The sequence below is a fragment of the Streptomyces sp. NPDC002104 genome (genome assembly GCF_053593795.1).
Genome location: NZ_JBSFDF010000001.1, coordinates 55247 through 110716, shown reverse-complemented (window position 1 = coordinate 110716; position 55470 = coordinate 55247). Strand labels below are relative to the sequence as shown.

Below are 55470 nucleotides of genomic sequence, written 5' to 3'. Positions count from 1 at the left end.
CCTCGGCTGGATGGAGCGGCTCTACAAGCTCGGCGGTTTCGCCGGCGCGTACATGAGCGGCTCCGAGGGCTTCAGCGCCGAAGCCAAGCGCACCGACGCGCTGCGCGAGAAGTACAACGTGGGCTACGGCTACGGCACCGACATGAACGGCGTCGGCGGCTGGCCCGGCCCGCGCGGGGCGAACACGCCGAACCCGGTCACGTACCCCTTCCGCAGCACCGACGGCGGCTCCGTCATCGACAAGGTGACCACCGGTCAGCGCACCTGGGACCTCAACACGGACGGCGCCTCGCACTACGGGCTGGTGCCCGACTGGATCGAGGACATCCGGATCGTCGGCGGACAGGGCGTGGTGGACGACCTGTTCAAAGGCGCCGAGTCCTACCTGCGCACCTGGGGCGCGTCCGAGCAGCACAAGGCCGGCGTGAACCTCGCCGCGGGCCGGCCCGCCTCCGCGAGCACGTCGGAGTGGTGGAACCCCTTCGTCAGCTTCGCGCCCGGCCTCGCCTTCGACGGCAGCCGCGGCAGCCGCTGGGCGAGCGAGTGGCACGACGACGAGTGGCTGCAGGTCGACCTCGGCTCCTCGCAGCTGGTCAAGCGGGTCACCCTGGACTGGGAGGCCGCGTACGGGCGTGCGTACCGCATCGAGGTCTCGGCGAACGGGACGGACTGGACGACGGCCTGGTCCACGGCCGAGGGTGACGGCGGCGTGGACACGGCGAGGTTCGCCGGGGTCCCGGCCCGTTACGTACGCGTCCACGGAGCGGGACGCGGCACCCAGTGGGGTTACTCCCTGTACGAAGTCGGCGTATACAGCAGCTGACGGCGTCGAGCGGGGTGTCCCGGGCCGCCGCGCCCGCGGACACCCCGCTCGGGGCGCACCGAACGAAGGGGGACCCGTCCATGGCACGGATGCCGTTGACCGACCGGCGCAGGCAGCTGACGGAGGCGGCGATCCGCGCGATGACCCGCGACGGGGTGTCCAGGACCACGACCCGGTCCATCGCCGCCGAGGCGGGCGTCTCCCTGAGCGTCTTCCACTACTGCTTCGACTCCAAGCAGGCGCTGCTGGAGTCGGTCATCGAGACCATCACCGCGCACTACGTGACCCTCGTGAAGGCCGCGATACTGCCGAGGCCCACGCTGCGCGAGACCATGCGGGCCGGTTTCCAGGCGTACTGGGACCACGTCGCGGCCGGCCCCGGCGCGCACATGCTCACCTACGAGCTCACCCAGTACGCGCTGCGCCGGCCGGAGTTCGGGCACCTGGCGCGCAAACAGTACGAGTCCTACTGCGACACGTACACCGAGCTGCTCGAAGAGCTGCGCCGGATCCACCCGTTCGAGCTCAGCGTGCCGGTGTCCGTACTGGCCCGCTACCTGGCGGCCATGACGGACGGGGTGACCCTGAGCTTCCTGGTCCTCGGCGACGAGGACGCGGCCGCCGGGATCCTCGACATGGTCACCGACCACGTGGCCGGACTCGTGGTCCCGTCCTCCTGACGCCCCATCAAGCAGCGACTCTGAAACCGATGTTGGACGTGGAGCTGTCGGGGGTGTTGGAGCTGCGCGCCGCGACCCGGTAGCGGTTGCAGTACGAGTCGTGGCAGAGGAAGGAACCGCCGCGCATCGTACGGGACTCGTGCCCGGGGGCGAAGGGGTCCTCGCACCACTCCCACACGTTGCCGACGGCGTTGTAGAGGCCGTGACCGTTGGGCCGGTACGACTTCACGGGGACGGTGCCCAGCTGGGGGCCGGTGTGGGTGGTGGGGAAGTCGCCCTGCCAGATGTTGAGCAGCGTGCGTCCGCCCGGGGCGAGTTCGTCGCCCCACGGGTAGCGGCGCTGTTCCAGGCCGCCGCGGGCCGCGTACTCCCATTCGGCCTCGCTGGGCAGCCTGGTTCCGGACCAGGCGCAGTACGCCCGGGCGTCGTTCCACGAGACGTGGACGACGGGGTGGTTCTGCCGGGAGGCGATGGACGAGCCGGGGCCCTCGGGCCGCTTCCAGCTCGCGCCGGACACCGCCCGCCACCACGGGACCCCGTCCACGGCCGGCGCGGTGGCGGCGAGTTCCCGCGGCAGCAGCCCGGCGAAGACGAAGGAGAACCCGAACTCCTCCGCCTCCGTGACGTGTCCGGTGGCCTTGACGAAGGTGGCGTACTGGGCGTTGGTCACCGTCGTCGGTGCGATCCGGAAGGGATCCACGGCCACCTCCCGCACCGGGCCCTCGCCGTCGGCCGGGAACCCGTCCGCGTCCTCGGTGCCCATGAGGAAGCGGCCCCCGGGCAGGTCGAGCAGACCGCGTACGGCCCGGGGTGCGGCGGGTACGGGCGCGGCGAGCACCGGCGCGGCGAGCAGGGTGACGGCGCCGGCCGGGGAATCGTGCCCGGGGGTGCAGCAGGAGGAGGACATGAGGGCTCCGGTGGAACGTGCGGGATGGATGCGATCCGGCCGGGCGCCGGGTGGTGCGCCCGGCCGGGGTCCGGTGGCTAGCCGACCCGGTCGGCGGCGAGCTGGGCGGCCAGGGCGGGGATGCCGAGGTTCCGTTCCTGCGCCGGGGTGGCCTGGTACAGCTTGTTGACCAGCTGGTACGGGTCGGCGGCCAGGTCGTAGTACTCCCGGAAGGTGACCTCTCCGGTGCCGGACACGGTGCCGTTGGCGTCGGTGTGCAGCTTGTAGTACTCCACGTACTGCTTGTCCTTGGCCACGTAGGAGGACCAGGTGCGGTGGTCGGCGCCGGTGCCCTGCTTCCACCATTCGACGAGCAGGTGGTCGCGGCTGTACGAGCTCAGCAGCGACCGGCCGTCCTGCGGGGTGTCCGGGGTGATCCCGGCGGCGTCGAGGATGGTGGGCGCGATGTCGATGTTGGCGACGATGCGGTTGTCCACCGTGCCGGCCCCGAGGCCTCCGGCGGGCCAGGAGAGGTAGAACGGGACCTCGTGGGCGGGGCCGTAGGGCACCGACTTCGCGGTCCAGCCGTGGTCGGCCCAGCCGAAGCCGTTGTCGCCGATGTAGATGACGAGGGTGTTGTCGAGCTGGCCGGTGGCCGCCAGCTTGTCCTTGAAGGACTGGACGGCGTCGTCGACCGAGCGGAGGACGCGCAGCTGCTCCGCGCGGATGCGCTTGCCGTCCTCCAGGGTGCCGGTGGCGTCCTGGATGTAGGGCGGCTTGTCGCTGCGGTCGGCCTCGGTGACGGAGGGACGTCCGTTCCACTCGGGTACGGGGGTGCCCGCGTACTTGGCCTCGGGGGTACGGGGCCCGTGCGAGGCGTACGGGGTGACGTAGGCGAACCAGGGGCGGGTGTCGGTGGCCGCCTTGTCCAGGAAGCTCAGGGTCCGGTTCTTGATGATGTTCGTGGTGTAGCCGGTGATCGTCTGGACCGTCCCGTTGACGTTCCACTTGCCGTCCACGTACGAGGGCTGGAGCAGTGCGAAATCCTCGAAATGCGGCGGCGCGTCCGCGATGTTCCAGGAATTGAGGTATTTGCCGAAGAGGCCCGTGCGATATCCGGCCTGCTTCAGATAGCGCTGGACGGTGGTGTTCTGGTCCAGGGCCGCCGAGGCGCCGTTGTTGCGCACCCCGTGGTTGTGGGCGTAGCGGCCGGAGAACACCGAGGAGCGGGAGGGCGCGCACAGCGGGGTGGTGACGTGCCCGTGGTTGAACTTCACCCCCTGGCCGGCGAGCCAGCCGATGGTCTTCTGAATCGCCCAGTCGGTCTGTTTGGGCTGGTCATCGGTGACGATCAGCAGGATGTTCGGCCGGCCGGCGGCCGCCGACGCAGGGGCCGCGGCGGCCTGGCCGATCGCGGGGACGGTGGCCGCGGCCGCGGCCGCAGCGGTGCCGGCGAGGAATCCCCGGCGGCTGACCTGCGTACGGACTCTCTTGTTCATGGGTATTTCCTCCTGCGCTCCGAAGGGGCTCTACCTCGAAAATGGTGTGGCGGCCACTGCCATGCGGAGAGCGTAAGGGGAGCCGAATACCCGTTCCATGTACGGAGTATGAAATGACATCAGGTTCTGTGAACGGTGTCAGTCGAGGACCGGGTGGGCTTCCGGATGCTCGTCCCACCACGCCCGGTGGAAGGGGTTGTTGTCCACATTGGCCAGGTACGCGTAGGCGGCCGACCGGAAGAAGAGCTCCGCCTGGCGGGCCGAGACCGCCGAGCGGTTCCAGGCGAGCCGGATGCGCCCGGTGATCGGAGACCCGATCAGCGGCCGCATCACGGTGCCGGCCACGGCGGGTGCGGTGGGCTGGCTGAGGGAGACGGCGCGGCCCGCGGAGATCAGGTCGTACTGCATCATGCGGTCGGTGATCCGGTAGCGCAGCGCGGGGACGAAGCCGGCCTTGGCGCAGGCTTCGACGAGCGCCTCGGGGCCGCCGTCGTCGTCCTCCACCAGGGTCATCCACTGCTCGTCCGCGAGGTCCGCGAGATCGAGGGCCTCCAGCCGGGCCAGCGGGTGGCGGGCCGACATCCGGATGCAGAAGGGCTCCTTGGGGACCAGGGTGCGGGCCGTCACCCCCGCGGGCAGCGGCACCTCGTGGTCGTTCACCTCTCCGTACACGATGACGTCGTAGCGGCCTGCGCCGAGCATCCGCACCAGGGCGGTCACCGAGTCCTCCAGGTCCACGGTGATCTCGCGGCCGGCCAGGACCAGGTCCTGCCGGGCGATCAGCCCGTCGATCAGCACCAGCAGGATGCAGCCCAGGCGCAGCGGGGCCCCGGCCGTGCGGGCGCGGGTCTCGGCGCCGAGGGCGTCCATCTCGCTGAGCACCCGGCGCGCCTTGGCCAGGACGAACTGGCCGAGCGGGGTGGGTTCGACGCCGAGGCGGCCCCGGACGAAGAGTTCGCCGCCGGTGACCCGCTCGATCCGGCGCAGCTGGGCGGAGAGCGCGGGCTGGGAGACCCCGAGTCTCCGCGCCGCACCCCCCAGGCTTCCCGTCTCCGCTATCTGGCAGACGGCTTGCAGATGTCTCAACTCCAGCTGCATTCCGGCAGCTTACGCAGCGTCACGCGGCGGCACCATAACGCCGGTCTTATGTCGGCAGGGATGTCCCGATCCCGTCATGGACACGCCCATACTCGGCCGCGAACAGCCAGATCCCCCTGCACCCCCTCCCCGCCCCATCCCCCCACACGATCGGAGTGGACTCTTGCAGCCCACCAGATGGATGGCCGCCCTCGCGGCCATGGTGCTGACCACGGGCCTCGCCGGCACGCTGGCCACCACCGCCACCGCCTCGCAGAGCGCGGATCCCGCCCCGGCCACCTCCGCCGAACGGGCGGTCGCCGCGGCCGACGCGGCCGTGCGCAGCGGGCTCGACAGCCTGGTCAACTCCCCGCAGCAGCAGTACGACCGGCGCCTGGTCACCCCCTGGGTGAAGGACCTGTACTCCGTCGCGTACGAGCGCAGCTACCGCGGCCTGCCGGTCGTCGGCGGCGACGCGGTCGTCCTCGCCGACGGCGCGGGCCGGGTGCGCGCCCTCCAGTCGGCCTCCGCGACCGTGATCGACGTGTCGACCACCGCGTCGGTCACGGCGAAGGCCGCCGAAGCCGTCTCGCGGGGCCGGCAGGTCAAGACCGACAAGGTGGACAGCAGCCGGCTCGTCGTCAAGCTCAAGGACGACAAGGCGGTGCTGGCCTGGGAGACCGTCCTGACCGGGCGGACCGCCAAGGCGCCGAGCAGGCTCCACGTGTTCGTGGACGCTCGCACCGGCAAGGTCGTCGACACCTTCGACGAGGTGGTCGCGGGCAGCGGCAACAGCAAGTGGAACGGCCCGAACCCGCTGACCATCGACACCACGTCCTCGGGTGGCACGTACTCCCTGCGCGACCCGAACCGGACCGGTCTGAGCTGCGCCGACTACAGCAGCGGCACGGTCTTCTCGAAGTCCTCCGACTCCTGGGGCACGGGCAACCCGACCTCCAAGGAGACCGGTTGCGTGGACCTGATGTTCGCCGCGCAGAAGCAGTGGGACATGCTGAGCCAGTGGCTCGGCCGCAACGGCGTCAGCGGCAACGGCCGCAGCTTCCCGGCCAAGGTCGGCCTGAACGACGTGAACGCGTACTGGGACGGCAGCTCGGTCAGCATCGGCCACAACAACGCCAACGAGTGGATCGCCGGCGTGGACGTGGTGGCCCACGAGTACGGGCACGCGATCGACACCAACACCCCCGGCGGCACCAGCGGCCAGGAGTCCGGGCTCGGCGAGGGCACCGGTGACATCTTCGGCGCGCTGACCGAGGCCTTCATCAACGAGCCCTCCCCGTACGACACTCCGGACTACACCGTCGGCGAGATGATCAACCTCGTGGGCAACGGTCCGATCCGCAACATGTACAACCCGCCGGCCGTCAACAACGACCCCGCCTGTTACAGCTCCTCGATACCGAACACCGAGGTGCACGCGGCCGCCGGCCCCCTGAACCACTGGTTCTACCTGCTCGCCGAGGGCACCAGCCCGGGCGGCGGCAAGCCCAGCAGCAGCACCTGCAACCAGTCCACGCTGACCGGGGTGGGCGTACAGAACGCCGGCAAGATCTTCTACGGCGGCATGCTGCTGAAGACCTCCAGCATGTCGTACAAGAAGTACCGGACGGCGACGCTGAGTTCCGCCAAGTCGCTGGACACCACCTGCGACCTGTTCAACAAGACCAAGGCCGCCTGGGACGCCATCAGCGTGCCCGCCCAGTCCGGTGACACGACGTGTACCCCGAGCGGCCAGAACAGCGACTTCTCGCTGGCGCTGAACCCGGCCTCGGGCACCGTCCAGCAGGGCGCCTCGGTCACCACCACGGTCGCCACCGCCATCTCCACGGGCACCGCCCAGCAGGTGACCCTCACCGCCTCCGGCCTGCCGGCCGGGGTCACCGCCTCCTTCAGCCCGGCCACCGTGCAGTCCGGCCAGTCCTCGACGCTGACCCTGACCGCCTCCTCCAGCGCGGCTCCCGGATCCTCGACCGTCGTGATCAAGGGCCAGGGCACCAGCCTGTCGCACACCGTGGACTACGCGCTCACCGTGGGCGGTACGACGCCCCCGCCCGGCGCGCCGAACATCGACGTGGCCGCCGTCCAGGCGCACCTGACCCAGCTGAACACCATCGCGTCCCAGAACGGCGGCAACCGCCGGGCGGGCAGCGCCGGTTACACCGCCTCGGTGGCGTACGTCAAGGGCAAGCTGCAGGCCGCCGGCTACACGGTGAGCGAGCAGAACTGCACCTCGTGCACCTACCCGTCGAACAACCTGATCGCGGACTGGCCCGGCGGCCCCGCCGACCAGACGATCATGTTCGGCGCGCACCTCGACAGCGTCTCCGCCGGTCCGGGCATCAACGACAACGGTTCGGGCTCCGCGACCCTGCTGGAGAACGCGCTCGTCCTCGCCCAGAAGAACCCCACCATGACCAAGCACGTGCGCTTCGCCTGGTGGACCGACGAGGAGCAGGGCCTCAACGGCTCGAAGTTCTACGTGAACCAGCTCACCAGCACCCAGAAGACCGCCATCAAGGCCTACTACAACTTCGACATGGTCGGCTCGCCCAACGGCGGCTACTTCATCAACAACGTCAACTCCACCGCGGCCGCCCCGCTCAAGGCCTACTGGACCTCGCTGAACCTCGCCCCCGAGGAGAACACCGAGGGCCAGGGCCGCAGTGACGACTACTCCTTCCAGCAGGGCGGCATCGCCACCTCCGGCTACGCGGCCGGTGCCAGCGCCCGCAAGACCTCGGCGCAGGCCACGAAGTGGGGCGGCACCGCGAACGCGGCGTACGACTCCTGCTACCACTCCTCCTGCGACACCACGAGCAACATCAACGCCACGGTCCTGGACCGCAGCGCGGACGGCGTGGCCTACACGGTCTGGAACCAGGCCGTCGGCGGCACCACCCCCGGCCCGGACTTCTCGATCAGCGCCTCCCCGGCCACCGGCAGCGCCGCCCAGGGCGGCAGCACCAGCTCCACGATCGGCACGGCGACCACCAGCGGCGCCGCCCAGACCGTCGCCCTGTCGGTGACCGGCGCCCCGGCGGGCACCACCGCCTCGCTGAGCCACGCCTCGGTCCAGTCGGGCAGCTCCTCCACGCTCTCCGTCCAGGTCGGCGCGAGCACCGCGCCCGGCACCTACACCCTGACCGTCACCGGCACGGGCTCGGTCAGCCACACCACCACCTACACCCTGACCGTCACCGGGACCGGCCCCTCCTGCACCCCGCGCCAGCTCGTCGCCAACGGCGGGTTCGAGAGCGGCACCACCCCGTGGACGACCACCACGAACGTCATCACCAACCAGGCCGGCCAGACCCCGCACGGCGGCACCTACAAGGCCTGGCTCAACGGCTACGGCACGCCCCGCACGGACAGCGCCGCCCAGTCCGTGACCATCCCGGCCGGCTGCTCCTCGTACCAGCTCGGTTTCTACCTGCACATCGACACCGCCGAGACCGAGAACACGGTCTACGACACCTTCACGGTCTCGGTGGGCGGCCAGACCCTGGCGAGCCTGTCCAACGTGGACGCGGCGGCCGGCTACCAGCTCAAGACCTACGACCTCTCCCAGTTCGCCGGTCAGACGGTCACGCTGAAGTTCCAGGGCGTGGAGGACGCCTCCCTGCAGACCTCCTTCGTCGTGGACGACGTCACCCTCCAGGTGAGCTGACGGCCCCGGCACCCGGAGCAGCACCGGGGACGAACGTGAGCGGCACCTGAGCACCACCCGGGCGGCACCCGCCCCGGCCCCGCGGCCGGAGCGGGTGCCGCCCGGCCGTGCGCGGTGTATGCAGGAGGCATGGACCCCACACCGGCGCACCCGCGCTCCAGCAGGTTCCGGGAATCACGCGCGGTGCTGCTGTCGGTCCCGTTCGCGCTGATCGCCGCGGTCACGGCGGTCGACGTGCTGGCGCCGCCGGACGTCCATCTGGGCCCCTTCCTGGTGGCCGCCCCGGCCCTCACCGCCTCCTTCGCCGGACCGCGCACGACCGGGTTCGTCGGCGCCGTGGCGGTCCTCGCCCAGGTGTCGGTGGCGGTCGAGCGCACCTCCCTGACGGACCTCAACCACACCTTCCAGATCATCGCCCTCGTCCTGATCTCGGTTTTCGTCACCTTCTTCGCACACCTGCGCGAAGTGCACGAGCGCCAGCTCACCCGTCTGCGCTCCGTGGCCGTCGCGGCGCAGCAGGTGGTCCTACGACCGCTGCGCGACCGGATGGGCCCGCTGCGGATCGCCTCGGTGTACCTGTCGGCCGAGGCCGAGGCGCAGATCGGCGGCGACCTGTACGCGGCCGCCCGCACCCCCGACGGCACCCGGCTGCTCATCGGCGACGTCCGCGGCAAGGGGCTGGAGGCGGTCGGCGAGGCCTCGGTCGTCCTCGGCGCCTTCCGGGCCGCCGCCCATCTGGAGGCGGACCTGCCGGGCCTGGTGGGCTATCTGGAGGCCGCCGTGGCCGCCGACCCGGACCGGGGCGCGGACGGCGCGGACGGCGGCCCCGGCCGGCCGGAGGAGGGCTTCACCACGGCCGCGGTGCTCGACGTCCCGGACGCGGAGCCGTACCTGCGGCTGGTCAGCTGCGGGCACCCGCCGCCGCTGCTGCTGCGCGGCGGCCGGGCCGTCCCCCTCCAGGTGGACCACCCGGCGCCGCCGCTGGGCCTGTCCGAGCTGGTGGACACCGGCTTCACCGCGCAGTCCTTCGCCTTCGAGCCGGGGGACGTGCTGCTGCTGTACACGGACGGCGTCATCGAGGCCCGCGACGCCTCGGGGGCCTTCTACCCGCTGCCGGAGCGGGCCGCCGACTGGCCCGGAGACGGCCCGCAGGCCCTGCTGCGCCACCTCTGCGCGGACCTGCTCGCCCACACCCCCGAGGGTCTCCTGGGCGACGACGCGGCGATGGTGGCCATCGAGCGCGTGGGCCGCCTGCCGTGAGCCGCCTGCCGTGAGCCGAGCGGGGGCCCGTCCGGTGGGACGGGCCCCCGCGGGGCGGGCGTGGACGCTCAGCCCCCGTCGCGGACCGCGACGATGCCGTTGAAGACGCCGACGTAGGCCGTCCCGTCGGGGCCCAGGGTGATCGGGGCCCAGTTGTTGTCGTAGAGCGGGCCCGTACCGGTCAGCTGGCGCCAGCGGCGCTCGCCGGTGCGGAAGTCGACGGCCGTGAGGTACCAGGCGTCGATCCCCCAGACGTTCGGCTCCTTCTCGTAGAAGTAGAGCAGCCCGTTCGCGGTGGAGAGTTTCGGGACCACGGAGGGTGAGCGGATCGCGCTCTGCCAGACCGTGTCGCAGCCGCTGCCGTCGGCGCGGACGTCGATGCGGCTGACGCCGCCGACGACCGATTTGCCGAGGACCAGCGAGGTGACGTTCTCGTAGCCGTAGTTGTTCTCGACGACGATGCTGTTGCCCCAGGTGATCAGGGAGTTGTCGGTGGTCGAGGTCCCGGACTGGAAGACCGGGACCTTGCACACCAGGCGCTGCCCCTCGGGGACGTCCAGGCCGCGCTTGAAGACCAGGACGTTCATCCGGTCGTCGGCGTTGTCGGTGATCGCGACGTAGCCGTCGCCGAAGAGGTCCGGGGTGGTGCCCGAGCCCTGGTTGACCGAGCCGGGCTTGGTTCCCGTACCCCGGTCGTAGGTCTGGCGCCACTGCACGGCGGGGGTGCCGTCGGCCGAGGCGGCGAAGCTGTACAGGGCGTGGTCGGTGACGATGGAGACGCCGTCCTCGCCGACCGAGAAGGAGTTCTGGATCTCCTCCCCCGCCAGCCGGATGGAGCGGATCACCGAGGTGGCCGGGTCGACGGTGCCGACACGGCCCTGGCGGGTGACCCACCAGATGCGGCCGTTCCAGTCGGGCATCACCGAGGTGACCGGGTCACAGGTGCCGGTGGGCCACAGGTTGGTCCAGTCGACGCAGTCGTGCGGGACCTGGCCGGTGAGGTCCCAGTCGTCGTCGACCGTGAACTGCCAGCTTCCGTCCGGCTTCTGGGCGTGCGAGAGGCGCAGGACGTGCTGGCGGGAGTCGGCCAGCACCGCCCGGTCCTGGTTGTCCAGGTAGAAGTAGGCACCGCCCGAGGTGTCCTTGAAGATCTTCGAGAAGTCGAGCGAGGTGATCGCCTGGACCGTCGAGGAACGCTGCGGGAGCTGGTACTCCGCGAGCGTGGCGAGCGTGCGGGGCTCCAGCAGTTTGACCTTGAAGCCGCCGAAGGTGCCGCACACCGTGACCAGGCGGCCGCCCGAGTCGAAGGTGGCGGTGGCGCATTCGCCCCCGAGGGCGGCGATCTTCTCGCTGGTCACCTTCGGGTTCCTGCCGAGCGGCCCGGACCAGGGCGAGGTGGCGCTGCCCGCCGCGTCGGAGTGCATGCCGCTGCGGCCGTTGGGCGCGAGGAAGGGGTGCTGCGGCGGGGCTTCGCCCGGCAGCGGGGCGGCGGTGGCGGGACCGCCCTGGTAGTGGCTGACCAGGCGGTGGCCGGGGGCCAGGGGTATCTCCTCGGCGGCGGCCGGCGAGACCCCGTACAACACCGCGCAGGCGGCGAGGGCCGGCACCACGGCGCAGTTCAGCGCTCTTCGGAACATCCGGGCTTCCTCCCTTGTCCTCAGTTATTGACATTGCGTATGACATCGCGCCGCGGCCAGACGCTAGATCGCACTGCCTGAGGAGTCCATGGAAGAGCCGGATGATTCACGAATGCGCAACAGTTGATCAACTACCGGACGGACAGCGGCGGGTACCGGAGAAGACGGCCCCGCGAGTCACCTCCTGACGCGCCTCAGGGCGTGAGGCCGCCGACCACGTTCGCCGTGGCCGAGACCCCGTTGTGGATGGTCTGCGCGAGGCTGCTGCTCGCGAGGTAGAAGCCGAGCAGGACGCAGACGAGCGCGTGCGAGAACTTGAGGCCTCCACCCCGCAGGAAGATCCACGCAAGGACGAGGAGCAGGACGAGGACGGAGAGGGAGATCACCATCGGAACACCTCCTAAGCGCCGCCATGGTGGCGCAGCCGGAGGGCCCTTCGGGCGAAACTCGTGTCCGCCAAACGGGTGTTGACCGTCCGTGACCGGCGCTCAGTCCTTGACGATCTCCTCCCAGCGGGCCGTTCGCGCGCACCAGCGTCCCAGCAGGACGGGATCGTGCCCCACCGCCAGCAGCCCTGCGCCGGACTCCGCCCGGTACTCCTCCACTACGCCGACCAGCGCGGCCGTGGTGGACGCGTCGAGCATGGCGGTCATCTCGTCGCACACCAGCCAGCGCGGCCGCAGCACCAACGCCCGCGCCACACAGGCACGTTGCAGTTGGCCGTCGCTGACCTCGTGGGGCCGCCGGCCGAGCAGGTCCGCGCCCAGGCCGACCCGGTCCGCCAACTCGGGCACGGTGGCTTCGATTTCACCGCGCCGCCCGGTCGCCCGGAGCGGTTCGGCGACGAGCTCGCCCAGCGTGAGCCGGGGATCCGCCGCCAGCCGGGGCTGCTGGAACACCATGCCGACCGAGGTGCGCAGGGCGCGCGGCGCCCGGTGGCGGAAGCCGGTCACGGCGCGGCCGTCGAAGGCCACGGTCCCCCGCTCGGGCCGGTGCAGCAGGGCCGCGACCCGGGCCAGGGTGGACTTGCCGCAGCCGCTGGGGCCGAGCAGTCCGAGGGATTCCCCGGGGGCGAGGCTCAGGTGGGCTCCGCGCACGACGGGGGCCCGGCGGCCGTAGCCGGCGGTGATGCCGGTCAGCTCAAGCATCGTGGCAGGCCACCCCTTCGGTGAGCACGGGCCGCTCGGCCCGGCAGCGGGAGCCGGCGCGCGGGCAGCGGGCGGCGAAGGCGCAGCCGGCCGGGAGCGCGCCGAGCTCGGGCGGGGCGCCGGGAATGGGAGCGAAGGCCCGCTCGGGAAGGGCGTCGAGGAGTCCGCGCGCGTAGGGGTGGCGGGGGCCCACAGCGCCGAAGAAGGCTGCGGCGGGCGCGGTTTCCACGATGCGGCCCGCGTACATGACGGCCACGGTGTCGGCGATGCGGTGGGCCGCCGCGAGGTCGTGCGTGATCATCAGCAGCGCGCGCCCGGCGTCCCGGGTGTGGGCGCGCAGTTCGTCGACGGTGCGGTGGACGAGGTCCCGGTCGAGGCCGGTGGTCGGCTCGTCGGCGAGCAGCAGGGGCGCGTCGCCGATCAGTGCGAGCGCGGTGGCGGCCCGCTGGGCGAGCCCGCCGGAGAGCTCGTGGGGATGGCGGTCGAGGTGGGTGGCGGGGAAGGCCACCCGCCCGGCCGCCGCTTCGGCGGCTTCCCGCAGCTGCGGCCCGCGCACCCCGGTGAGCTCGCGGACCGTCTCCTCCAGGTGGGAGCGGACGGTGCGGACCGGGGTGAGGTGCGCGGCGGGGCTCTGCGGGACCAGGGCGACGCGGCGGCCCCGGATGCTCCGGGCGAGGGTGCGCTCGTCGAGGGCGAGCAGGTCGGTCCCGTCGGCGAGCCGGGCCGCGCCGGCGGTCTCGGCGTTGCCGGGGAGCAGGCCGAGGAGGGCGGAGGCGAGCACGGACTTGCCGCAGCCGCTCTCGCCGACGAGGGCGAGGCACGCGCCGGGGGCCAGGGCGAGGGTGGCCTCGCTGACGGCCGCGACGTACCGGCCGCCGCGCATGCGGAAGCGGACGGAGAGCCGGTCCAGGGCGAGCACGGGCCGGGCGGAGCTGCGCTCCGGGCCCTGTGCGGGGACGGGGGTCTTCACAGGCTGAGCTCCGAGCGGCGGCGGGGGTTGAGGCGCTCGCGCCAGGCGCCCGCGAGACCGGCGATCGCCAGGGTCGGGACGATCAGGAGGAGCCCGGGGAAGAGCGTGGGCCACCAGTCGCCGGCCAGCAGCGAACCGCGGGCCGTCTGGACCAGGTTGCCCAGGCTCGCCTGGTGCGCGGGCAGGCCGAGGCCCAGGAAGGACAGGGCCGACTCGTGCCACATGGCGTGCGGGATCATCAGCACGGCGGCGAGCCCGGCCTGGGGCAGGACTCCGGGCACGAGGTGGCGTACGGTCACCCGCCGGCGCGAGGCTCCGCCCGAGACGGCCGCGTCCAGGTAGGGCCGCGAGCGGAGCGAGAGGACTTCCGCGCGGACGATGCGGGCCGTGGACAGCCAGTGGGTCAGGGCCACGGAGACGACCACCGGCCACACGCCCGGCCTGAACATCGCCACGATGAAGATGCCGAGCAGCAGGTGCGGGATCGAGGACAGCGCGTCCACCACGCGCATGACGCACCGGTCCGGCCATCCGCCGAGCGCCCCGGCGAGCGCGCCGACCGCCGTGCCGAGGACGGTGGCCACCAGCGCCGCCACCAGCCCGACCAGCAGCGAGACCCGCAGCCCGTACACGCAGCGCAGCAGCAGGTCGCGGCCGACGTCGTCGGTGCCGAAGGGATGGGCCCAGGAGGGCGGCAGGAGCTTTGCCGACAAGTCGACCGCCTGCTGGTCGAGCCGGACCAGCGGCGGCACGAGCAGCACCGCCAGCGCGATCAGCACGACGATCACCGCCGAGGTCCGCACCCGCAGCTTCCGCGTGGAGCCGCGGTCGCGGCCGTGGGAGCGCCAGACCTGCGGCGGAGCGGTCGTGTCAGCCGTCGCGGTCGTGTCAGCCCCCGCGGTCGTCTCAGTCGTTGCGGTCGTCTCAGCCATCGAAGCCCACCCTCGGGTCCGCCAGTCCGTAGAGCAGGTCGGACAGCAGGTTCCCGGCCAGCACCGCCGCCGTGGCCAGGACGGTCAGGGCCGCCAGCAGCGGGAAGTCCACGGAGGTCGCGGCCTGCACGGTGGCCGCGGCGATGCCGGGCCAGCTGAAGACGGTCTCCACCAGCAGCGCGCCCGTGATCAGCTCCGGCACCCGCGACCCGATCAGGGTCAGCATCGGGAGCATGCCGGAGCGCAGCCCGTGGCCGAGCAGCACCCGCCGCTCCCCCAGGCCCCGTGCGCGGGCGCCCCGTACGGGATCCTCCTCCAGCGCGTCGGCCACGCCCTGCCGTACGTACAGGAAGAACCAGGGCAGTTGGGAGATGCCGAGGACCAGCGCGGGCAGGACCAGGTGACGGGCCACCTGCCCGGCGGTGACCACGTCGCTGCCCGCGTCGGTGAGGCCCCCGGAGGGCAGGACGCCCAGGCGCACCGAGAAGAACCAGACGGCGAGCAGTCCCAGCCAGAAGGCCGGGGCCGCTTCCAGGGTGTACGCGAGCCCCGAGACGGTCCGGTCCAGGCGCCCGCCCTGCCGGCGCGCGGCCAGGACGCCGAGCCCGGTGCCGAGCAGTACGGCGACGGCGAAGGCGCACAGCGCGAGCAGGGCGGACCAGCCGAGCCGCTCGGCGATGACGTCGGAGACGGGCTGGCGCATGACGGAGGAGGTGCCGAGGTCTCCGGTCAGCGCCGAGGTCAGCCACTCCCACCAGCGCGCGAGCAGGGGCTGGTCGACGCCGAGGTTGGCCCGCAGCTGGTCGAGTCCGGCCTGCGAGGCGGTCAGCCCGGCGGTGCCGGCGTAGGCCTTGACGGGGTCGAAGGGCGACAGCGCGGCGACCGCGAAGACCCCGAGGGTGACGACGAGCAGCACCGGACCGGCGAACAGCGTCCGCCGGCCCGCCATGCGCGCCATGGGCCCCCACGGGAGACGGCCGGGACCGTGGGGACGGTGGGGACGGTGGGGACGGCTCACTTCCGCTTCGGCTTCCAGCTCTCGACGTTCCACCAGGGGCCGGTGCCGAGGCCGTGGTCGTGCGGCTCGGTCTGGGTGGAGGGCCCGTCCCACCGGTCGGCCACGACGTAGAGGTGGTCGATGTGGGTGAGGTAGACGTAGCCCGGGTTCTTGACCAGCTCGCGCTGGACCGTGTCGTACGCCGCCTTGCGCACCGCCGGGTCCGCGCTGCGGCGGCCTTCGAGCAGTGCCCGGTCGACGGCCGGGTTGGCGTACCGGGCCATGTTGTTGAAGCCGTCGCCCGCGAGCGCGGAGTTCAGCGTCAGGTACTGGTCGAAGTCCGGGTCGGCCGGGGAGCCGCCGCCCGCGAGGACGGCGTCGGTCCGCATGCGGGGCTCGATGACCTCCCAGCTGCCGGACTCGGTGGTGACCTGGATGCCGGCCTTCCTGGCGTCGGAGGCGAAGGCGAGCGCGTGGTCCTGGCGGAGCTTGTCGCCGGAGGTGTACCAGAGCGGGAAGGCGGCACGGACCCCGTTCCTGGCGCGGATGCCGTCGGCGCCGGGGATCCAGCCGGCTTCGTCGAGGATCTTCCTGGCCCGGGCGAGGTCGTACGGGCGCTGCGTGCCGGCGGCGAACCAGGGACTGCCGGTCGGGACGGGGCCGTAGGCGGCCTTGCCCGCGCCCTCCAGGAGCTTGTCGACCATGGTGGCGCGGTCCACGGCGATGTCCAGGGCCTGGCGGACGGCCGTGTCACCGGTGACGGGGTGCTCGGTCGGCAGGGTGACGTTGCGGTAGTCGAAGCTCTTGGCCGCGTAGGTCGTGTGCGCCGTGTCGCCCTTGAACCCCTTGGCCAGGTTCGGCGGCAGCACGGCCCCGTCCAGCTCACCGGAGCGCAGCCGGGTGGCGCGCACGTCGTCGTCCTTGATGACCGCCATGGTGAACCTCTTCACCGCGGGCTCGCCGCCCCAGTAGCCCGGGTTGGCCTTGAAGCTCAGCTTCTCGCCCTTGGACCAGGCGGTGAGCACGTACGGTCCGGTGCCGACGGGCTTGGCGGTGAACTCGCCGCCGTTGACGTCCTGTCCGCCCGCGACGTGCTCGGGGGCGATGGGCAGGACGGTCCGTTCGGCGAAGGGGGCGTAGGGGTACTTCAGGGTGAAGACGACGGACTGCTCGCCCCGCGCCGTGACGTCCGCGATCGCGTCGAGCTCGGACTTGGACGCGTTGTTCGTCTTCGGGTCGAGGATCGTGCGGTAGGTGAAGACGACGTCCTTGGCTCCGAAAGGCCGTCCGTCGCTGAACTTCACGCCCTGGCGGAGCGCGTAGGTGTAGGTGAGCCCGTCGGCGGAGACCTCGGGGAGGGCCGCGGCCAGCGCCGGCTTCAGCTTCATGCCGGCGTCGTGGGCCAGCAGTCCGTCGAAGATCTTCGAGTTGCCGTCCTTGCCGTAGCCCAGCAGCGGGCTGAGGCTCTCCGGCTCGGTGGCTATGCCGACGACGGCGGAGTCGCCGGCCCCGGCTCCCGCCGCGCCCCCTCCCCCGGGGGTCGAACAGGCCGCCGCGCCCGTGACGATCACCGCGGCCGCGGTCGCCCCGGCCATTCCCCGTACGGTCCGGGCCTTCATCTGGTGCACTTCCTTCGTTGTTGCAAAGAGTTCGCAATAATGCCAGACGGGAACGCATGAACACGAACCGGTCATGCCCGGCAGGAAGAGCCCGCAGGGGTCTTGTCCGGCCGCCGCGGAGCGTGCCATATATGTCTAGACCTTTCCGAGGAGCCGGAAGAAGAGGGCGCCCGCCGTGCACGACCCCGCACCCCGCACCGCGCCGCACCCCCCGCACCCCCCGCGCCCCCCGCACCGCGCCACACGCTCGCGGCGGCCGTCCGCACGGGGCGCGGCGCCCGCCCTGGCCCTCGCCGCCCTGCTGACGGCGTGCTCCGGCGGCTCCGACACCACGCCCCCGGCCGTCCCGGCCGGGCTCACGGCGCAGGCCGGCAGCGCCACCACCGTGCACGTCATGTGGCAGTCGCCCGCGCCCTCCGACGGGGTGACGTCCTTCCTCGTCCTCCAGGGCGGCCGCCTGGTCCGCGAACTGCCCGCGGACAAGACGATGACGGACATCACCGGCCTCTCCCCGCGGACGGCCTACGCGTTCACCGTCCGCGCCCGGGACGCCGCCGGGAACACCTCCGCCGACGGCCCCGCCGCCTCCGCGACCACCCCCGCGGCCACGGCCGAGGACCGGCTGGCCCCGACCGCGCCGGCCCGTACGAACGGCCTTCCGCTCGGGCCCACTTCGGCCCGGCTGACCTGGTCCGCCGCCACCGACGACACGGGCGTCACGGCCTACGACGTCTACCAGGGCGACGCCCGGATCCACACCGTCGGCCCCGGCGTCACCACGACGGTTCTGGAGGACCTCCGGCCCGACAGCGTGTACACCTTCACCGTCCGGGCCCGCGACGGCGCCGACAACTCCTCCCCCGACGGCCCCGCCGCCGACGTGAGCACCCCGCCCGGCCCCGGACAGCGGACGGGTACCGCCCCGGGCGAGTTCACCGCGGTCGCCTCGCCGGGCGCCGTCACCCTCGCCTGGACCGCCCCGGCGACCGGCCGGGAGACCACCGAGTACGAGCTCTACGTCAACGGCCGCCCCACCACCGTCATCCAGTTCGGTGCGGGCGCCGTCCCGGCCGGCCGGGCGGAGCACCGCCTCACCGTCACCGAACCGCCCGGAACCGTATGGACCGTGAAGCTGCGGGCGCGGCTGCCCGACGGCACCTGGGGGGCCTTCTCCGCCGAGCGCAGGATCGTCCTGGCCGCCTGAAACACCCCGCCGGGGAAAGGTTCCTGACAACCCGTTCGTCCGATCTGGCCCGAACGCCACTACGGAGAAAGAAGATCGCGCAGAATACTCCCGTGTTCGGTGAGTACTCGGTCAACAACAATCAGGCAGATTCCATGGACGGCATGGCTGGGCCAGACTCTGGCGCCGTGCCGGGAAACCTGCCGCCGGAAACGGCGAGCTTCGTGGGCCGCGAGCGTGAACTCGGGCTCCTGTCCGACCTGCTGCGCGAGCGGCGGCTCGTGACCCTCACGGGCGTCGGCGGCGTCGGCAAGTCCCGGCTGGCCCTGCGGGCCGCCGCGGAGTCCCGCCAGCGCAGGCCCGACGGAGTGTGGTGGGTGGAGCTCTCCCCGCTGCGCGACGCCGACCTCCTCACCGCCACCGTGGCGCACGCCCTCGGCCTCGCCCACCAGTCGCCCCGCCCCCTGGACGAGGAACTGTGCGCGTGGATGGCCGACAAGGAGCTGCTGCTCGTCCTCGACACGTGCGAGCACCTGGTGGCCGCCTGCCGCCACCTGGTGGGCGAACTCCTGCAGTCGGCACCGGGCCTGACGGTGCTGATCACCACGCGCGAGCCGCTCCGCAGCCCCGGGGAGCACCTCGTCGAGATCAGCCCGCTGCCCAGCGAGGGACCGGACAGCGACGCCCTCGCCCTGTTCCGGAGCCGCGCGCTCGCCGCCACCCCGCTCGCCGCGGCCGCCTTCGCCGACCCGGACCGCGCGGCCCTCGCCGCGGACATCTGCCGCCGCCTGGACGGGATCCCCCTCGCCCTCGAACTGGCCGGCGCCCGGATGCGGCTGTGGACCCTGGAACAGATGGCCCAGCGCCTCGAGGGCCGCTTCGACCTGCTCTCCGGCACCACCACCGCCCGCCTCCCGCGGCACCAGACGATGCGCACCGCGATCGGCTGGAGCCACGAGCTGTGCGAACCGGTCGAACGGCTGCTGTGGGCCCGGCTGTCGGTGTTCACCGGTGACTTCGACGTGGCGGCGGCGCGCGCGGTGTGCTCGGGCGGCCCGCTGCCCGCCGCGCGGGTGGAGCGGGTGCTGGCCGGCCTGGTGGCGAAGTCGGTGGTCCGGTGCAGCCGGGAGCGCGGCGCGGGGGCCCGCTACCGGCTCCTGGACACGATCCGCGAGTACGGGCAGGACTGGCTGGCGGAACTCGGCGAGGAACGGGTCGTCGCCGACCGGCACGCCCATTGGTACGCGGCGCTCTCGAAGGCCGCCGACCCCGGCTGGATGGGCCCCGGCCAGGTGGACTGGTACCGCAGGATGACCGCCGAGCACGCGCAGCTGCGCACCGCCCTGGAACACCTGCTCCGCTCGGATCCGACGGCGGCCCTGGAGACGGCCGGCGCGCTCTGGTTCTTCTGGTTCTCCTGCGGCCACGTCCACGAGGGCCGGGGCTTCCTGGAACGGGCCCTGAGCAGGGGCCCGCGCTCGGGGGCCGCGTACGTCCAGGCGCTGTGGGCCCTGGGGCTCACCACCCTGCTCCAGGGCGAGCTGTCCACGGCCGAGGAGCTCGGCCGGCGGTGCACGGGCGCCGCGGCCACGCTGGCCGACCCCGAGCCGGAGCTGCGCGCCGCGTACCTGCACGCGGTGTCGGTGCTGATGCCGGGCGATCCCGTACGGGCCCTCACGCTCGCCGGACCCCGGGCGCGCGGGGGGCACGGCGGGCGGACCGCCGGCGTGGGCTGGCTGCTGTGCCGGCTGGCCACCGGCTACGCCCTGTGCGACCTCGGGCGCTACGAGGAGGCCGAGCGGGAGGCGCAGGGCCTGCGCGAGGCGTGCGCGGAGCTGGGCGAGCGCTGGCTGCGGGCGTACGCGGACTACATCCTGGCCGTCGCGGCGCTGGGGCTCGGCCACCACGGGGAGGCGGCCCGGCACGCGCGGGCGATGCTGTCGGGCAAACGGCTGCTGGGCGACCGCTTCGGGATCGCGCTCGGCCTCGACCTGCTGGCGGCGGCGGTGGCCGCGCTGGGCGACGGCGAGCTGGCGGCCCGGCTGCTGGGCACGGGGCACGCCTGGTGGCGCACGGTGGGGCGGCCGCAGATGGGCTCACCCTCGCTCGCGGCCGTGCGCGACCAGGGCGAACGGCAGGCCAGGGCGGCGATCGGCGACGAGGCGTACGAGAACGCCTTCATGGGCGGCGCGGCGGCGTCCACCGGCTGACACCCACCCGTACGGGTCCAGTCGGTGGCGCCGTGGCGTAACTCCGGGGCTCCCGTCAGTACGGGAGGGGTCTGCCCGACGGGGTACGCAGGTCCAGGTCTCGGGGTGCGGGCTTCGGGACGGGCTTGCGGATCAGCTGCTGGCGCATGCTGTCTCCTCGCTCAGACAAGGGCCGGGCGGCGGGGTTCCACCGTGCGGCCGTCGGGGAGCAGTTCACCTGTGTCGTCGAACACCACGGCGCCGTTGCAGAGCAGATTCCAGCCCTGTTCGGGGTGGAAGGCCACGGTGCGGGCGGCGTCGTGATCGACGCTGTCGGCGGACGGGCAGGGGGGCTGGTGGGAGCACATGGCGCACCTCCTCGCAGTGTGGGGCGGGAGGGCCGGTGGTCACCCGGTCGAATCCGCGATCCACGGTGGCGGTGAGTATTGCTGATCGCCACCCCCGGACGGAAGCCATATTCGCCGCCCAGTTCAGGGTGTGTATGCCCGCTTACGATGCGCTCATGCCCGCTATCCGGATCATTCGCCCGACACTTCTCGACCCCACGGAGGCGTGGAGGAGGCTGACGGACTGGGAACGCCACGCCGCCGCCGTTCCGCTCACCCGGGCGATCATCGAAACGCCGCCTCCGACGCACACCGGGAGCCGTTTCACCATGCGTACGGGCGTGGGGAGGATCACGTTCGACGACCCCATGGAGGTCACCCTCTGGCAGCCGCCGCGGGGCGGCTCGGCGGGGCTGGTCCGGCTCGTCAAGCACGGCCGGGTGGTGCGCGGCCGGGCGGAGATCGAACTGCGCCCCGCCCCCGGGGGCGGCTGCGAGGCCGAATGGCGCGAGGAACTGTCGGTACGCGGCCTGGGCCGCCCCTTCGACCCCCTGGTCGCGGCGGCGGCCCGTGTCTTCTTCACCCGCGCCCTGGACCGGCTGCTGCGGCCCTGAGGAGCGCGGCTAGGGTTCCCCCGTCACCGCACCCGGTGATCACCGCGCGACCGAAGGGATCTCCGTGGCCACCCCGCCACCTCCGCAGGCAGGCCCGTACGGCCCGTACGGGGCCCAGCAGCCGCAGCAGCCCGGGCCGGCGGGCCCGTACGCCCCGCCGCAGTCCGCGGGCCCCTACGGCCCGTACGCGGCCCACGCGCCGCACGTGCCGCCGCAGCCGGGTCCGTACGGCTCCTGGTCCGCGCCCCTGCCCTCGTACGGCTGCCGGCTCTGCGGGGCGGCTCCGGCCGCCGATGCGACCGTGCGCGGCCATCAGGGGATGCTCGTGCTGATGCGGTTCCTGAGCCTGCGGGGCCCGTTCTGCCGGGACTGCGGTCTCGCCACCTACCGCCGCATGTCCGCCGACACCCTGTGGCAGGGCTGGTGGGGACCCCTGTCGGTGTTCGTCACCCCGGTCACCCTGCTGCTGAACCTCGGCCCGCGCGCGGCCTTCCGCCGGCTCGCTCCCCCGACGGGCGGCCACCGGCCCCCGCTCGACCCGGGCAAGCCGCTGCGCCGCCGGCCGGCCGCACTGCTCTTCCTCGTCCCGGCGCTGTTCCTCCTGCTGGCGATCCCCACCCTGATCCTGATCGGCGTGCTGGCCGGGGACGACACCCCGCGCCCGCTCGTGTCGGGTCAGTGCGTCCGCAACGAGGGCGACTGGAGCCACCAGGACCTCCGCGTGACGGACTGCGCCTCCCCCAAGGCCCAGTACCGTGCCACCCGCCCTTCGGCGGCCCCGGGCGGGACCTGCGCCCCCGGCGACTTCCTGGCCCTGCCGGCCTACAGCCCCGAGGGCACCGTCCTCTACTGCCTGACGCCGCTGCACTGACCGGCGGCCGGCAGCCGGGCAGCCGGCAAGGGATGAGGAAGGGCCCCGGCGCCTCGTGGCGCCGGGGGCCCTTGCCCGTCCGAATGCCCGTCCGAATCCCGCGCTAGCGGATCGGCATGCCCGAGAGGGTGCGGGCGATGACCAGCCGCTGGATCTCGCTCGTCCCCTCGAAGATGGTGTAGATCGCGCTGTCGCGGTGCATGCGCTCCACCGGGTACTCGCGGGTGAAGCCGTTGCCGCCGAGGATCTGGACCGCCTGGGCGGTGACCTTCTTGGCCGTCTCGCTCGCGAACAGCTTGGACATCGAGCCCTCGGCGGAGGTGAAGGGCTTGCCCGCGACCGCCATCCAGGAGGCCCGCCACACCAGCAGCCGGGCCGCGTCGATGGAGGTCCGCATGTCCGCGAGCTGGAAGGCGACGCCCTGGTTGTCGATGATGGGCCGGCCGAACTGCGTACGGGTCTTCGCGTAGTCCAGCGCCACCTCGTACGCGGCGCGCGCCGTGCCGACCGCCATGGCGCCGACGGCGGGCCGGGAGGCCTCGAAGGTGGCCATGGCCGCGTTCTTCACGCGCTCACCGCCGCCCGCCTTCGCCCGCTCGTGGGCCCGCGCGAGCCGCTCGTCCAGCTTCTCCTTGCCGCCGAGCAGGCAGGAACCGGGAATCCGTACGTCCTCCAGCACCACCTCGGCGGTGTGCGAGGCGCGGATGCCGTGCTTCTTGAACTTCTGGCCCTGGGTCAGGCCCTTGGTGTTCGGCGGCACGATGAAGGAGGCGTGGCCCTTGGTCCCCAGCTCCGGGTCGACGACGGCCACCACGATGTGGACGTTGGCGATGCCGCCGTTGGTCGCCCAGGTCTTGGTGCCGTTGAGCACCCACTCGTCCGTGGCCTGGTCGTACACCGCGCGGGTGCGCATCGCGCCGACGTCGGAGCCGGCGTCGGGCTCGGAGGAGCAGAAGGCGGCGACCTTCACGTCGTCGGGGGTCCCGTACATCTGGGGGATCCAGGTGCCGATCTGCTCCTCGGTGCCGTTGGCGACGACGCCGATGGCGGCGAGCCCGGTGCCGACGATCGACAGCGCGATGCCCGCGTCGCCCCAGAACAGCTCCTCCATGGCCATCGGGATGCCGAGGCCGGTGGGGTCGAAGAACTGCTGGGCGTAGAAGTCGAGGGAGTAGATGCCGACCTTGGCGGCCTCCTGGATGACGGGCCACGGAGTCTCTTCGCGCTCGTCCCATTCCGCGGCCGCGGGACGAATCACGTCGGCGGCGAAGCCGTGGATCCAGTCCCGTACCTGCTTCTGGTCGTCGTTCAGCTCCATGGTGAACTCCGCCATGTCCCCTCCATCTTTCGTTCCGCCCGTCGTGCGGGTGGCCGCCCTCGGTTGTTACCAACGGTAACCCCCACTCCGACTCCAGTCTGTTACCGGCCGGTAAGCACTGTCAAGCAGCAGCGGCCGGGGACCGCCGATGAGATCACCGGGGTGTGCGGGGTGTTACGTTGCGTGGGCCTCAGGACATCGCAAGGGCGGGGAGTTGACACGGCATGGAGACCACACGGCAGTCCGGCGAGCCGGGAGCGGGTGAGCGCCGGCGGCGGGAGCTGCTGGAGGCCGCCGACCGGGTCGTCCTCAGGGACGGGCCCAAGGCGTCCATGAACGCCATCGCGGCGGAGGCCGGGATCACCAAGCCCATCCTGTACCGCCACTTCGGTGACAAGGCGGGTCTCTACCAGGCCCTGGCCGTGCGCCACACCGACGCCCTGCTCGACTCGCTGCGCGCGGCCCTCGACGCCCCCGCCGAACGGCGCAGCCGGGTGGAGGCCACCCTCGACACCTACCTCGCCGCGATCGAGGCCCGCCCCCAGGTCTACCGCTTCCTCATGCACCCGGCCGAGGACTCCCAGACCCCGGAGCGCGGCTTCGACGTCGGCCTGCACTCGGCCCCGCTGCTGCGCCGCCTCGGCGAGGAACTGGCCCAGGTGATCGGCGAACGCGTGGACCTCGGCCCCGGCGGCGAACGCCTGGCCCGGGTCTGGGGACACGGCATCGTCGGCATGATGCACGCGGCGGGCGACTGGTGGCTCGGCGAACGCCCCTGCGACCGCACCGAACTCGTCAGCGCCCTCACCGACCTCCTCTGGGGCCGCCTGGCCACGGCGGGCAACCGCGCGGACGGCCCGGGGTTCTGAGCCGCGGGGTCCGGGGCCGAGCCCCGGGGTCCGGGGCCGAGCCGCGGGAACCCCCCGCCCGCCGGGCTCACTCCCCCAGCGCGTGGATCCCCGCCACACCCCAGTCGGTCTTGCGGATCTGCCGCCGCAGCTTGCGCAGGCGCAGCCCCGTCACCCGCTCCGCGTACACCGCGCCGTCCAGGTGATCGCATTCGTGCTGCAGGCAGCGGGCGAAGAAACCGGTCCCGGAGATCCGCGCGGGCGAGCCGTCCGAGGTGACGCCCTCCACGACGGCCTCGTCGAAGCGCACCGTGGACGCCTCCAGCCCCGGCAGGGACAGGCACCCCTCGGGGCCCGCGAACTCCTCGCCGCCCGTGGACACCAGCCGCGGGTTGACGATGTGCCCGACGTGGCGGACGTCCTCGTCGTCGGGGCAGTCGTATACGAACACCCGCTGCCCGACGCCGATCTGGTTCGCGGCGAGGCCCACGCCCTGGGCGGCGTACATCGTCGCGAACATGTCCTCGATGAGCCGGCCGAGGGCCGGACCGAACTCGGTGACCTCCGCGCAAGCGGAATGGAGCACCGGGTCGCCCAGCAGGCTCATGGTGCGGACGATGCCGGAGGTACCGGGAAGGGGGCGCTGTCGCATGGCCGTAAGAGTACGACGGGCGACTATATGAGGAGATCTTCGGCGGACCGGGGGCGCCGCGGTCGGGGCGCGGGCAGGTCATGGATAGGCTGGGGGCGACCGACGCAAGGAGGACAAGGGACGATGGCAGGCAACACAGAGCCGCTTTCGCCGCGGGCCAAGCTGGCCGTGACGGCGGGCAAGGCCGCGGCGGCGGTGTCGCGGGCCGCGGGACGCGGAAGCGGATCGGTGATCGGAGGCAAGGTCGCGCTCAAACTCGACCCCGATCTCCTCGGCGCACTGGCGCAGCATCTCGACGTCGTCCTCGTCTCGGCGACGAACGGCAAGACCACGACGACCCGGCTCATCGCGGAGGCCCTGCGGGCCAGCGGTCCGGTCGTCTCCAACGCGCTGGGCGCGAACATGCCCGCGGGCATCACCTCCGCCCTGGCGGGCGGCTCGGACGCCCGGTACGGCGTCATCGAGGTGGACGAGAAGTACCTGGCCGGAGTGGCCCGGGACGTCACCCCCAAGGTGATCGCCCTGCTGAACCTCTCCCGCGACCAGCTGGACCGCGCCGCCGAGACCCGCATGCTCGCGGAGAAGTGGCGCGAGGGCCTCTCCGGCTCCAAGGCGGTCGTCGTCGCGAACGCGGACGACCCGCTCATCGTGTGGGCCGCCTCGTCCTCGCAGAACGTGGTGTGGGTCGCGGCCGGCCAGGAGTGGAAGGACGACGCCTGGTCGTGCCCCTCCTGCGGTGGCGTCATGCAGCGTCCGGGCGACGACTGGTTCTGCGGCGAGTGCGGTTTCCGGCGTCCCACCCCGAGCTGGGTGCTCTCCGGTGACCACGTGCTCGACCCGCACGGCAGCGCCTGGCCGATCAGCCTCCAGCTCCCGGGCCGCGCCAACAAGGCGAACGCGGCCACCTCGGCCGCCGTCGCGGCCGTCTTCGGCGTCCCGCCGCAGGTGGCGCTGGAGCGGATGTACCAGGTGCAGGCCGTCGCCGGCCGCTACGACGTGGTCACCTTCCAGGGCCGCGAACTGCGGCTGCTGCTCGCGAAGAACCCGGCCGGCTGGCTGGAGACCTTCTCCCTGATCGACCCGCCGCCGACGCCGGTGATCCTGTCCGTCAACGCCCGCGGCGCGGACGGCACGGACACCTCCTGGCTGTGGGACGTGGACTACCCGCGCCTGGCCGGCCACCCGATCTTCGTGATCGGCGACCGCAAGCTGGACCTCGCGGTCCGGCTCGAAGTCGCGGGCCTGGACTTCCGGGTGTGCGAGACGATCGACGAGGCCGTGCAGCTGGCGCCGCCCGGACAGATCGAGCTGATCGCCAACTACACCGCCTTCCAGGACGTGCGCCGCCGCGTCGGCAACTAGTACCCATAAGGACAAGAGCATGAGCGACAACAGCCTGCGTCTGGTGTGGGTCTACCCCGACCTGCTCAGCACGTACGGAGACCAGGGCAACGCCCTGGTCGTCGAGCGCCGGGCCCGCCGGCGCGGCCTGGACGTGCAGCGCGTGGACGTGCGCAGCGACCAGCCGATCCCGACCTCGGGCGACATCTACCTGATCGGCGGCGGTGAGGACCGCCCGCAGCGGCTGGCCGCGGAGCGGCTGGTGCGCGACGGCGGCCTGGAGCGCGCCGTCTCCAACGGGGCGATCGTCTTCTCCGTCTGCGCCGGGTACCAGATCCTGGGGCAGGAGTTCGTCAACGACGTCGGCGAGCGCCAGCAGGGCCTCGGCCTGCTGGACGTGGTGACCGTGCGCGGCGAGGGCGAGCGGTGCGTCGGCGACGTGCTGGGCGACATCGACCCGCGGCTCGGCCTGCCGCAGCTGACCGGCTTCGAGAACCACCAGGGCGTCACGCACCTCGGCCCGACGGCCAGGCCCTTCGCCCGGGTCACGAAGGGCCGCGGCAACGGCACCGGCGACGGCACCGAAGGCGCGTACAACGACACGGTGTTCGGCACGTACATGCACGGTCCCGTGCTGGCGCGCAACCCGCAGATCGCGGACCTGCTGCTGAAGCTGGCCCTCGACGTGAACGCGCTGCCGCCCATCGACGACCGCTGGTACGAGGCGCTGCGCGCCGAGCGGATCGCGGCGGCCACGCAGCCCGCGTAGCCCGCACGGCACCCACGGTTCGGCCCGGATTCCCCTGGTGGGGTCCGGGCCGACGTGTTTTCGTACGACTGATCTGACCAGCATGTGGAGGATGGTTCAGTCCACCCTCGATCCGCTTGTAGGGTGCTGGGTAGTTCCAACCGGACGACGTGGTCCGGTCGTCGGCCCACGTTGCAAAGGTCCTCCTGCCATGCGCATTGGTGTGCTCACTTCCGGAGGCGACTGCCCCGGGCTCAATGCCGTCATCCGCTCCGTCGTGCACCGCGCCGTCGTCGACCACGGCGACGAGGTCATAGGTTTCCACGACGGCTGGCGCGGCCTCCTGGAGTGCGATTACCGCAAGCTCGACCTGGACGCCGTGAGCGGCATCCTGGCCCGTGGCGGCACGATCCTGGGTTCCTCCCGGGTCCAGCCCGCCCATCTGCGCGACGGCGTGGAGCGGGCCCGCGGCCACGTGGCCGACCTCGGTCTGGACGCGATCATCCCGATCGGCGGCGAGGGCACCCTGAAGGCCGCGAACCTGCTCTCGCAGGGCGGTCTGCCGATCGTCGGCGTCCCCAAGACCATCGACAACGACATCGCCTCCACCGACGTCACCTTCGGCTTCGACACCGCCGTCGGGGTCGCCACCGAGGCCCTCGACCGGCTGAAGACCACCGCCGAGTCCCACCAGCGCGTGATGGTCGTGGAGGTCATGGGCCGCCACACCGGCTGGATCGCCCTGCACTCGGGCATGGCGGCCGGCGCGCACGCCATCGTCGTGCCGGAGCGGCCCTTCGACATCGAGGAGCTGACGGCGATCGTCGGCGAACGCTTCGAGCAGGGCAAGCGCTTCGCGATCGTCGTGGTCGCCGAGGGCGCCAAGCCCGCCGAGGGCAGCTCGATGGCGCTCGAGGAGGGCGGCACCGACATGTACGGCCACGAGCGGTTCGCCGGCATCGGCAACCGCCTCGCGGTCGAATTGGAGGAGCGTCTGGGCAAGGAGGCCCGGCCGGTCATCCTGGGCCACGTCCAGCGCGGCGGCACGCCCACGGCGTACGACCGTGTCCTGGCGACCCGCTTCGGCTGGCACGCGGTGGAGGCGGCGCACCGGGGCGAGTTCGGGATGCTGACGGCGCTGCGCGGCACGGACATCGTCATGGTCCCGCTCGACGAGGCCGTGCAGACCCTGAAGACGGTCCCGTCCGAGCGGTACGACGAGGCGCAGAACGTGCTGTGATCTTTCCCCTTTTCCCCGGGTGAATCCCGTAATGACCGCCCCCTGACGATGTCCGGTCCGGGGGCGGCATTACTGTGGTGGGGCACCACGGGTCAAGGAGTGAAGAGATTGAGCTACCTCGCGCACGACGGCATGGACATGCCCGGCATGGACATGGACCTGCCGCCCTTCACCCTCGGGCGCGGGCTGGAGTTCTCCTTCGACGCCTTCTTCCTGATCGGCTCGCTCCTCGGCCTCGCCCTGTACGGGTGGGGCGTGCTGCGGCTGCGCCGGCGCGGGGACGCCTGGCCGGCCGGCCGGACGGTCGCCTTCGCCATCGGCGTGCTGAGCGTGGCCCTGGTGATGTGCACCAAGCTGAACGACTACGGCATGGTCATGTTCAGCGTGCACATGGTCCAGCACATGGTGATCAGCATGCTCAGCCCGATCCTGCTGCTGCTGGGCGCCCCCGTGACGCTGGCGCTGCGCGCGCTGCCGCCGGCGGCCCGCGGCCACAAGGGGCCGCGCGAGCTGCTCCTGATGCTCCTGCACAGCCGGTACATGAAGGTGATCACCCATCCGGTGTTCACCATCCCGATGTTCATCGCCAGCCTCTACGGTCTGTACTTCACCCCGCTCTTCGACTTCCTGATGGGTTCGAAGACCGGGCACATCGCGATGATGGTGCACTTCCTCGCCGTCGGCCTCGTCTTCTTCTGGCCGATCATGGGTGTGGACCCGGGGCCGCACCGCCCCGGCTACGTGATGCGGATGCTGGAGCTGTTCGCCGGCATGCCCTTCCACGCCTTCTTCGGCATCGCGCTCATGATGGCCAGCGAGCCGATGATCAAGACGTACGCGAACCCGCCCGCCTCCCTGGGCATCGACCCGCTGCTCGACCAGCAGTGGGGCGGCGGCATCGCCTGGGCCTTCAGCGAGATCCCCTCGGTGCTGGTGCTGATCGCGCTGGTCTACCAGTGGTACCACTCGGAACAGCGGGCGGCGAAGCGCTCCGACCGGTCCGAGGAGCGCAACGGCGACCAGGAGCTGGCGGCCTACAACTCGTATCTCGCCTCGCTCCAGGCGCGTGGCCAGTAGCGCTGGACCACCTTCAGGCGCCACCATGGGGCATGACCGGATCCGTGAAGGCGATGGCGCTGATGACCTTCGCCTCTCTGGTGGCGATCGCCACGTATTCCGTGGCCCTCGGAAGCAACGGCTGGCTGTGGTTCGGCTGGGTCGTGCTGGGGCTGCTCACCGCGGGCATGGCGGCCTCGGGCGGAAGCTGAGCGGCTACCCGGGTAGCTACCGAGTAGCCATCTGAGTAGCCGCGCTCTCCACCCCCTGGTGCACCGTCCGTAGGATGTCCGTGACCAAGGGACGTCGACGGGAGCCGCCTGGTGTTCTACCACTTGCTCAAGCACGTGATCCTGGGGCCGCTGCTGCGGCTCCTGTTCCGGCCCCGCATCGAAGGACTGGAGAACATTCCCGAGGACGGCGCCGCGATCGTCGCCGGCAACCACCTCTCCTTCTCCGACCACTTCCTGATGCCCGCGATCCTCAAGCGGCGCATCACCTTCCTCGCCAAGGCCGAGTACTTCACCGGACCGGGCGTGAAGGGCAAGCTCACCGCCGCCTTCTTCCGCAGCGCCGGCCAGATCCCGGTCGACCGCTCCGGCAAGGACGCCGGTCAGGCCGCGCTGCGCGAAGGGCTCGGGGTGCTGTCCAAGGGCGAACTGCTCGGCATCTACCCGGAGGGCACCCGCTCGCACGACGGGCGCCTGTACAAGGGCAAGGTGGGCGTGGCCGCGATGGCGCTGGGCGCCGGGGTGCCCGTCGTCCCGTGCGCGATGGTCGGGACCTTCGAGATCCAGCCGCCCGGGCAGAAGATCCCCAGCATCCGGCGGGTCACGATCCGCTTCGGCCGGCCGCTGGACTTCTCCCGGTACGCGGGGATGGAGGGCGAGCGGGCCGTGCTGCGGGCCGTCACCGACGAGATCATGTACGAGGTCCTCGCCCTGTCCGGCCAGGAGTACGTGGACCGGTACGCCGCCGAGGTCAAGGCGGAGGAGGAGGAAGCACGGAAGAAGGCCCGGCGCAGGACGCGCTGAGCCTTCTCCCGTGGGGTGGGCGGGCGGGTGCGCCCGGTCCCGCTAGCGGATGGCCGGGAGCTCGTCGAGCGTCCGCTGGTCGGCGGCCGGGGCCGGCGCGATCAGCTTGGCGGCGACGGGAGCCGGGGCCACCGGGGTGGCGTGCGGGCCGCACGTCACGTCCTGGGCGTCGACCTGGCCGGTGAGCAGGTAGGTGTCGACCCGGGTGTTGATGCAGGGGTTCACCAGGTTGGTGACGCCGTGCGAACCGGCGTCCTTCTCGGTGATCAGACGCGAGCCGGCGAGCCGGTTATGCAGGGAGACCCCGCCCTTGTACGGCGTGGCGGCGTCACGCTCGGACTGCACGATCAGCACCGGCGGCAGGCCGCTCCGCTTGCCCGCGCCGACCTCGATGGCGTTGTGCTGCTTGGACTTCCAGGTGGCGCAGGGCAGGTTCATCCACGCGTTGGCCCAGGTCATGAAGGGGTACTGGGCGTGCAGCTTGGTGTTGTCCCGGTCCCACTTGGACCAGCTGGTGGGCCACTTGGCGTCGGCGCACTCCACGGCGGTGTAGACCGCGTTGCCGTTCTCCGCCGAGGCGTTGCCCGCGGTGTCGCTCATGTCGGGGGCGATGGCGTCGATCAGCGCCTGCTCGTCGCCGGCCTCGTACGCGGCCCAGGTCTGGGCGACGGGCACCCAGGAGGAGTCGTAGTACGGGGCGCTCTGGAAGAAGCCGATGAGCTCGGCCGGGCCGACGATCCCGCCGAGCGGGTTCGCCTTCGCCTTGGCGCGCAGCGTCAGCCACTTGGCCTCGACCGCGGCGCGGGTGGTGCCGAGGTGGAAGGAGGCGTCGTTCTTGGCGACCCAGTCCTCCCAGTCGTTCCAGCGGGTCTGGAAGGCGACGTCCTGGCCGAGGTTGGCCTCGTACCAGATGTTGTCGCGGGACGGGTCCACCACGCTGTCGACGATCATGCGGCGCACGTGCGTCGGGAACAGGGTCGCGTAGACCCCGCCGATGTAGGTGCCGTAGGAGACGCCGATGAAGTTCAGCTTCTTCTCACCGAGGGCGGCACGGATGACGTCCAGGTCACGCGCGATGTTCGGCGTGGTCATGAACGGCAGCATCTCGCCGCTGCGCTCCTTGCAGCCGTCCGCGTACTCCTCGGCGAGCTTGCGCTGGGCGTTCTTGTCGGCCTTGCTGTCCGGCACCGGGTCGGCCTTGGGGGCCTTGACGTACTCCTGCGGGTCGATGCAGGAGATCGGCGCGGAGTGGCCGACGCCGCGCGGGTCGAAGCCGACGAAGTCGTACGCCTTGGCCGTGTTCACCCACAGCGGGCTGTTGGTGGTGGTGCGGCGCGGGAAGCGCATGCCGGAGGCGCCCGGGCCGCCCGGGTTGTAGAGGAGCGCGCCCTGGCGCTCCTCCTTGGTGCCGGTGCTGACGGCGCGGTCGACCGCGAGGTCGATCGTCTTGCCGAAGGGCTTGCTGTAGTCGAGCGGGACCTTCACGTAGCCGCACTGGATGGGCGCCGCGAAGCCCCAGTCGGCCGGACAGTCCTTCCAGTCGATCCCGGTGCGGGCCGCGCGGGAGGCGGCGATCTGGGTGCCGATCGCCTCGGCGATCGGGTTGTCCCGGCCGTAGGACCCGGTCTCGAAGGACTGCGAGGCCGACGCGGACGGGGCGAGCAACAGGCCCGCCGCCAGCGTGCCGGTGATCAGGGTGGCGGCGCTCCCCAGCGCCGCGTTGCGTATCACGTGGTTGTTCCCCCTGCGTCATCTGCCGTCGTGGGCAGCGTGGTTCGTGCCGGTGTGGATGTGCGTCGGCATGTGCAGGGGATACTTCCGCCTGACCAGGAGCGGGCGACAGAGCGCGGGGCGGTTCTTTGCCAACCCGATATCCGGAAATGCGTGTACCGCTGAGCGGTGTCGGGTTCGTCCCGGGATCGGAGGCCCTCGGCCGGGGCCGGTCCGGGGGCCGCCGGGGGTCACCAACCGTAGTCGGCGCAGGCGGAGTCGAGCAGTTCGCGCAGTCGCAGCGCGTCCGGGGCCAGGGCCGTGATCAGGACCGCGGGGCCCGCCAGCGGGGTGAGCGCCGCGAACTCCCCCAGCATCCGGGCCCGCGGCGGGGCCGCGGCGAACTGCGGGTCCACCACCAGCAGCTGGCCCAGCGCCCGGTGGCCCGCGAGTCCCGCCGGGCCGTCCCAGCCGCCGGGTGCGCCGGGTCCGCAGGCCAGGTCCTGGTCGAGCAGCGGTTTCCCGTCCCGGGTCGCGGTGAGCCGGGCGCGCAGCAGGCCCGGCGTCTCACCGGTACGGCCGAGCACCTGCTCCTCGCGCAGCAGGAGCCGGGCGGTGGGGGCGAGTTCGGCGCGGGTGCGCACCCGCAGGTCGCTGCCGCGCACCGAGACGAGGGGTTCGGGCAGCCAGCGCACCGCCGCCCCGTCCCCGAGCCGCAGCCGTACGTCGTAGCGTGCCGGTTCCCCGTGCCGGCCGGGCAGCGCCAGGGTGGCGGCCGCCGAGCGGAGCACCAGCCGGGCGCCCGGCCCGGCGGTGGCCTCCACCCCGAGGTGGTCGCCGCCCAGCGGGGCGCTCATGGCGCCGACCAGCATGACGCCCGCCTCGCCCGGCCCGCCCCGGGTGCGGCGCAGGGCGAGCGGTCCCTCCCCGGCGAGCAGCGGCAGGGCGGTGGAGCCCCGCCCGTCGGCGACGGCGCCGATGCGGGCGGTGGCACGGAGGCCGGCCGGTGGGACCGTCTCCTCCGGGATCGCCGCGGGGATCACCGTAGGACTCGCCGCAGGGCTCACCGGGCGGTCCAGGCGGCGATCCGCTCGCGCACCCAGGCCGCCACCGGGCCAACGCCCTCCTCGCCGCGCAAGGACTGGAAGGCCACGGGCAGTTCGCCGCGCTGCTCGGCGGCGTCGCGGGCCATCCGGCCCAGGTCGGAGCCGACGTGCGGGGCGAGGTCGGTCTTGTTGATGACGAGCAGGTCGGCGGTGGTGACGCCGGGTCCGCCCTTGCGCGGGATGTCGTCCCCGCCGGCCACGTCGATGACGAAGATCTGGGCGTCGACGAGACCCCGGGAGAAGGTGGCGGTGAGGTTGTCCCCGCCGGACTCGACGAGGATCAGGTCGAGCCGTCCGTTCCCGTGGAAGGCCTCCTCCAGTTCCTCCACGGCCTCCAGGTTGGCGGAGATGTCGTCGCGGATGGCGGTGTGCGGGCAGGCGCCGGTCTCCACGGCGCTGATCCGCTCGGGCGGCAGGACGGCTTCGCGGAGCAGGAACTCGGCGTCCTCGCGCGTGTAGATGTCGTTGGTGACCACGGCCATGGACAGTTCCGCGCGCAGGGCCCGGCAGAGGGCGGCGACGGTGGCGGTCTTGCCGGAGCCGACCGGCCCGCCGAGGCCGATGCGCAGGGCCCGGCGGGTGCCGTCCGCGCGCAGCGGCTCGGCGCTGTGGGTGTGGCGGTGCGGGAAGGTCACCGCGTGATCGAGGTGCATGGGGGGTCTCCTTGTGCTGAAGCAGGCGGGATGCGGGGCCTGCGGGGCCCGTGCGGGGATCAGGAGGCGGGGGGGGGATCAGGGGCGGGGGGATCAGGAGGCGAACAGGCGTACCGGCCAGTCGGCATGGGCCTGCGCCGCGATGTCCAGCAGCGGCGAGGAGGCCGCGGGCAGGGTGTGCGTTCCCTCGGCGGCGGCCCGCAGCGCGGCCCGCTCCGCCTGCCGGGACACCGCGTCCAGCTCGGGGGCGAGCCCGGCCAGGACCTGGCTCGCCTGGAAGGGGTCCAGGCCGAGCAGCCGTACCGTGGCGGTGGCCGGGCCGCTGACGCTCTCGTACGCCGCCACGTGCGCGGCGTCCAGCGGCCCGAGCCCCGCCGACCGGGCGGTGACGCCGAGCACGACGGGCTGGTGCGCCCCGCGCGGGAACGCGGCCGCCAGCGCGTCCAGTTCTGCGCCGGGCCAGGTGGCGCGGGCGGCCCGCATCAGCTGGCGCCCGAGCCGCCTCCCGGCGGCGCGCAGTGCGGGCGAGGGGGTCCGGGCGTCGGCGGCCTCGTCGAGGGCCGCCGGGTCGCTCCCGTGGGCGGCCGCCGCGGCGAGGGCGGCCGCGACGAGCCCGGTGGTGTGCAGCCGGCCGCGGCAGAACTCCGCCAGGGTGGCGGCGTCGTGGATCCGGCCTGCCTTGCAGGCGGCCTCGGCCCCGCCGGAGTGGGCGTGCCCTCCGGCGGGGAAGCGGCCGTCGGCGAGGACGAGGAGGGTGGCGAGGCTCATCGCGAGGTCCGTCCTCTCAGAAGAGGAAATAGCGTTGGGCCATGGGGAGCTCCGCCGCCGGGGCCGGTTCCACCACCTCGCCGTCGATGGTGACGGTGAAGGTGTCGGCGTCGACTTCCACCCTCGGCATGGCGTCGTTGTTGCGCATGTCCTCCTTGGTCACCTTGCGGGTGCTCTCGATCGCGACGAACTCCTTGCCCAGGCCGAGCCGTTCGGGCAGTCCGTCGTCGAGGGCCGCCTGTGAGGTGAAGTTGAAGGAGTTGAGCCCGGGGGCCCGCCCGTACGCCCCGAACATCGGGCGCGGCAGCACCGGCTGCGGGGTGGGGATGGAGGCGTTGGCGTCGCCCATCTGCGCGTAGGCGATCTGGCCGCCCTTGATGACCAGTTCGGGCTTGACCCCGAAGAAGGCGGGGCTCCACAGCACCAGGTCGGCGAGCTTGCCGGTCTCGACGGAGCCGATCTCCCGGGCCAGCCCCTGGGCGACGGCCGGGTTGATCGTGTACTTGGCGACGTAGCGCCGGGCCCGGTGGTTGTCGGCGGGGCCGTCTCCGGGGAGGGAGCCGCGGCGCTTCTTCATCACGTGGGCCGTCTGCCAGGTGCGCAGGATGACCTCGCCGACGCGGCCCATGGCCTGGGCGTCGGAGGAGATGATCGAGATGGCTCCGAGGTCGTGCAGGACGTCCTCGGCGGCGATGGTGGAGGGGCGGATCCGGGACTCGGCGAAGGCCAGGTCCTCGGGGACGGCGGGGTTGAGGTGGTGGCAGACCATCAGCATGTCGAGGTGTTCCTCGACGGTGTTGACGGTGTGCGGCCGGGTGGGGTTGGTGGAGCTGGGCAGGATGTTCGGCTCGGAGACCACGGTGATGATGTCGGGGGCGTGCCCGCCGCCGGCGCCTTCGGTGTGGTACGAGTGGATGGTCCGGCCGCCGATGGCGGCGAGGGTGTCGGCGACGAACCCGGCCTCGTTGAGGGTGTCGGTGTGGATGGCGGCCTGGGCGCCGGTCTCCTCACAGACGGTGAGGCAGGCGTCGATGACGGCGGGGGTGGATCCCCAGTCCTCGTGGAGCTTGAAGCCGAGGGCTCCGCCGCGCAGTTGGGAGTACATGCCCTCGCGGGACATGGTGTTGCCCTTGCCGAGCAGGCCGATGTTGACGGGGTGGGCCTCCAGCGCGGCGAACATCCGGGCCAGGTGCCAGGGTCCGGGGGTGACGGTGGTGGCCTTGGTGCCCTCCGCGGGGCCGGTGCCGCCGCCGACGAGGGTGGTGATGCCGGAGGCGAGGGCCTCGTCGATCACGGTCGGGGAGATGAAGTGCACGTGGGCGTCGACGGCGCCGGCGGTGAGGATCTTCCCGTTGCCGGCGATGATCTCGGTCTCGGGGCCGATGACGAGCGCGCGGTCGACGCCGTCCATGGTGTCGGGGTTGCCGGCCTTGCCGATGCCGCAGATCCGGCCGTCGCGGATGCCGACGTCGGCCTTGACGATGCCCCAGTGGTCGAGGATCACCACACCGGTGATGACGGTGTCGGCGGCCCCTTCGGCGCGGGTGGTGCGGGCCTGTCCCATGGACTCGCGGATGACCTTGCCGCCGCCGAAGACGGCCTCGTCACCGGCCCGGCCGGGGCCGCCGGCGAGGTCCTGCTCGATCTCGACGAAGAGGTCGGTGTCGGCGAGGCGGATGCGGTCGCCCGTGGTGGGCCCGAAGAGGTCGGCGTAGACCTGGCGCGATATCTCAGCCATCGAGCGGCCCTCCGGTCTCGCCGCGCAGTCCGGGCACGGTGCGCAGCCCGGCCAGGGGGACGAGGGCCACGGCGACGGGGATGCCCGGCTCGAAGCGGACCGCGGTGCCGGCGGCGATGTCGAGTCGCTGTCCGCGGGCGGCCGTGCGGTCGAAGTCGAGGCCGGGGTTGGCCTCGGCGAAGTGGTAGTGCGAGCCGACCTGGACGGGCCGGTCGGCGGCGTTGAGCACGGTGATGCGGGTGACGGGCCGGCCCTCGTTGAGGCGCACCGGGCCGTCCCCGTAGGCGATTTCGCCGGGGATCATGCGGGTACTCGCTCTCAGACGATGGGGTCGTGGACGGTGACGAGCTTGGTGCCGTCCGGGAAGGTCGCCTCGACCTGGACGTCGTGGATCATCTCGGGTATCCCCTCCATGACCTCCTCGCGGGAGAGCACGGTCCGCCCGGAGGCCATCAGCTCGGCCACCGCCCGTCCGTCGCGGGCGCCTTCGAGGATGTGTGCGGTGATCAGGGCCACCACCTCGGGATGGTTGAGGAGCACACCCCGCGCCCTGCGTTTCTCGGCCACGTCCGCGGCCACGTGGATGAGCAGTCTCTCCTGCTCGTGGGGGGTCAGCTGCACAGCTATCACCAAGCTTCCGGGACATGATCGACATCGCGCCGAGCCGACCCTACGGGCCTTCAACACTTTGTTGACCTGCGCATATCCGAGCCAAGCGTCTCTTGCCCAACGCGGGGAAAGGCTTTCCCTCCCTCCCACCGCCGCTTTGCCGGCGCATGGGTGACCATTGACGGAAGGAACGTGGCCGCCACGCTAAGGGCCGTGTTTTTCAGCTGAGTTAACCCACGTTTCGGGCAGGTACCCGGTTCAACTCCGGGCATCGCACGGTCGGCTTCCGTATACGGAAGCCGGAGCCGGAGCGGAGCCGGGACCGGAGCCGGAGCCGGAGCCGGAGCCGGAGCCGGAGCCGGAAGCAGCATCCGCCGATCACAAGGAGCCGCATGTTCGTCAACCCCGTCCGCCACATCACCTTCGACGCACAGGAGCCCTACCGGCTGGCACGGTTCTGGTCCGCCGTGACCGGATTCCCCATCCACCCCGACGACCGGCCGGACGACGACGAGATCCTGCTGGACCCCGGTCAGCCGGGGGTTCCCGGGGTGCTCTTCGTCCGGGTGCCCGAGGGCAAGTCCGCCAAGAACCGGGTGCACCTGGACATCCAGCCCGTGACCGGGACCCGCGACGAGAACGTCGAGCGGCTCATCGGGCTGGGCGCGAAGCTCCAGGCCGACCACCGCCGGGAGGACGGCCTGGGCTGGGTCACCCTGACCGACCCCGAGGGCAACGAACTGTGCATCGAGCGCAGCGTGTCGGAGCGCGCCGGGTCCTGACCGGCCTCAGCAGCCGGTACGGGTCCGCGCCGGAGCGCCGGCGGCCGCGGCCGTCCAGGGCAGGGCGATCCACACGGTCTTGCCGCCGTCCTCGGTCGGGCTGACCGAGAGCCGGCCGCCCGCCTCCGCCGCGAGCCAGCGGATGATGACCATCCCCCGGCCGTTGTCCTGCTGGACGGCGGCCGGGAGCCGCTTGGGCCAGCGCGGGTGGCTGTCGGTGACGCCGATGCGCAGCCACTCCTCGCGCTCCAGGCGGATGTCCACCGTGAAGGTCGGCGACTGGCCGAAGGTGTGCTGTACGGAGTTGGTGGCCAGTTCCGAGACGATGAGCCGGATGCTGTCCGCGGCGTCGGTGTCCTCGGACAGTCCCCACTCGCCCAGTACCTCCGCGACGTAGCGGCGGGCGGCCGCGACCGAGGCGGGATCGCTCGGCAGAGTGACGGATGCTTCCAGGTGGTCTGCCATGGCGACGGTCCCTTTCCCACCGGGGCGAAACCGCCCCGGATCTGTGCTGGACGCCAGAGTGCCACCCATCGTCCCGTCGTTTCCGCCGATCCCTCAAGATATGCATATATCTGTCGCTCAATGCGGTGAACTCTGCTACGGAAGAGCGTATTTGGACGGCAGACTGGTGCGACCTGTGCCGGTGGAAGGAGGCGGGTGTGCAGCACGGTCCCGCGGTGCGTCGGCGCAAGCTCGGCGAGGAACTGCGTGCCCTTCGCGATCGGTCCGGTCTCACCAGCGGTGAGGCGGCCCGGCTGGCGGGATGGCACCAGTCGAAGATCAGCCGTATCGAGACGGGGCGCAGCGGCGTCAAGGAGGAGGACATCCGGATCCTGCTCGACGTCTACGGGGAGGACGTGGTGAGCGCGCAGCAGCGCGCCCTGCTGGAAGCCCTCTCGGCCTCGGCCGCGGGCCCCGCCCCGGACGCCGGCACCGGGCGCGGGCGCCAGTGGTGGCACGACTACCGGGGGCTGCTGCCGCAGGAGTACCGGGACTTCATCAGCCTGGAGGCGGGTGCCCGCTCCGCCCGCACCGTCGAACTGTCGGTGGTGCCGGGGCTGCTGCAGACCCCCGGGTACGCGCGTGCCGTGACCCGGGCCGCGCTGGGCGGGCTGCCGGAGCCGAAGGTGGACGCGCTGGTCGACGTACGGCTGGCGCGTCAGTCGGTGCTGCGGGCCGATCCGCCGCTGGAGCTGAGCGCGGTGCTGGACGAGGCGGTGCTGCGCCGCTCGATCGGCGGGGCGGGGGTGATGGAGGAACAGCTGAGGCACCTGGTGGAGGTGGCGCGTTTGCCCCAAGTGCGGCTTCAGGTACTGCCGTTCAGTGTGGGGGGACATCTCGGCCTGACAGGACCGTTCGTCATCTTCTCATTTCCGAACATCGCCGATCTGGATGTGGTGGTACTCGACCATTTGACGAGTAGCCTCTATCTGGAGCGGAAGGAAGACCTTGAGGCGTACAGCGCCGCGTTCCGCACCATCCAGGCGCACGCCCTCCCGCCCCGCGATTCGTCGGATCTCATCAGCGCCCTCGCTGACGACGCGTAAGGAGGCACTCCCGTGTCCGCAACCCCCTTATCCACAGGCGGACTTCTGAACAGCGCTCGGTGGCGGCGAAGCAGCCGCAGCACCGGAATGAACAACTGTGTGGAAACGGCCGTGCTCAGCGGCGGCCTGCTCGCCGTCCGCGATTCCAAGCGGACGGACGGCCCGGCCGTGCTCTTCACCGGGCCGGCCTGGGACGGCTTCCTCGTCTCCGTTCGTGCGGATCTCGGAACGTAGGAATCAGCGGTCCGTGGCTCCGGCCGGAGCGGTCCGCAGGATCGTCTCCACCGCACGGCTGATCTCGTCCCCCGTGAGATCCGCCCGCGCGGTCAGTCGCAGCCGGGAAATGCCGTCCGGCACCGACGGCGGCCGGAAGCACCCCACGGACAGACCTGCCTCGCGGCAGTCGGCGGCCCAGCGCAGTGCCGCCGAAGCCGACGGGGCCCGTACCGACACCACGGCCGCGTCCGGCCGGGCCGCGGTCAGGCCGGACGCGGTGAGCCGCCCGTACAGCTCGGCGGCCACCGCGCGGGCCCGGTCCGCACGCCGCGGTTCCCGCTCCAGCAGGCGCAGGGCCGCCAGTGCGGCTCCCGTCGCGGCCGGGGCCAGCCCGGTGTCGAAGATGAAGGTCCGCGCCGTGTTGACCAGGTGCCGGATCACCTTGGCCGGGCCGAGCACCGCACCGCCCTGGCTGCCCAGGGACTTCGAGAGGGTCAGCGTCGCGACCACCCCGGGAGCCCCGGCGAGCCCGGCCGCGTGCAGCGCCCCTCGGCCGCCCTCGCCCAGCACCCCGAGGCCGTGCGCGTCGTCCACGAGCAGGGCCGCGCCCCGGTCCCGGCACGCCTCGGCGTGGGCGGCGAGCGGGGCGGCGTCCCCGTCGACCGAGAACACCGAGTCGGTGACCAGCAGCGCCCGCCCCCGGTGGGCGGCGAGGGTCTTGCGGGCGGCGTCCGGGTCGGAGTGCGGGACCACGGCGGTGTCGGCCCGCGAGAGCCGGCAGCCGTCCACGATCGAGGCGTGGTTGCCCGCGTCGGAGACCACCAGGGTGCCCCGGTCGCTGAGCGCGGTGACGGCGGCCAGGTTCGCCGCGTACCCGGAGGAGAGGACCAGCGCCGCCTCGAACCCGCAGAAGGCGGCCAGCTCCCGCTCCAGTTCGGCGTGCAGTTCGGTGGTGCCCGTGACCAGCCGCGATCCGGTGGCCCCCGCGCCCCAGCGCTCGGCGGCCTCGCGCGCCCCGCGTACGGTCTCCGGGTGCCGGGACAGCCCGAGGTAGTCGTTGCTCGCGAGGTCGAGGAGCGGGGAGGCCGCCGGGCGCGGACGCAGCGTCCGGACGAGTCCGGCCTGCTCCCTGGCCCGCTCCGCGTCGTCGATCCAGGAGAAGACGTCCACGGGGGCGGGGGTGTGCTGGTGCGGCATCGACGGTCCTCGGCTTTTTGTCGGCAGTCCACAGACCTGCCCGACCCTAACCGCCCGTGACCCCTGCGTCAGGTGTGGCGATACACACACTCTCTTCCGGCCATGTTGTTCGATCTCTCCTTGGCCGGGAGTGCCCGGGTGGGACAGGATCGGCATCATGGACCTGCTGAACACCCTCGTGGACAAGGGGCTGCGGCGTGAGCTGCCGACCCGCGAAGAGGCACTCGCCGTGCTGGCGACCTCTGACGACGAACTGCTCGACGTGGTGGCCGCGGCCGGCAAGGTGCGCCGGCAGTGGTTCGGCCGCCGGGTCAAGCTGAACTACCTGGTCAACCTGAAGTCGGGGCTCTGCCCCGAGGACTGCTCGTACTGTTCCCAGCGCCTGGGATCGAAGGCCGAGATCCTCAAGTACACGTGGCTGAAGCCCGACGAGGCCTCCCAGGCCGCGGCCGCGGGCGTCGCCGGCGGGGCCAAGCGGGTCTGTCTGGTGGCGAGCGGGCGGGGTCCGACGGACCGCGACGTGGACCGCGTCGGCAAGACGATCGCGGCCATCAAGGAGCAGAACGAGGGCGTCGAGGTGTGCGCCTGCCTCGGTCTGCTCTCGGACGGCCAGGCCGAACGCCTGAAGGACGCGGGCGCGGATGCCTACAACCACAACCTGAACACCTCCGAGGCCACGTACGGCCAGATCACCAAGACCCACACCTACGCGGACCGGGTCGACACGGTGCAGAAGGCGCACGCCGCCGGCCTGTCGGCCTGCTCGGGCCTGATCGCGGGCATGGGCGAGAGCGACGAGGACCTCGTCGACGTCGTCTACGCGCTGCGCGAGCTCGACAGCGACTCGGTCCCCGTCAACTTCCTGATCCCCTTCGAGGGCACCCCGCTGGCCAAGGAGTGGAACCTCACCCCGCAGCGCGCCCTGCGCATCCTCGCGATGGTCCGCTTCGTCTGCCCCGACGTCGAGGTCCGCATCGCGGGCGGCCGCGAGGTGCACCTGCGCACCCTGCAGCCGCTGGCGCTGCACATCGCGAACTCGATCTTCCTGGGCGACTACCTGACCAGTGAGGGCCAGGCCGGACAGGCCGACCTCGACATGATCGCGGACGCCGGTTTCGAGGTGGAGGGCGCCGGTACGACGACCCTTCCCGCGCACCGCGCCGACGTCGCGGCGGCGGCCACCACTGCCACCGGCGGCTGCGGTTCGAAGGGCTCCGGCGCCTCGGTCTGCGGCTCCTCCGCCACCGAGGACGCGGCAGCCGGCTGCGGTTCGGCGTGCGGCGGCTGCTCGGGCCACGCCGGGCACGAGGCCCCCGTGGCGGCCTCCGTGGCCTCCGTGGCCGCCGCGGCCGAGGGTCCCGTACCGGCTCAGGCGGAGGCGGGCGACGTCCGGTCCGACCTGGTCGCGGTACGCCGTCGCGGTGCGGGAACGGATCTCGCGCCCAATGCCTGACCAGCACCACGCGCAGCACTCGCCCGACGCGCTGCCGGCCGCCGAACTGCTCGCGCTGGACCGGCAGCACGTCTGGCACCCGTACGGCCCGATGCCCGGGCGGCAGGAGCCGCTCGTCGTCGCCTCCGCCTCGGGGGTCCGCCTCCGGCTGGCGGAGCCCTCGCAGGGGCAGGACGAGCTGGTCGACGGCATGTCCTCCTGGTGGTCGGCGATCCACGGGTACAACCACCCGGCGCTGAACGAGGCGGTCACCGGCCAGCTCGGCAGGATGTCGCACGTGATGTTCGGCGGGCTCACCCACGAGCCCGCCGTACGGCTGGCCGCGAAGCTCGTCGAGCTCACCCCGGCCGGCCTGGAGCACGTCTTCCTCGCCGACTCGGGCTCGGTCTCCGTCGAGGTCGCGGTGAAGATGTGCCTGCAGTACTGGCGTTCGGTGGGACGCCCCGGCAAGAGCCGTCTGCTGACCTGGCGGGGCGGCTACCACGGGGACACCTGGCAGCCGATGGCCGTCTGCGATCCCGAGGGCGGCATGCACGAGCTGTGGTCGGGGATCCTCCCGCGCCAGCTCTTCGCGGACGCCCCGCCGAGCGGTTTCTCCGCTCCGCTGGACGAGTCCTACGTCGCCCACCTGCGCTCCCTGCTCTCCGCGCACCGGGACGAACTGGCGGCCGTGATCGTGGAGCCGGTGGTCCAGGGCGCGGGCGGCATGCGCTTCCACAACCCGGGCTACCTCCGGGTGCTGCGGGAGCTGTGCGACGAGTTCGACGTGCTGCTCATCCTGGACGAGATCGCCACCGGTTTCGGCCGCACGGGCGCGCTGTTCGCGGCGGACCACGCCGGGATCACCCCGGACGTGATGTGCCTGGGCAAGGCCCTGACCGGTGGTTACCTCACCCTCGCCGCCACGCTCTGCACGGAGCGGGTCGCGGACGGCATCTCGCGGGGCGAGGTCCCGGTCCTGGCCCACGGGCCGACCTTCATGGGCAATCCGCTGGCCACCGCGGTGGCCCTGGCCTCCATCGACCTGCTGCTCGGCCAGGACTGGCAGGGCGAGGTCAAGCGCATCGAGGCCGGCCTGCTGGAGGGCCTGGCCCCGGCCGCGGAGCTGCCGGGCGTCCAGGAGGTACGGGTCCAGGGCGCCATCGGCGTCGTCCAGCTCGACCACCCGGTCGACATGGCCCGCGCCACGGCGGCGGCGGTCCGGGAGGGCGTCTGGCTGCGCCCGTTCCGGGACCTGATCTACACCATGCCGCCGTACGTGACGGCCGACACCGACGTGGCCCGCATCTGCCGGGCCGTCGTCGCGGCCGCGAGGGAGTCCTGAGATGGCGGTACTGATGGTCTCGGGAACGGGAACCGAGATCGGCAAGACGGTCGTCACCTCGGCCGTCGCGGCGGCCGCGCTGGCGGCGAACCTCTCGGTGGCCGTGCTGAAGCCGGCCCAGACGGGCGTCGGCCCGGACGAGCCCGGCGACGCGGCGGAGGTCGGCCGGCTGGCCGGCTCGTCCGTCACCACGGCCGAACTGGCCCGCTATCCGGAGCCGCTGGCCCCGGACACGGCGGCCCGGCGCTCGGGGCTCCCGACGCTCTCCCCGGAGCGGATCGCCGAGGCGGCCCGCGAGCTCGCCCTCTCCCACGACCTGGTCCTGGTCGAGGGCGCGGGCGGCCTCCTGGTCCGCTTCGACGAGGCCGGGCACACCCTGGCGGACGCGGCCCGCCTGCTCGGCGCCCCGGTGCTGATCGTGGCCCCGGCGGGCCTCGGCACCCTCAACTCCACCGCCCTCACGGCCGAGGCCCTGCGCGCCCGCGGCCTCGACTCCCCGGGCGTGGTGATCGGCAGCTGGCCGGCCGAGCCCGACCTGGCCTCCCGCTGCAACCTGGCCGACCTGCCCTCGGTCTCCGGACTGCCCCTCCTGGGCGCGGTACCGGCCGGCGCGGGCACCCTCCCCCCGGCGGACTTCCGTGCCTCGGCGCCCGGCTGGCTCGCCGCCCCCCTCCACGGCACCTGGTCGGCGCCTTCCGGCTGACGCGGCCGCCCAGGGGTGGGGCCGGACGGGGGAACGGCCGGCGCCGCGCGCCCACCTGCAGGTGTCGTGGTGGGGGCGCGCGGCGGGGCGGATGAGGATCGGGGCGTGGGCTTCCTCGTGCCGGTCCTCTTCGCGCTGTTCGCGGCGCTCAGCAACGCCCTCGCGACCGTGCTCCAGCGGCGGGCGGCGCTCGTCGTGCCCCAGAGCGACGGGTTCCGCTTCGGGCTGGTGCTCGACCTGCTGCGGCAGCCGCTCTGGATCGGCGGGATCCTGGCGGTGATCGCGGCCGGCGCCGGGCAGGCCGTCGCGCTGGCCACGGGCGCGCTGGCTCTCGTACAGCCCCTGTTCGTGCTGGAGCTGCCGCTCGCGCTGCTGATCGCCTCGCTGGTGACGCGGACCCGGATGGCGGGGCGGCTGTGGCTCGCCGTGGGGGCGGTCGTGACCGGGCTCGGAGTCCTCCTGGTGGCCGCCTCACCGGCGGGGAACCGTACGGCCGTGCCGGCCGACCGCTGGCTCCTGGCCCTGGTGGCGTGCGCACTGGCGGTGACGGCGCTCTCCGTACTCGGCCTGCGGCGGCGACCGGGCCGGATGCGGGCCGGCTGCCTCGGCGCGGCCACCGCCGTCTGCTACGCGCTGACCGCCGCGCTGATGAAGTCGGCCATGCACGTGCTCGACGACGACGGCATCGGCGCCTTCCTGCGCACCTGGGAGACCTACGCCTTCGGCGCGACCGGGATCTGCGCCCTCCTGCTCCTCGAACACGCCATGCAGGGCGGCCCCCTGGTCGCCTCCCAGCCCGCGCTGACGCTCGGCGACGCGGGCGTGAGCGTCGCCCTGGGCGTCCTGCTCTACGAGGAGCACCTCCGGGCCCACTGGTGGCTGCTGCCGCAGCTCCTGGGCCTGACCCTGATCTGCGCCGGAGTACTCGCCCTGGTCAGGGACGGCTCGGGGGACGATGCCGGAGCGACGTGAGCCGGCCGCACCGGGCCGGCGGGGCGGTTGTCCGCGTCATCGCGTACCCGCGTACCCGTGTGCTTCGGGCTCCGCTCCGCGTCCCGCCCTGGGTGGGACGCGGCCGTGTCAGCCCGTCTCCACCAGCGGCTTGACCCAGCGCCGCCAGTGGTCCTCGCGGTGGTAGCCGGCCGCGGCCCAGGCCCGCTGCGCGCGTTCGTTCGCTTCGAGGACCATCGCGTCACCACGGCGGCCCCCGACGGCCACGAAGCGGCGCTCGGCCGCCTCCAGGAGCGCCGTGGCGATCCCCTGCCGGCGACGGCTGGGCAGCACGGCGAGCCGGTACAGGGACGCCCGCCAGCCGTCCCAGCCGGCGATCACGGATCCGACCAGGACCCCGTCGATCTCCGCGAGGATCAGCGCCTCGGGATCGCGGGTGACGAGCCGGGTGACGCCCTCCGCGTCGTCCGTGATCGAGGTGCCCTCCGCGGCCTCCTTCCAGAAGGCGAGGACGGTCTCGGCGTCGGCCGGCACGGCGGCCCGTATGCGCAGATCGTTCATGCCCCGGAGCCAAGCACGAGGGGCAAGCGGCCCGCCACCGACTTCCGCCCGGCGAGACCGGCCGCGGGCACACCCGCGCCCGTCTCCCGGACGCGGACGCGCGCGGGATGCGAAGATCGTGCACATCCGGCCCCCGCCGGAGCATCACGGCGTCAGGGGCGGGCAGCAGGTCCACCGAAGGAACGATCCGCCCACTTTGCACTTCCTTTACCCTGTAGGCAGCTGTTCCTCTTCTCCCCTCGAACGAAAGGTGTGAGCGTCCGCCCATGGGCGAGCCTCCCAGTCCCCTCCCTCCCCGTCCGCGACAGCGCGCGACACCCCTCCTCCTGGCTGATCATGGGACGGAGGTGAAGGACCGATGACCGAAGTGCTCCTGCTCGTCGTGGCGCTGCTGCTCTGCCTTGCCTGCGGAGTCTTCGTCGCGGCCGAGTTCTCGCTGACCACCATCGAGCGCAGCGAACTGGAACGCGCCGTCGAGCGCGGCGATCGCGGCGCCGACAGCGCCCTGAACGCGGTCCGCAGCCTGACGTTCCAGCTCTCCGGCGCCCAGCTCGGCATCACCGTGACCGGCCTGGTCATCGGCATGATCTCCAAGCCCTCGATCGCCGCCCTCCTCAAGGGCCCCTTCGAGGCCATGGGGCTGTCCGCCGGGGCCGCGTCCTCGACCGCGCTGATCCTCGGCACCGTGCTGTCGACCGTCGTCCTGATGGTCGTGGGCGAGCTCGTCCCGAAGAACTGGGCGATCTCCTCCCCGCTGGCCGTCGCCAAGCGGGTCTCCACCTTCCAGCGGGTCTTCAGCCGTGCCTTCAGGCCCCTCATCAGCCATCTGAACACCACGGCGAACCACATGGTGCGCCGGTTCGGCATGGAACCCGCCGAGGAACTCGCCTCGGCACGCACCCCGCAGGAGCTGGCGGCCCTGGCCCGGCACTCCGCGAGGGCCGGCGCCCTGGAGAAGGACACCGCCGAACTGTTCATGCGGACCCTCAACCTCGCCGACCTGACCGCGGAGAACGTCATGACCCCGCGGGTCCAGGTCACCGCCCTCGACCTGCAGACCACCGCCGAGGACGTGGCGAACGCGACGCTCGCCACCGGTCTGTCCCGGTTCCCCGTCTACCGGGGCAGCCTCGACAGCGTCGTCGGCACCGTCCACATCAAGGACGTACTGGCCCTGGCGGCCGAGGAACGGCACCGCACCCCGGTGTCGCAACTGCTGCGCGAACCCCTCCTCGTACCGGAGTCGCTGACCGTGGACCGGCTGCTGGACCGGCTGTCCGGGAAGCAGACCATGGCCGTGGTCATCGACGAGTACGGCGGCACGGCCGGTGTGGCCACGCTGGAGGACATCGTCGAGGAGGTCGTCGGCGAGGTCCGCGACGAGCACGACCCGCACGAGACCCCCGACCTGGCCCCGGCCGGGGAGGACGACTCCGGGCGCACCCTGTACTCCGCGGACGGCTCCGCGCGCACCGACCAGCTCCAGCGGATCGGACTGCGCGTGCCGGACGGCCCGTACGAGACGCTGGCCGGTCTGATAGCGACCCAGCTGGGGCGGATCCCGCTGGTCGGCGACAGCCTGGAGCTCGACGGCTGGCGCCTGGACGTGGTGGACGCGAGCGGGCGGCGGGCCGCGCGGGTGCTGTTGCACGTGCCGGCCGAACCGGCCCCCGGCGATGGTGTGGAGGAGGCCCGATGACCGCCGTCCAGTTGCTGATCGGCCTGGCGACGCTCGTCGTCAACGCCTTCTTCGTCGGCGCGGAGTTCGCCATGATCTCCGTACGGCGCAGCCAGATCGAGTCACACGCCGAGCAGGGCGACCGCAGGGCGCGCGCCGTGCTGTGGGGCCTGGAGCACGTGTCGGCGCTCATGGCGGCGGCCCAGCTGGGCATCACCCTGTGCACCCTGGTGCTGGGTGTGGTGGCCGAGCCGGCCATCGCCCACCTGCTGACCCCGGCCTTCGACTTCTTCGGGGTGCCGTCCGGTCTGACCCACGCGATCTCCTTCGTGGTGGCGCTGGCCCTGGCCACGTACCTGCACATGCTCTTCGGCGAGATGCTGCCGAAGAACGTGGCGCTGGCGGAGCCGGTGCGCACCGCCCTGCTGCTGGGTCCGCCGCTGGTGGCCCTCACCCGGGGCCTGAGGCCGGTGATCTTCGCGATCAACGCCTTCGCCAACACCCTGCTGCGGCTGCTGCGGGTGGAGGTCAAGGACGAGGTCGCGGCGACCTTCTCGGACGACGAGCTGGCCCGGATCGTCAAGGACTCCAGCGACGCGGGACTCATCGACGACCGCGCGAGCGAGCGGCTCCACGACGCCCTGGAACTGGGGCGGCGGCCCGCGTCCGACGTGGTGCTGGCGGCGGACCGGGTGGTTCCGGCCCGCGAGGGCATCACCCCGGCCGGTCTGGAGCGGCTGTCGGCCGAGTCGGGGTACTCCCGGTTCCCGGTGATCGACGCGCAGGGCCGGATCCTGGGGTACCTGCACGTCAAGGACGCCCTGGACGCCATCGAGCGGGACGAGCCCTTCCCGGTCGCCGCGCTGCGGCCGATCGCGCAGGTCCGGGCGGAGACCCCGCTGGACGACGTGCTGACCGCGATGCGGCGCAGCCGTACGCACCTGGCGGCGGTGCTCGGGCCGGACGGGGTCATGACGGGTCTGGTCACGATGGAGGACGTGCTGCGGGAGCTGTTCGGCCGGCCGGCCGCGACGTAGCGGCCGGGGCGACCGGAGCGCGGCACATGGCGCGCGGTATCCCGGCCTCGCCTGCGGGGCGGGGGTACCGCGCGGTAGCATCGCTCCCGCCATGGAGATGAATGCGCGTTACACCAGTTTCGTCGCGGTCGGCGACTCCTTCACCGAGGGCATGTCGGACCTGCTGCCCGACGGCTCCTACCGGGGCTGGGCCGATCTGCTCGCCGACCGCCTCGCCGCCCGCGAGCCGGGCTTCCGCTACGCGAACCTCGCGGTCCGCGGCAAGCTCATCGGGCAGATCGCCGCGGAGCAGGCGCCCGTCGCCGCCCGGATGGGCGCCGATGTCGTGACCCTGGTCGGCGGACTGAACGACACCCTGCGCCCCAAGGTGGACATGGGCCGGGTGCGCGGGCACCTGGAAGAGGCCGTCGGCCTGCTGGCGCCCTCCTGCGGGACGCTGGTCCTGATGCGCTCGCCGGGGCGCAACGGCCCCGTGATGGAACGTTTCCGCCCGCGCATGGAGGAGCTCTTCGTCATCATCGAGGAACTCGCCGCGCGGCACGGCGCCCTCGTGGTCGACCTGTACGGGTCCTCCGCGCTCGGCGACCCGCGGATGTGGGACGTGGACCGGCTGCACCTGACGGCCGAAGGCCACCGCAGGGTGGCGGAGGCGGTCTGGCAGACTCTGGGCCTGCCGCCCGAGGCGGACTGGAACGCCGCACTGGCGCCCGCCGTCCCTCCCGGCTGGGCCGCGCGCCGCTCGCAGGACCTCAGCTTCGCCCGGCAGCACCTGCTCCCCTGGGTCGGCCGCCGCCTGACGGGCCGCTCCAGCGGGGACGGCCGGCCCGCCAAGCGCCCGGAACTGCTGCCGCACGAGACCCGGGCGGGCGACCGCCTCGTCTAGGCCGCCCGCTCCCGGCGGCTCTCGTAGCAAGGCACAATCCCGGCCGGGTCCCCTACCTGCGTAAACGCACAGCCGATGCCCAAGTAGAATCCCTCCACGTGACTGCCAAGCCCCGCATCCCCAATGTCCTGGCCGGCCGCTACGCCTCCGCGGAGCTCGCCGTCCTGTGGTCCCCCGAGTACAAGGTGACGCTGGAGCGGCGGCTGTGGCTCGCCGTGCTCCGCGCCCAGAAGGATCTCGGCATCGAGGTCCCCGACGAGGCCCTCGCCGACTACGAGCGCGTCCTGGAGACCGTCGACCTCGGCTCCATCGCCGAGCGCGAGAAGATCACCCGGCACGACGTGAAGGCCCGCATCGAGGAGTTCAACGCCCTCGCCGGACACGAGCACGTCCACAAGGGCATGACCTCCCGCGACCTCACCGAGAACGTCGAGCAGCTCCAGATCCGGCTGTCGCTGGAACTGGTGCGCGACCGCACGGTCGCCGTCCTCGCCCGCCTCGGCAAGCTGGCCGGCGAGCACGCCGAGCTGGTCATGGCCGGCCGCTCCCACAACGTCGCCGCTCAGGCGACCACCCTGGGCAAGCGCTTCGCCACCGCCGCCGACGAGCTGCTGGTCGCGTACGGCCGCCTGGACGACCTGCTCACCCGGTACCCACTGCGCGGCATCAAGGGCCCTGTCGGCACCTCCCAGGACATGCTGGACCTGCTCGGTGGCGACGCCGCGAAGCTCGCCGACCTGGAGCAGCGGATCGCGGCCCACCTCGGCTTCGGCCAGGCCTTCACCTCGGTCGGCCAGGTCTACCCGCGCTCGCTGGACTACGACGTGGTCACCGCCCTGGTGCAGCTGGCCGCCGCGCCGTCCTCCATCGCCAAGACGATCCGCCTGATGGCCGGCCACGAGCTGGTGACCGAGGGCTTCAAGCCCGGCCAGGTCGGCTCCTCCGCGATGCCGCACAAGATGAACACCCGCTCCTGCGAGCGCGTGAACGGCCTGATGGTCATCCTGCGCGGTTACGCGTCGATGACCGGCGAGCTGGCCGGCGACCAGTGGAACGAGGGCGACGTCTCCTGCTCCGTGGTCCGCCGGGTCGCGCTGCCCGACGCGTTCTTCGCTCTCGACGGCCTGATGGAGACCTTCCTGACGGTCCTCGACGAGTTCGGCGCCTTCCCCGCCGTCGTGGCCCGCGAGCTGGACCGCTACCTCCCCTTCCTCGCCACCACCAAGGTGCTGATGGGCGCCGTGCGGGCCGGGGTCGGCCGCGAGACCGCCCACGAGGTCATCAAGGAGCACGCGGTGGCCTCCGCCCTCGCCATGCGCGAGCAGGGCGCCGAGCGCAACGAGCTGCTGGACAAGCTGGCCGCCGACGAGCGCATGCCGCTGGACCGGGCCGAGCTGGACGCTCTGATGGCCGACAAGCTGTCCTTCACCGGCGCGGCGGGCGATCAGGTCGCCGTGGTGGTCTCGCGCATCGAGGAGATCACCAAGGAGCACCCCGAGGCCGCGGGCTACACCCCCGGGTCGATCCTCTGACCCCCGACGAGCTGAACGCCGCCCGCGACCGTGTCCTCCCGGACGTGGTCGCGGGCGGTCTTCGTGTCCTGTTCTGCGGCATCAACCCGGGCCTCCTCTCCGCCGCGACGGGCCACCACTTCGCCCGCCCGGGCAACCGCTTCTGGCCGGTCCTGCACATGTCGGGCTTCACCCCGCGCCTCCTCTCCCCCGACGAGCAGGAGGAATTGCTGACCTACCGCCTCGGCATCACGAACGTCGTGGCCCGCGCCACGGCCCGCGCCGACGAACTGAGCGCCGAGGAGTTCCGCGAGGGTGGCCGTCTCCTGACGGCCAAGGTGGAACTCCTGCGCCCCCAGTGGCTGGCCGTGGTCGGGGTCACCGCCTACCGCACCGCCTTCGGCGAGCGCAAGGCCCGGATCGGCCCCCAGGACCGCACCATCGGCGCCACCCGGGTCTGGGCCCTGCCCAACCCCAGCGGCCTCAACGCCCACTGGACGGCCGCCTCCATGGCCCAGGAGTACGCCCGCCTCCGCGTGGCCGCCGAGTCCACCGGTCCGGCCGGCGCCACCCCGTAGCACGCCCACCGCCAGGAGGCGGCGCCTATCATCCGGGGATGATCATCAAACCGATCGAACTCGTGATATTCGACTGCGACGGGGTCCTCGTCGACAGCGAACGGATCGCCGCCCGCGTCCAGGTCGCCCTGGGCGCGGAGCTGGGCTGGCCGCTCACCGAGGCCGAGGTCGTCGACCGGTTCATCGGACGCTCCTCCGTCTCCATCCGCGAGCAGGTCGCCGAACGCCTCGGTCCCGAGGTGGCCGCCCACTGGTGGGACCGGTTCGAGGAACTCCACCGGGAGGAGGTGGACTCGGGCCTGTCTCCCGTGGAGTGGCTGCCCCAGGCGCTCGACGCGATCGCCCTGCCGACCTGTGTCGCCTCCAGCGGCTCGCACGAGAAGATGCGCCACACCCTCGGCCGCACCGGCCTCTACGAACGCTTCGCCGGCCGCATCCACAGCGCCTCCGAGGTCTCCCGCGGCAAACCCGCCCCGGACCTCTTCCTGTACGCCGCGCAGCGGATGGGTGTGGACCCCGCCGCCTGTGCGGTCGTCGAGGACAGCCTTCCCGGCGTCCAGGCGGCCCGCGCCGCCGGAATGCGCGCCTTCGGCTACGCCGGCGGGCTGACCCCCGCCGATCGGCTCGAAGGCCCGGGCACCATCGTCTTCGACGACATGCGCCGGCTCCCCGGCCTCCTCACCAGCCACTGACTCCGCGGACTGCGGGACCCACCCCGGCTGCCTGTCCGCTCCGGCTGCGGTCCGCTCCGGCGTCAGGCGTCCCGCCGCCGGACCGCCAGCCAGCCGCCGCCCACCGCGGCCAGTGCCCACAGGGCCGCGACCCCCAGCCCGGCCCAGGGGGCGAGGCCCACCGAGGTGTCCAGCCGCATCATCATCTGGCCCGCACGGTCGGGCAGGTACGGGGCCATGCCCCCGGCCCGCGCCGCGAGCACGAACGACACGATCAGCGTGAAGGGTATGAGCAGGCTCAGGACGGCCGAGGCACTGCGCAGCACCGCCGTCAGTCCGGCCGCCAGCAGGGCCATCACCGCGAGGTACGCACCGCAGCCGAAGACGGCCCGGTAGGTGCCCGGGCTGCCCAGTTCCAGGGCGTAGGGGCCCATGAACACCTGTCCGCCGAGGAAGGTCGCCAGAGCGGTGAGCTGTCCCACCGCGAAGGCCAGCCCGCCGATCACGGCCATCTTCGAGAGGTAGAGCCGCGCCCGGTTCGGTACCGCCGTGAGCGAGACGCGCAGGGCGCCGTTGTGGAACTCGGACGACAGCGCGGTCGCACCGAAGGCGAAGGCGGCGACCTGACCGAAGTTGAGGCTGTAGAAGGCCGCGAGGAGCGGGTCGTCCCCCATGCTGCCGGCCTCTTCGTCGCCGATGAGCGAGGCCGTCAGCACCTGGATGCCCACCGTGGCGACGAAGACGGCCAGCAGCGCCCCGAAGGTGCCGCGCAGCGACCGTATCTTGATCCATTCCGAGTGCAGGACGGGGACAGTGGGCAGAGCGGTGCTCATGGGGAGACCTCCTGGGAAGGGATTGGGTCAGCGGGTGGCGGCGAACTGGGCGCTGTCCGCCGTGAGATCGAGGTACGCCTGCTCCAGCGAGGCCCGCTCGTCGATCAGTTCCAGCATCGGGATGCCTTCGCGGGCGGCGATGACACCGAGCTGTTCGGCCTGTATGCCGTCGACGGTCCACCGCCCGCCCTCGGCGGTGACCAGCGCGAAGTCCTCCCGGGCCAGGGCGGCCCGGAGCCGGACGGGGTCCGTGGTGCGCAGCCGCACCCTCGGGGCGCTGCGGGCGTCGATGAACTCCTCGATCGAGGTGTCGGCCAGCAGCCGGCCCCGCCCGAGCACGATCAGATGGTCGGCGAGGGCCGCGGTCTCGGTCATCAGGTGGCTGGAGACCAGGACCGTACGCCCTTCGGCGGCCAGGCCGCGCATGAGCTCGCGGATCCAGATGATGCCCTCGGGGTCGAGGCCGTTGGTGGGCTCGTCCAGGAGCAGCACCTCCGGGTCTCCGAGCAGCGCGGCCGCGATGCCGAGGCGCTGACGCATGCCCAGGGAGAAGGTCCTGATCCGCCGCTTGGCCGCCGTGGCTATTCCGGACTGCTCCAGGACCGCCTCCACCCGGCCCATCGGGATGCGGTTGGCGACGGCGAGGAAGCGCAGGTGGTCCCGGGCCGTACGGCCGCCGTGCGCCGACTGTGCGTCCAGCAGGGCCCCGACCCGGTGCAGCGGGTCGGGCAGCTCGGTGTACCGCCGGCCGCCGATGGTGGCCGTCCCGGAGGTGATCCGGTCCAGTCCCAGCAGCAGCCTCATCGTGGTCGACTTCCCGGCCCCGTTGGGCCCGAGGAAGCCGGTGACACGGCCGGGCATGACATCGAAGGTGAGGTGGTCTACGGCCCGGGTACGGCCGAACTCCTTGGTCAGTTCTCGGATCTCGATGCTGTTCATGTCTCAAGGCTCGCTGCCCGCCCCACCCCTCTTCCTCCCCCATGCGAGGGTTCCTTCTCCCCCACGTGGGGGAGGATCCGCACCGCCCCGAACTGCCACGATGAGGGCATGCACCGACTGTTCCGCGCCGCGCTGCGCCCCGTGACCTACTCGCGCTGGGTGCATCTGTGCGTGCCCATCCTGATGTTGGCCGTCTGGATGTTCATAGATCCCGCGGCGCCGTGGGTACCGCTCGTCCTCGTCGTACCGCTGGGGCTGCTGCCCTGGATGCGGGTGGTCGAGGGGCTCCAGGCGCAGTTCCTCCTCGCCCCTGCCGGACGCCATGCCCGGGGCGCGCGGGAGGAGCCCGAGGAGCACAGCTTCAGCACCGTCGGGTCCCGGACGTGGAGCGACCGCTGGCGGACCCTGTTCTGGATGGAGATACGGCTCGTCGTCTCCCTGGGCACGACGATGGCGACGGTGTGGCTGCCCATCCTGACGGTGCAGCTGGTCACGACCGGGCTCGGCGGCGAGGCCGCCGCCGACGACCTGATCCCCGCCGGACTGCCCGCCTGGGCGGCCTGGCCGCTGGCCCCGGTGCCGCTGGTCGTCCTGATCGTCCTCGTGGTCCTGCTCGGCGACATGATCACCGCCATCGCCCGCCGGTTGCTGGGACCCTCGGCCTCGGAGCGGCTCACCGCGCTGGAGGTGCGCACCGAGCAACTGCTGGAGCGCACCCGCATCGCGCGCGAGCTGCACGACTCCATCGGTCACGCGCTGACCGTGGCCGTCGTCCAGGCGGGGGCCGCGCGGGCGGCGGGTGATCCCGAGTTCACCGACCGCGCGCTGAGCGCGATCGAGGAGACGGGCCGGGCCGCGCTGGAGGACCTGGACCGGGTGCTGCGCGTCCTGCGCGAGTCGGGTCAGCGGCCGTCCCAGCGGCCGACCCTCGTGGAGGCGGACCGGCTGCTCGAGTCGGCGCGCGCCTCCGGGGCCACCGTCGACGCACAACTGCTCGGCCCCCTGGACCAGTTGCCCGGACCGGTGAGCCAGGAGGGGTACCGGATCCTGCAGGAGGCGCTGACCAATGTGCTGCGGCACTGCGGCCCCGTCCCGGTACGGGTGCGGATCGGCGTGGTCGCCGACCGGCTGGACCTGGAGGTGACCAATCCGCTGCCGGACCGGCCGTCCGTCATCACCGGCGGCGGCACCGGACTGCGCGGGATGCGGGAGCGGGCCGCGCTGCTCGGCGGGGACACCGAGACCGGTCCGTACAAGGGGGGTTGGAGGGTGCGCACGCGGCTGCCGCTGGAACGAATACGCTGACCGGATGCCGGTTACCGTACTGCTCGTCGACGACGAACCCCTGGTCCGCGCGGGTCT

55 protein-coding genes (2 of these 55 only partly in view) are annotated in these 55470 nt (G+C 72.5%); 30 read left to right on the top strand and 25 right to left on the bottom strand.

Features of this window, described 5'->3' with window-relative positions; all coding sequences use genetic code 11:
* Together ACWCP2_RS00540 and ACWCP2_RS00535 are read left to right on the top strand one after the other, a co-directional pair.
* On the top strand, nt 1-823 hold the final stretch of the coding sequence (locus ACWCP2_RS00540; protein WP_450906676.1) for a galactose-binding domain-containing protein. It extends 1169 nt beyond the left edge of the window; the window shows 823 of its 1992 coding nt (coding positions 1170-1992); the start codon falls outside the window, past its left edge; it ends in the stop codon at nt 821-823.
* 80 nt (nt 824-903) lie between these two features.
* The gene (locus tag ACWCP2_RS00535; RefSeq protein ID WP_450906368.1) at nt 904-1503 is read left to right on the top strand and encodes a TetR/AcrR family transcriptional regulator; all 600 of its coding nucleotides are present in this window, start codon (nt 904-906) and stop codon (nt 1501-1503) included.
* A 7-nt stretch (nt 1504-1510) separates the two neighbouring features.
* Here the strand turns inward: ACWCP2_RS00535 and ACWCP2_RS00530 are convergent, their stop codons facing one another.
* The 3 genes from ACWCP2_RS00530 to ACWCP2_RS00520 form a co-directional block, all read right to left on the bottom strand.
* Nucleotides 1511-2410, bottom strand: a complete 900-nt coding sequence (locus ACWCP2_RS00530; RefSeq protein ID WP_450906367.1) for a formylglycine-generating enzyme family protein — start codon at nt 2408-2410, stop codon at nt 1511-1513.
* Nucleotides 2411-2487: 77 nt separating this feature from the next.
* The gene (locus ACWCP2_RS00525) at nt 2488-3888 is read right to left on the bottom strand and encodes a sulfatase family protein (RefSeq protein ID WP_450906366.1); all 1401 of its coding nucleotides are present in this window, start codon (nt 3886-3888) and stop codon (nt 2488-2490) included.
* A 138-nt stretch (nt 3889-4026) separates the two neighbouring features.
* Nucleotides 4027-4986 (bottom strand): LysR family transcriptional regulator, encoded by a 960-nt coding sequence (locus tag ACWCP2_RS00520; protein WP_450906365.1) that lies wholly within the window; start codon nt 4984-4986, stop codon nt 4027-4029.
* Nucleotides 4987-5167: 181 nt separating this feature from the next.
* On the opposite strand from ACWCP2_RS00520, the gene ACWCP2_RS00515 reads away from it, so the two are divergent.
* Both ACWCP2_RS00515 and ACWCP2_RS00510 read left to right on the top strand, forming a co-directional pair.
* Nucleotides 5168-8653 carry a M28 family peptidase gene (locus tag ACWCP2_RS00515; RefSeq protein WP_450906675.1) on the top strand — a complete coding sequence of 1162 codons (3486 nt, stop codon included), beginning with the start codon at nt 5168-5170 and terminating at the stop codon, nt 8651-8653.
* A 129-nt stretch (nt 8654-8782) separates the two neighbouring features.
* Nucleotides 8783-9913, top strand: coding sequence for a PP2C family protein-serine/threonine phosphatase (locus tag ACWCP2_RS00510; RefSeq protein ID WP_450906364.1), 1131 nt, complete (start codon nt 8783-8785; stop codon nt 9911-9913).
* Nucleotides 9914-9981: 68 nt separating this feature from the next.
* On the opposite strand, the gene ACWCP2_RS00505 is transcribed toward ACWCP2_RS00510, so the two are convergent.
* The 7 genes from ACWCP2_RS00505 to ACWCP2_RS00475 form a co-directional block, all read right to left on the bottom strand.
* Nucleotides 9982-11550 carry a hypothetical protein gene (locus ACWCP2_RS00505; protein WP_450906363.1) on the bottom strand — a complete coding sequence of 523 codons (1569 nt, stop codon included), beginning with the start codon at nt 11548-11550 and terminating at the stop codon, nt 9982-9984.
* A 194-nt stretch (nt 11551-11744) separates the two neighbouring features.
* Entirely contained in the window at nt 11745-11939 is a 195-nt protein-coding gene (locus ACWCP2_RS00500; RefSeq protein ID WP_450906362.1) for a hypothetical protein, read from the bottom strand.
* 99 nt (nt 11940-12038) lie between these two features.
* Nucleotides 12039-12698, bottom strand: coding sequence for an ABC transporter ATP-binding protein (locus tag ACWCP2_RS00495; protein ID WP_450906361.1), 660 nt, complete (start codon nt 12696-12698; stop codon nt 12039-12041).
* On the bottom strand, nt 12691-13668 hold the full coding sequence (locus ACWCP2_RS00490) for an ABC transporter ATP-binding protein (RefSeq protein WP_450906360.1): 978 nt from the start codon (nt 13666-13668) through the stop codon (nt 12691-12693). Before ACWCP2_RS00490 ends, ACWCP2_RS00495 begins: the two co-directional genes overlap by 8 nt.
* Entirely contained in the window at nt 13665-14600 is a 936-nt protein-coding gene (locus ACWCP2_RS00485) for an ABC transporter permease (protein WP_450906359.1), read from the bottom strand. Before ACWCP2_RS00485 ends, ACWCP2_RS00490 begins: the two co-directional genes overlap by 4 nt.
* On the bottom strand, nt 14593-15558 hold the full coding sequence (locus tag ACWCP2_RS00480; protein ID WP_450906358.1) for an ABC transporter permease: 966 nt from the start codon (nt 15556-15558) through the stop codon (nt 14593-14595). Before ACWCP2_RS00480 ends, ACWCP2_RS00485 begins: the two co-directional genes overlap by 8 nt.
* Before the next feature lie 56 nt (nt 15559-15614).
* Nucleotides 15615-17216 carry an ABC transporter substrate-binding protein gene (locus ACWCP2_RS00475; RefSeq protein WP_450906357.1) on the bottom strand — a complete coding sequence of 534 codons (1602 nt, stop codon included), beginning with the start codon at nt 17214-17216 and terminating at the stop codon, nt 15615-15617.
* A gap of 175 nt (nt 17217-17391) precedes the next feature.
* Here ACWCP2_RS00475 and ACWCP2_RS00470 point away from each other — a divergent pair, with 175 nt between their 5' ends.
* The gene (locus ACWCP2_RS00470; protein WP_450906356.1) at nt 17392-18420 is read left to right on the top strand and encodes a fibronectin type III domain-containing protein; all 1029 of its coding nucleotides are present in this window, start codon (nt 17392-17394) and stop codon (nt 18418-18420) included.
* A 167-nt stretch (nt 18421-18587) separates the two neighbouring features.
* Complete coding sequence (locus ACWCP2_RS00465) at nt 18588-20609, top strand: ATP-binding protein (protein ID WP_450906355.1); 2022 nt, start codon at nt 18588-18590, stop codon at nt 20607-20609.
* A gap of 161 nt (nt 20610-20770) precedes the next feature.
* Here ACWCP2_RS00465 and ACWCP2_RS00460 read toward each other — a convergent pair whose 3' ends face one another.
* The gene (locus ACWCP2_RS00460) at nt 20771-20956 is read right to left on the bottom strand and encodes a DUF5999 family protein (RefSeq protein WP_250740159.1); all 186 of its coding nucleotides are present in this window, start codon (nt 20954-20956) and stop codon (nt 20771-20773) included.
* Nucleotides 20957-21111: 155 nt separating this feature from the next.
* Here ACWCP2_RS00460 and ACWCP2_RS00455 point away from each other — a divergent pair, with 155 nt between their 5' ends.
* Nucleotides 21112-21549, top strand: a complete 438-nt coding sequence (locus ACWCP2_RS00455) for an SRPBCC family protein (RefSeq protein WP_450906354.1) — start codon at nt 21112-21114, stop codon at nt 21547-21549.
* Between the two features lie 64 nt (nt 21550-21613).
* A complete protein-coding gene (locus ACWCP2_RS00450; protein ID WP_450906353.1) occupies nt 21614-22420 on the top strand; it encodes an LppU/SCO3897 family protein in 807 nt (268 codons plus the stop codon).
* Between the two features lie 103 nt (nt 22421-22523).
* On the opposite strand, the gene ACWCP2_RS00445 is transcribed toward ACWCP2_RS00450, so the two are convergent.
* Complete coding sequence (locus ACWCP2_RS00445; protein ID WP_450906352.1) at nt 22524-23753, bottom strand: acyl-CoA dehydrogenase family protein; 1230 nt, start codon at nt 23751-23753, stop codon at nt 22524-22526.
* A 209-nt stretch (nt 23754-23962) separates the two neighbouring features.
* On the opposite strand from ACWCP2_RS00445, the gene ACWCP2_RS00440 reads away from it, so the two are divergent.
* Nucleotides 23963-24607, top strand: a complete 645-nt coding sequence (locus ACWCP2_RS00440; RefSeq protein WP_450906351.1) for a TetR family transcriptional regulator — start codon at nt 23963-23965, stop codon at nt 24605-24607.
* Between the two features lie 67 nt (nt 24608-24674).
* Here ACWCP2_RS00440 and def read toward each other — a convergent pair whose 3' ends face one another.
* Complete coding sequence (gene def / locus ACWCP2_RS00435; RefSeq protein ID WP_450906350.1) at nt 24675-25238, bottom strand: peptide deformylase; 564 nt, start codon at nt 25236-25238, stop codon at nt 24675-24677.
* A gap of 123 nt (nt 25239-25361) precedes the next feature.
* On the opposite strand from def, the gene ACWCP2_RS00430 reads away from it, so the two are divergent.
* From ACWCP2_RS00430 to ACWCP2_RS00405, 6 genes are all read left to right on the top strand, one after another.
* On the top strand, nt 25362-26600 hold the full coding sequence (locus tag ACWCP2_RS00430) for a MurT ligase domain-containing protein (RefSeq protein WP_450906349.1): 1239 nt from the start codon (nt 25362-25364) through the stop codon (nt 26598-26600).
* A 19-nt stretch (nt 26601-26619) separates the two neighbouring features.
* A complete protein-coding gene (locus ACWCP2_RS00425; protein ID WP_450906348.1) occupies nt 26620-27348 on the top strand; it encodes a type 1 glutamine amidotransferase in 729 nt (242 codons plus the stop codon).
* Nucleotides 27349-27538: 190 nt separating this feature from the next.
* Nucleotides 27539-28567: a 6-phosphofructokinase gene (locus ACWCP2_RS00420; RefSeq protein ID WP_266910871.1), complete on the top strand. Its 1029-nt coding sequence runs from the start codon at nt 27539-27541 to the stop codon at nt 28565-28567.
* A 132-nt stretch (nt 28568-28699) separates the two neighbouring features.
* Nucleotides 28700-29644 carry a cytochrome c oxidase assembly protein gene (locus ACWCP2_RS00415; protein WP_450906674.1) on the top strand — a complete coding sequence of 315 codons (945 nt, stop codon included), beginning with the start codon at nt 28700-28702 and terminating at the stop codon, nt 29642-29644.
* A 32-nt stretch (nt 29645-29676) separates the two neighbouring features.
* Nucleotides 29677-29835 carry a hypothetical protein gene (locus ACWCP2_RS00410; protein ID WP_450906347.1) on the top strand — a complete coding sequence of 53 codons (159 nt, stop codon included), beginning with the start codon at nt 29677-29679 and terminating at the stop codon, nt 29833-29835.
* Between the two features lie 111 nt (nt 29836-29946).
* Complete coding sequence (locus ACWCP2_RS00405) at nt 29947-30657, top strand: lysophospholipid acyltransferase family protein (RefSeq protein WP_450906346.1); 711 nt, start codon at nt 29947-29949, stop codon at nt 30655-30657.
* Between the two features lie 42 nt (nt 30658-30699).
* On the opposite strand, the gene ACWCP2_RS00400 is transcribed toward ACWCP2_RS00405, so the two are convergent.
* The 7 genes from ACWCP2_RS00400 to ACWCP2_RS00370 all read right to left on the bottom strand — a co-directional run bounded on the left by ACWCP2_RS00400 (nt 30700) and on the right by ACWCP2_RS00370 (nt 37253).
* Entirely contained in the window at nt 30700-32388 is a 1689-nt protein-coding gene (locus tag ACWCP2_RS00400; RefSeq protein WP_450906345.1) for an alpha/beta hydrolase, read from the bottom strand.
* A gap of 230 nt (nt 32389-32618) precedes the next feature.
* The gene (locus ACWCP2_RS00395) at nt 32619-33410 is read right to left on the bottom strand and encodes an urease accessory protein UreD (RefSeq protein ID WP_450906673.1); all 792 of its coding nucleotides are present in this window, start codon (nt 33408-33410) and stop codon (nt 32619-32621) included.
* Nucleotides 33411-33430: 20 nt separating this feature from the next.
* Nucleotides 33431-34126: an urease accessory protein UreG gene (gene ureG, locus ACWCP2_RS00390; protein ID WP_450906344.1), complete on the bottom strand. Its 696-nt coding sequence runs from the start codon at nt 34124-34126 to the stop codon at nt 33431-33433.
* A gap of 93 nt (nt 34127-34219) precedes the next feature.
* Entirely contained in the window at nt 34220-34894 is a 675-nt protein-coding gene (locus ACWCP2_RS00385) for an urease accessory protein UreF (RefSeq protein WP_450906343.1), read from the bottom strand.
* Nucleotides 34895-34910: 16 nt separating this feature from the next.
* Nucleotides 34911-36632: an urease subunit alpha gene (locus ACWCP2_RS00380; protein ID WP_450906342.1), complete on the bottom strand. Its 1722-nt coding sequence runs from the start codon at nt 36630-36632 to the stop codon at nt 34911-34913.
* Complete coding sequence (locus ACWCP2_RS00375; RefSeq protein ID WP_450906341.1) at nt 36625-36936, bottom strand: urease subunit beta; 312 nt, start codon at nt 36934-36936, stop codon at nt 36625-36627. Before ACWCP2_RS00375 ends, ACWCP2_RS00380 begins: the two co-directional genes overlap by 8 nt.
* Before the next feature lie 14 nt (nt 36937-36950).
* The gene (locus ACWCP2_RS00370; RefSeq protein WP_450906340.1) at nt 36951-37253 is read right to left on the bottom strand and encodes an urease subunit gamma; all 303 of its coding nucleotides are present in this window, start codon (nt 37251-37253) and stop codon (nt 36951-36953) included.
* Between the two features lie 380 nt (nt 37254-37633).
* Here ACWCP2_RS00370 and ACWCP2_RS00365 point away from each other — a divergent pair, with 380 nt between their 5' ends.
* Nucleotides 37634-38023, top strand: coding sequence for a VOC family protein (locus tag ACWCP2_RS00365; protein WP_450906339.1), 390 nt, complete (start codon nt 37634-37636; stop codon nt 38021-38023).
* Nucleotides 38024-38029: 6 nt separating this feature from the next.
* Here ACWCP2_RS00365 and ACWCP2_RS00360 read toward each other — a convergent pair whose 3' ends face one another.
* Nucleotides 38030-38488 (bottom strand): ATP-binding protein, encoded by a 459-nt coding sequence (locus ACWCP2_RS00360; protein WP_450906338.1) that lies wholly within the window; start codon nt 38486-38488, stop codon nt 38030-38032.
* A gap of 197 nt (nt 38489-38685) precedes the next feature.
* Between ACWCP2_RS00360 and ACWCP2_RS00355 the strand changes: the two genes are divergently transcribed.
* Both ACWCP2_RS00355 and ACWCP2_RS00350 read left to right on the top strand, forming a co-directional pair.
* Nucleotides 38686-39573 (top strand): helix-turn-helix domain-containing protein, encoded by an 888-nt coding sequence (locus ACWCP2_RS00355; protein WP_450906337.1) that lies wholly within the window; start codon nt 38686-38688, stop codon nt 39571-39573.
* Nucleotides 39574-39585: 12 nt separating this feature from the next.
* Nucleotides 39586-39807: a DUF397 domain-containing protein gene (locus ACWCP2_RS00350; RefSeq protein WP_266876115.1), complete on the top strand. Its 222-nt coding sequence runs from the start codon at nt 39586-39588 to the stop codon at nt 39805-39807.
* A gap of 3 nt (nt 39808-39810) precedes the next feature.
* On the opposite strand, the gene ACWCP2_RS00345 is transcribed toward ACWCP2_RS00350, so the two are convergent.
* Nucleotides 39811-40986, bottom strand: a complete 1176-nt coding sequence (locus tag ACWCP2_RS00345; RefSeq protein WP_450906336.1) for an 8-amino-7-oxononanoate synthase — start codon at nt 40984-40986, stop codon at nt 39811-39813.
* Nucleotides 40987-41143: 157 nt separating this feature from the next.
* Between ACWCP2_RS00345 and bioB the strand changes: the two genes are divergently transcribed.
* From bioB to ACWCP2_RS00325, 4 genes are all read left to right on the top strand, one after another.
* Complete coding sequence (bioB, locus tag ACWCP2_RS00340) at nt 41144-42439, top strand: biotin synthase BioB (protein WP_450906335.1); 1296 nt, start codon at nt 41144-41146, stop codon at nt 42437-42439.
* On the top strand, nt 42432-43763 hold the full coding sequence (locus ACWCP2_RS00335) for an adenosylmethionine--8-amino-7-oxononanoate transaminase (protein WP_450906334.1): 1332 nt from the start codon (nt 42432-42434) through the stop codon (nt 43761-43763). Before bioB ends, ACWCP2_RS00335 begins: the two co-directional genes overlap by 8 nt.
* A gap of 1 nt (nt 43764) precedes the next feature.
* On the top strand, nt 43765-44466 hold the full coding sequence (bioD, locus tag ACWCP2_RS00330) for a dethiobiotin synthase (RefSeq protein ID WP_450906333.1): 702 nt from the start codon (nt 43765-43767) through the stop codon (nt 44464-44466).
* 105 nt (nt 44467-44571) lie between these two features.
* A complete protein-coding gene (locus ACWCP2_RS00325; RefSeq protein ID WP_450906332.1) occupies nt 44572-45438 on the top strand; it encodes a DMT family transporter in 867 nt (288 codons plus the stop codon).
* Between the two features lie 108 nt (nt 45439-45546).
* On the opposite strand, the gene ACWCP2_RS00320 is transcribed toward ACWCP2_RS00325, so the two are convergent.
* The gene (locus ACWCP2_RS00320; RefSeq protein ID WP_450906331.1) at nt 45547-45978 is read right to left on the bottom strand and encodes a GNAT family N-acetyltransferase; all 432 of its coding nucleotides are present in this window, start codon (nt 45976-45978) and stop codon (nt 45547-45549) included.
* A gap of 358 nt (nt 45979-46336) precedes the next feature.
* On the opposite strand from ACWCP2_RS00320, the gene ACWCP2_RS00315 reads away from it, so the two are divergent.
* The 6 genes from ACWCP2_RS00315 (at nt 46337) to ACWCP2_RS00290 (ending at nt 52357) form a co-directional block, all read left to right on the top strand.
* Complete coding sequence (locus ACWCP2_RS00315) at nt 46337-47677, top strand: hemolysin family protein (protein ID WP_450906330.1); 1341 nt, start codon at nt 46337-46339, stop codon at nt 47675-47677.
* Entirely contained in the window at nt 47674-48693 is a 1020-nt protein-coding gene (locus ACWCP2_RS00310) for a hemolysin family protein (RefSeq protein ID WP_450906329.1), read from the top strand. Before ACWCP2_RS00315 ends, ACWCP2_RS00310 begins: the two co-directional genes overlap by 4 nt.
* Before the next feature lie 91 nt (nt 48694-48784).
* On the top strand, nt 48785-49576 hold the full coding sequence (locus ACWCP2_RS00305) for an SGNH/GDSL hydrolase family protein (protein ID WP_450906328.1): 792 nt from the start codon (nt 48785-48787) through the stop codon (nt 49574-49576).
* Between the two features lie 98 nt (nt 49577-49674).
* Entirely contained in the window at nt 49675-51108 is a 1434-nt protein-coding gene (purB, locus tag ACWCP2_RS00300; RefSeq protein ID WP_450906327.1) for an adenylosuccinate lyase, read from the top strand.
* Nucleotides 51105-51665 (top strand): G/U mismatch-specific DNA glycosylase, encoded by a 561-nt coding sequence (gene mug, locus ACWCP2_RS00295; RefSeq protein WP_450906672.1) that lies wholly within the window; start codon nt 51105-51107, stop codon nt 51663-51665. The genes purB and mug overlap by 4 nt, the downstream gene beginning before the upstream one ends.
* A gap of 41 nt (nt 51666-51706) precedes the next feature.
* A complete protein-coding gene (locus ACWCP2_RS00290) occupies nt 51707-52357 on the top strand; it encodes an HAD family hydrolase (protein ID WP_450906671.1) in 651 nt (216 codons plus the stop codon).
* Between the two features lie 62 nt (nt 52358-52419).
* On the opposite strand, the gene ACWCP2_RS00285 is transcribed toward ACWCP2_RS00290, so the two are convergent.
* The gene (locus tag ACWCP2_RS00285) at nt 52420-53169 is read right to left on the bottom strand and encodes an ABC transporter permease (RefSeq protein WP_450906326.1); all 750 of its coding nucleotides are present in this window, start codon (nt 53167-53169) and stop codon (nt 52420-52422) included.
* Nucleotides 53170-53196: 27 nt separating this feature from the next.
* A complete protein-coding gene (locus tag ACWCP2_RS00280; protein WP_450906325.1) occupies nt 53197-54108 on the bottom strand; it encodes an ABC transporter ATP-binding protein in 912 nt (303 codons plus the stop codon).
* A gap of 108 nt (nt 54109-54216) precedes the next feature.
* Here ACWCP2_RS00280 and ACWCP2_RS00275 point away from each other — a divergent pair, with 108 nt between their 5' ends.
* On the top strand, nt 54217-55413 hold the full coding sequence (locus tag ACWCP2_RS00275) for a sensor histidine kinase (RefSeq protein ID WP_450906324.1): 1197 nt from the start codon (nt 54217-54219) through the stop codon (nt 55411-55413).
* Between the two features lie 4 nt (nt 55414-55417).
* Nucleotides 55418-55470 carry the 5' portion of a response regulator gene (locus tag ACWCP2_RS00270; protein WP_450906323.1) on the top strand. 598 nt of this gene lie beyond the right edge of the window, so only the first 53 of its 651 coding nucleotides appear in the window; the start codon lies at nt 55418-55420; its stop codon lies off the right edge, out of view.

Excerpts from the sequence above, each read along its gene's own strand:
- ACWCP2_RS00375 (WP_450906341.1), bottom strand. The coding sequence starts at position 36,936 with ATGATCCCCGGCGAAATCGCCTACGGGGACGGCCCGGTGCGCCTCAAC.
- ACWCP2_RS00310 (WP_450906329.1), top strand. The coding sequence starts at position 47,674 with ATGACCGCCGTCCAGTTGCTGATCGGCCTGGCGACGCTCGTCGTCAAC.
- ACWCP2_RS00440 (WP_450906351.1), top strand. The coding sequence starts at position 23,963 with ATGGAGACCACACGGCAGTCCGGCGAGCCGGGAGCGGGTGAGCGCCGG.
- ACWCP2_RS00285 (WP_450906326.1), bottom strand. The coding sequence starts at position 53,169 with ATGAGCACCGCTCTGCCCACTGTCCCCGTCCTGCACTCGGAATGGATC.
- ACWCP2_RS00365 (WP_450906339.1), top strand. The coding sequence starts at position 37,634 with ATGTTCGTCAACCCCGTCCGCCACATCACCTTCGACGCACAGGAGCCC.
- ACWCP2_RS00520 (WP_450906365.1), bottom strand. The coding sequence starts at position 4,986 with ATGCAGCTGGAGTTGAGACATCTGCAAGCCGTCTGCCAGATAGCGGAG.
- ACWCP2_RS00280 (WP_450906325.1), bottom strand. The coding sequence starts at position 54,108 with ATGAACAGCATCGAGATCCGAGAACTGACCAAGGAGTTCGGCCGTACC.
- ACWCP2_RS00475 (WP_450906357.1), bottom strand. The coding sequence starts at position 17,216 with ATGAAGGCCCGGACCGTACGGGGAATGGCCGGGGCGACCGCGGCCGCG.
- ACWCP2_RS00445 (WP_450906352.1), bottom strand. The coding sequence starts at position 23,753 with ATGGCGGAGTTCACCATGGAGCTGAACGACGACCAGAAGCAGGTACGG.
- ACWCP2_RS00410 (WP_450906347.1), top strand. The coding sequence starts at position 29,677 with ATGACCGGATCCGTGAAGGCGATGGCGCTGATGACCTTCGCCTCTCTG.
- ACWCP2_RS00345 (WP_450906336.1), bottom strand. The coding sequence starts at position 40,986 with ATGCCGCACCAGCACACCCCCGCCCCCGTGGACGTCTTCTCCTGGATC.
- ureG (WP_450906344.1), bottom strand. The coding sequence starts at position 34,126 with ATGCACCTCGATCACGCGGTGACCTTCCCGCACCGCCACACCCACAGC.
- ACWCP2_RS00315 (WP_450906330.1), top strand. The coding sequence starts at position 46,337 with ATGACCGAAGTGCTCCTGCTCGTCGTGGCGCTGCTGCTCTGCCTTGCC.
- ACWCP2_RS00515 (WP_450906675.1), top strand. The coding sequence starts at position 5,168 with ATGGCCGCCCTCGCGGCCATGGTGCTGACCACGGGCCTCGCCGGCACG.
- ACWCP2_RS00415 (WP_450906674.1), top strand. The coding sequence starts at position 28,700 with ATGGACATGCCCGGCATGGACATGGACCTGCCGCCCTTCACCCTCGGG.
- ACWCP2_RS00495 (WP_450906361.1), bottom strand. The coding sequence starts at position 12,698 with ATGCTTGAGCTGACCGGCATCACCGCCGGCTACGGCCGCCGGGCCCCC.
- ACWCP2_RS00320 (WP_450906331.1), bottom strand. The coding sequence starts at position 45,978 with ATGAACGATCTGCGCATACGGGCCGCCGTGCCGGCCGACGCCGAGACC.
- ACWCP2_RS00460 (WP_250740159.1), bottom strand. The coding sequence starts at position 20,956 with ATGTGCTCCCACCAGCCCCCCTGCCCGTCCGCCGACAGCGTCGATCAC.
- ACWCP2_RS00305 (WP_450906328.1), top strand. The coding sequence starts at position 48,785 with ATGGAGATGAATGCGCGTTACACCAGTTTCGTCGCGGTCGGCGACTCC.
- ACWCP2_RS00455 (WP_450906354.1), top strand. The coding sequence starts at position 21,112 with ATGCCCGCTATCCGGATCATTCGCCCGACACTTCTCGACCCCACGGAG.
- ACWCP2_RS00275 (WP_450906324.1), top strand. The coding sequence starts at position 54,217 with ATGCACCGACTGTTCCGCGCCGCGCTGCGCCCCGTGACCTACTCGCGC.
- ACWCP2_RS00510 (WP_450906364.1), top strand. The coding sequence starts at position 8,783 with ATGGACCCCACACCGGCGCACCCGCGCTCCAGCAGGTTCCGGGAATCA.
- ACWCP2_RS00505 (WP_450906363.1), bottom strand. The coding sequence starts at position 11,550 with ATGTTCCGAAGAGCGCTGAACTGCGCCGTGGTGCCGGCCCTCGCCGCC.
- ACWCP2_RS00525 (WP_450906366.1), bottom strand. The coding sequence starts at position 3,888 with ATGAACAAGAGAGTCCGTACGCAGGTCAGCCGCCGGGGATTCCTCGCC.
- def (WP_450906350.1), bottom strand. The coding sequence starts at position 25,238 with ATGCGACAGCGCCCCCTTCCCGGTACCTCCGGCATCGTCCGCACCATG.
- ACWCP2_RS00430 (WP_450906349.1), top strand. The coding sequence starts at position 25,362 with ATGGCAGGCAACACAGAGCCGCTTTCGCCGCGGGCCAAGCTGGCCGTG.
- ACWCP2_RS00380 (WP_450906342.1), bottom strand. The coding sequence starts at position 36,632 with ATGGCTGAGATATCGCGCCAGGTCTACGCCGACCTCTTCGGGCCCACC.
- ACWCP2_RS00530 (WP_450906367.1), bottom strand. The coding sequence starts at position 2,410 with ATGTCCTCCTCCTGCTGCACCCCCGGGCACGATTCCCCGGCCGGCGCC.
- ACWCP2_RS00480 (WP_450906358.1), bottom strand. The coding sequence starts at position 15,558 with ATGGCGCGCATGGCGGGCCGGCGGACGCTGTTCGCCGGTCCGGTGCTG.
- ACWCP2_RS00420 (WP_266910871.1), top strand. The coding sequence starts at position 27,539 with ATGCGCATTGGTGTGCTCACTTCCGGAGGCGACTGCCCCGGGCTCAAT.
- ACWCP2_RS00335 (WP_450906334.1), top strand. The coding sequence starts at position 42,432 with ATGCCTGACCAGCACCACGCGCAGCACTCGCCCGACGCGCTGCCGGCC.
- ACWCP2_RS00535 (WP_450906368.1), top strand. The coding sequence starts at position 904 with ATGGCACGGATGCCGTTGACCGACCGGCGCAGGCAGCTGACGGAGGCG.
- ACWCP2_RS00425 (WP_450906348.1), top strand. The coding sequence starts at position 26,620 with ATGAGCGACAACAGCCTGCGTCTGGTGTGGGTCTACCCCGACCTGCTC.
- ACWCP2_RS00500 (WP_450906362.1), bottom strand. The coding sequence starts at position 11,939 with ATGGTGATCTCCCTCTCCGTCCTCGTCCTGCTCCTCGTCCTTGCGTGG.
- ACWCP2_RS00485 (WP_450906359.1), bottom strand. The coding sequence starts at position 14,600 with ATGGCTGAGACGACCGCAACGACTGAGACGACCGCGGGGGCTGACACG.
- ACWCP2_RS00385 (WP_450906343.1), bottom strand. The coding sequence starts at position 34,894 with ATGAGCCTCGCCACCCTCCTCGTCCTCGCCGACGGCCGCTTCCCCGCC.
- bioB (WP_450906335.1), top strand. The coding sequence starts at position 41,144 with ATGGACCTGCTGAACACCCTCGTGGACAAGGGGCTGCGGCGTGAGCTG.
- ACWCP2_RS00360 (WP_450906338.1), bottom strand. The coding sequence starts at position 38,488 with ATGGCAGACCACCTGGAAGCATCCGTCACTCTGCCGAGCGATCCCGCC.
- bioD (WP_450906333.1), top strand. The coding sequence starts at position 43,765 with ATGGCGGTACTGATGGTCTCGGGAACGGGAACCGAGATCGGCAAGACG.